The sequence below is a fragment of the Desulfovibrio piger ATCC 29098 genome (assembly GCF_000156375.1).
GTDB classification, from domain to species: domain Bacteria; phylum Desulfobacterota; class Desulfovibrionia; order Desulfovibrionales; family Desulfovibrionaceae; genus Desulfovibrio; species Desulfovibrio piger.
The window spans coordinates 107424-161133 of the sequence record NZ_DS996354.1 but is presented as its reverse complement, the minus strand read 5'-3'; the positions used below and the strand labels follow the sequence as shown (position 1 = coordinate 161133).

54 protein-coding genes and 1 tRNA gene are annotated in these 53710 nt (G+C 62.6%); 30 read left to right on the top strand and 25 right to left on the bottom strand.

Annotation, left to right across the window (positions count from 1 at the left end; all coding sequences use genetic code 11):
- Nucleotides 1–106: 106 nt before the first annotated feature.
- From sctR to DESPIG_RS02730, 21 genes are all read right to left on the bottom strand, one after another.
- On the bottom strand, nucleotides 107–757 hold the full coding sequence (gene sctR, locus DESPIG_RS02830) for a type III secretion system export apparatus subunit SctR (RefSeq protein ID WP_040369194.1): 651 nt from the start codon (nucleotides 755–757) through the stop codon (nucleotides 107–109).
- Nucleotides 744–1940, bottom strand: a complete 1197-nt coding sequence (locus DESPIG_RS02825) for a FliM/FliN family flagellar motor switch protein (protein ID WP_006004798.1) — start codon at nucleotides 1938–1940, stop codon at nucleotides 744–746. The genes sctR and DESPIG_RS02825 overlap by 14 nt, the downstream gene beginning before the upstream one ends.
- An 86-nt stretch (nucleotides 1941–2026) precedes the next feature.
- The gene (locus DESPIG_RS02820) at nucleotides 2027–2650 is read right to left on the bottom strand and encodes a type III secretion protein (protein WP_147589152.1); all 624 of its coding nucleotides are present in this window, start codon (nucleotides 2648–2650) and stop codon (nucleotides 2027–2029) included.
- Between the two features lie 65 nt (nucleotides 2651–2715).
- Nucleotides 2716–3207: a type III secretion system stalk subunit SctO gene (gene sctO, locus DESPIG_RS02815; RefSeq protein ID WP_040369132.1), complete on the bottom strand. Its 492-nt coding sequence runs from the start codon at nucleotides 3205–3207 to the stop codon at nucleotides 2716–2718.
- Between the two features lie 36 nt (nucleotides 3208–3243).
- Entirely contained in the window at nucleotides 3244–4560 is a 1317-nt protein-coding gene (gene sctN / locus DESPIG_RS02810) for a type III secretion system ATPase SctN (protein ID WP_006004792.1), read from the bottom strand.
- Nucleotides 4561–5184, bottom strand: coding sequence for an HrpE/YscL family type III secretion apparatus protein (locus tag DESPIG_RS02805; RefSeq protein WP_006004790.1), 624 nt, complete (start codon nucleotides 5182–5184; stop codon nucleotides 4561–4563).
- The gene (locus tag DESPIG_RS02800) at nucleotides 5163–5843 is read right to left on the bottom strand and encodes a SctK family type III secretion system sorting platform protein (RefSeq protein ID WP_006004787.1); all 681 of its coding nucleotides are present in this window, start codon (nucleotides 5841–5843) and stop codon (nucleotides 5163–5165) included. Before DESPIG_RS02800 ends, DESPIG_RS02805 begins: the two co-directional genes overlap by 22 nt.
- Nucleotides 5843–6637 carry a type III secretion system inner membrane ring lipoprotein SctJ gene (sctJ, locus tag DESPIG_RS02795; RefSeq protein WP_040369131.1) on the bottom strand — a complete coding sequence of 265 codons (795 nt, stop codon included), beginning with the start codon at nucleotides 6635–6637 and terminating at the stop codon, nucleotides 5843–5845. Before sctJ ends, DESPIG_RS02800 begins: the two co-directional genes overlap by 1 nt.
- 28 nt (nucleotides 6638–6665) lie before the next feature.
- Nucleotides 6666–7265 (bottom strand): hypothetical protein, encoded by a 600-nt coding sequence (locus DESPIG_RS02790; RefSeq protein ID WP_006004783.1) that lies wholly within the window; start codon nucleotides 7263–7265, stop codon nucleotides 6666–6668.
- A 39-nt stretch (nucleotides 7266–7304) separates the two neighbouring features.
- Nucleotides 7305–7661, bottom strand: coding sequence for a tetratricopeptide repeat protein (locus DESPIG_RS02785; RefSeq protein WP_006004781.1), 357 nt, complete (start codon nucleotides 7659–7661; stop codon nucleotides 7305–7307).
- A 75-nt stretch (nucleotides 7662–7736) separates the two neighbouring features.
- Nucleotides 7737–7988, bottom strand: a complete 252-nt coding sequence (locus DESPIG_RS02780) for an EscF/YscF/HrpA family type III secretion system needle major subunit (protein ID WP_040369130.1) — start codon at nucleotides 7986–7988, stop codon at nucleotides 7737–7739.
- A gap of 135 nt (nucleotides 7989–8123) precedes the next feature.
- The gene (locus DESPIG_RS02775; protein WP_006004777.1) at nucleotides 8124–8345 is read right to left on the bottom strand and encodes a hypothetical protein; all 222 of its coding nucleotides are present in this window, start codon (nucleotides 8343–8345) and stop codon (nucleotides 8124–8126) included.
- Nucleotides 8342–9829: a type III secretion system inner membrane ring subunit SctD gene (gene sctD / locus DESPIG_RS02770; RefSeq protein WP_006004775.1), complete on the bottom strand. Its 1488-nt coding sequence runs from the start codon at nucleotides 9827–9829 to the stop codon at nucleotides 8342–8344. The genes DESPIG_RS02775 and sctD overlap by 4 nt, the downstream gene beginning before the upstream one ends.
- A complete protein-coding gene (gene sctC, locus DESPIG_RS02765; protein WP_006004774.1) occupies nucleotides 9826–11781 on the bottom strand; it encodes a type III secretion system outer membrane ring subunit SctC in 1956 nt (651 codons plus the stop codon). Before sctC ends, sctD begins: the two co-directional genes overlap by 4 nt.
- Nucleotides 11778–12260, bottom strand: a complete 483-nt coding sequence (locus DESPIG_RS02760) for a type III secretion system chaperone family protein (protein WP_006004772.1) — start codon at nucleotides 12258–12260, stop codon at nucleotides 11778–11780. Before DESPIG_RS02760 ends, sctC begins: the two co-directional genes overlap by 4 nt.
- Before the next feature lie 115 nt (nucleotides 12261–12375).
- Complete coding sequence (locus DESPIG_RS02755; RefSeq protein WP_040369129.1) at nucleotides 12376–13155, bottom strand: hypothetical protein; 780 nt, start codon at nucleotides 13153–13155, stop codon at nucleotides 12376–12378.
- A 20-nt stretch (nucleotides 13156–13175) separates the two neighbouring features.
- Nucleotides 13176–14282, bottom strand: coding sequence for a hypothetical protein (locus DESPIG_RS02750; protein WP_006004768.1), 1107 nt, complete (start codon nucleotides 14280–14282; stop codon nucleotides 13176–13178).
- A 4-nt stretch (nucleotides 14283–14286) separates the two neighbouring features.
- A complete protein-coding gene (locus DESPIG_RS02745) occupies nucleotides 14287–14823 on the bottom strand; it encodes a SycD/LcrH family type III secretion system chaperone (RefSeq protein WP_006004766.1) in 537 nt (178 codons plus the stop codon).
- A 43-nt stretch (nucleotides 14824–14866) separates the two neighbouring features.
- Entirely contained in the window at nucleotides 14867–15499 is a 633-nt protein-coding gene (locus DESPIG_RS02740; protein ID WP_006004764.1) for a hypothetical protein, read from the bottom strand.
- Nucleotides 15500–15525: 26 nt separating this feature from the next.
- Complete coding sequence (locus tag DESPIG_RS02735; RefSeq protein WP_006004762.1) at nucleotides 15526–16092, bottom strand: hypothetical protein; 567 nt, start codon at nucleotides 16090–16092, stop codon at nucleotides 15526–15528.
- A gap of 85 nt (nucleotides 16093–16177) precedes the next feature.
- Nucleotides 16178–16474 (bottom strand): hypothetical protein, encoded by a 297-nt coding sequence (locus tag DESPIG_RS02730; RefSeq protein ID WP_006004760.1) that lies wholly within the window; start codon nucleotides 16472–16474, stop codon nucleotides 16178–16180.
- Nucleotides 16475–16794: 320 nt separating this feature from the next.
- Between DESPIG_RS02730 and sctW the strand changes: the two genes are divergently transcribed.
- From sctW to DESPIG_RS02610, 23 genes are all read left to right on the top strand, one after another.
- A complete protein-coding gene (sctW, locus tag DESPIG_RS02725) occupies nucleotides 16795–17910 on the top strand; it encodes a type III secretion system gatekeeper subunit SctW (RefSeq protein WP_006004758.1) in 1116 nt (371 codons plus the stop codon).
- A 30-nt stretch (nucleotides 17911–17940) separates the two neighbouring features.
- Nucleotides 17941–18315 carry a type III secretion chaperone SycN gene (gene sycN, locus DESPIG_RS02720; RefSeq protein WP_006004756.1) on the top strand — a complete coding sequence of 125 codons (375 nt, stop codon included), beginning with the start codon at nucleotides 17941–17943 and terminating at the stop codon, nucleotides 18313–18315.
- Between the two features lie 2 nt (nucleotides 18316–18317).
- The gene (gene sctX, locus DESPIG_RS02715; protein WP_006004754.1) at nucleotides 18318–18686 is read left to right on the top strand and encodes a type III secretion apparatus assembly protein SctX; all 369 of its coding nucleotides are present in this window, start codon (nucleotides 18318–18320) and stop codon (nucleotides 18684–18686) included.
- A 1-nt stretch (nucleotide 18687) separates the two neighbouring features.
- Nucleotides 18688–19044: a type III secretion apparatus assembly chaperone SctY gene (sctY, locus tag DESPIG_RS02710; RefSeq protein WP_006004751.1), complete on the top strand. Its 357-nt coding sequence runs from the start codon at nucleotides 18688–18690 to the stop codon at nucleotides 19042–19044.
- Nucleotides 19041–21134 (top strand): type III secretion system export apparatus subunit SctV, encoded by a 2094-nt coding sequence (gene sctV, locus DESPIG_RS02705; protein WP_006004749.1) that lies wholly within the window; start codon nucleotides 19041–19043, stop codon nucleotides 21132–21134. Before sctY ends, sctV begins: the two co-directional genes overlap by 4 nt.
- A 9-nt stretch (nucleotides 21135–21143) precedes the next feature.
- Entirely contained in the window at nucleotides 21144–21401 is a 258-nt protein-coding gene (gene sctS / locus DESPIG_RS02700; RefSeq protein WP_006004747.1) for a type III secretion system export apparatus subunit SctS, read from the top strand.
- Nucleotides 21402–21464: 63 nt separating this feature from the next.
- Nucleotides 21465–22301, top strand: a complete 837-nt coding sequence (sctT, locus tag DESPIG_RS02695) for a type III secretion system export apparatus subunit SctT (protein WP_006004745.1) — start codon at nucleotides 21465–21467, stop codon at nucleotides 22299–22301.
- A 57-nt stretch (nucleotides 22302–22358) separates the two neighbouring features.
- A complete protein-coding gene (gene sctU, locus DESPIG_RS02690; RefSeq protein ID WP_006004743.1) occupies nucleotides 22359–23402 on the top strand; it encodes a type III secretion system export apparatus subunit SctU in 1044 nt (347 codons plus the stop codon).
- A gap of 3 nt (nucleotides 23403–23405) precedes the next feature.
- Nucleotides 23406–24704: a sigma-54 interaction domain-containing protein gene (locus DESPIG_RS02685; protein WP_006004741.1), complete on the top strand. Its 1299-nt coding sequence runs from the start codon at nucleotides 23406–23408 to the stop codon at nucleotides 24702–24704.
- Entirely contained in the window at nucleotides 24701–26773 is a 2073-nt protein-coding gene (locus DESPIG_RS02680) for a PP2C family protein-serine/threonine phosphatase (RefSeq protein WP_006004739.1), read from the top strand. Before DESPIG_RS02685 ends, DESPIG_RS02680 begins: the two co-directional genes overlap by 4 nt.
- Entirely contained in the window at nucleotides 26770–29106 is a 2337-nt protein-coding gene (locus tag DESPIG_RS02675) for an MFS transporter (RefSeq protein WP_081446803.1), read from the top strand. The genes DESPIG_RS02680 and DESPIG_RS02675 overlap by 4 nt, the downstream gene beginning before the upstream one ends.
- Nucleotides 29103–30593, top strand: a complete 1491-nt coding sequence (locus DESPIG_RS14005) for a hypothetical protein (protein ID WP_006004736.1) — start codon at nucleotides 29103–29105, stop codon at nucleotides 30591–30593. The genes DESPIG_RS02675 and DESPIG_RS14005 overlap by 4 nt, the downstream gene beginning before the upstream one ends.
- A complete protein-coding gene (locus DESPIG_RS02665) occupies nucleotides 30586–31779 on the top strand; it encodes an alanine racemase (RefSeq protein WP_006004734.1) in 1194 nt (397 codons plus the stop codon). The genes DESPIG_RS14005 and DESPIG_RS02665 overlap by 8 nt, the downstream gene beginning before the upstream one ends.
- Entirely contained in the window at nucleotides 31776–32927 is a 1152-nt protein-coding gene (locus DESPIG_RS02660; protein ID WP_147589149.1) for an ABC transporter substrate binding protein, read from the top strand. Before DESPIG_RS02665 ends, DESPIG_RS02660 begins: the two co-directional genes overlap by 4 nt.
- A gap of 387 nt (nucleotides 32928–33314) precedes the next feature.
- A complete protein-coding gene (nikA, locus tag DESPIG_RS02650; protein WP_006004726.1) occupies nucleotides 33315–34904 on the top strand; it encodes a nickel ABC transporter substrate-binding protein in 1590 nt (529 codons plus the stop codon).
- 77 nt (nucleotides 34905–34981) lie between these two features.
- Nucleotides 34982–35923, top strand: coding sequence for a nickel/cobalt ABC transporter permease (gene opp1B, locus DESPIG_RS02645; protein ID WP_006004724.1), 942 nt, complete (start codon nucleotides 34982–34984; stop codon nucleotides 35921–35923).
- Nucleotides 35924–36748, top strand: coding sequence for a nickel/cobalt ABC transporter permease (gene opp1C / locus DESPIG_RS02640; RefSeq protein ID WP_006004722.1), 825 nt, complete (start codon nucleotides 35924–35926; stop codon nucleotides 36746–36748).
- Nucleotides 36745–37581 carry an ABC transporter ATP-binding protein gene (locus DESPIG_RS02635; RefSeq protein WP_006004720.1) on the top strand — a complete coding sequence of 279 codons (837 nt, stop codon included), beginning with the start codon at nucleotides 36745–36747 and terminating at the stop codon, nucleotides 37579–37581. Before opp1C ends, DESPIG_RS02635 begins: the two co-directional genes overlap by 4 nt.
- Nucleotides 37578–38432 carry an ABC transporter ATP-binding protein gene (locus DESPIG_RS02630; RefSeq protein WP_006004718.1) on the top strand — a complete coding sequence of 285 codons (855 nt, stop codon included), beginning with the start codon at nucleotides 37578–37580 and terminating at the stop codon, nucleotides 38430–38432. Before DESPIG_RS02635 ends, DESPIG_RS02630 begins: the two co-directional genes overlap by 4 nt.
- 13 nt (nucleotides 38433–38445) lie before the next feature.
- Nucleotides 38446–39804: an MATE family efflux transporter gene (locus tag DESPIG_RS02625; protein WP_006004716.1), complete on the top strand. Its 1359-nt coding sequence runs from the start codon at nucleotides 38446–38448 to the stop codon at nucleotides 39802–39804.
- A 23-nt stretch (nucleotides 39805–39827) separates the two neighbouring features.
- Nucleotides 39828–40763 carry a M14 family metallopeptidase gene (locus tag DESPIG_RS02620; RefSeq protein WP_081446800.1) on the top strand — a complete coding sequence of 312 codons (936 nt, stop codon included), beginning with the start codon at nucleotides 39828–39830 and terminating at the stop codon, nucleotides 40761–40763.
- A 44-nt stretch (nucleotides 40764–40807) separates the two neighbouring features.
- Nucleotides 40808–41872, top strand: a complete 1065-nt coding sequence (locus tag DESPIG_RS02615; protein WP_147589147.1) for a LysR family transcriptional regulator — start codon at nucleotides 40808–40810, stop codon at nucleotides 41870–41872.
- Between the two features lie 25 nt (nucleotides 41873–41897).
- Nucleotides 41898–43442 carry an outer membrane homotrimeric porin gene (locus DESPIG_RS02610; RefSeq protein WP_006004710.1) on the top strand — a complete coding sequence of 515 codons (1545 nt, stop codon included), beginning with the start codon at nucleotides 41898–41900 and terminating at the stop codon, nucleotides 43440–43442.
- A gap of 424 nt (nucleotides 43443–43866) precedes the next feature.
- On the opposite strand, the gene DESPIG_RS02600 is transcribed toward DESPIG_RS02610, so the two are convergent.
- Entirely contained in the window at nucleotides 43867–44613 is a 747-nt protein-coding gene (locus tag DESPIG_RS02600; RefSeq protein WP_211204909.1) for a Rossmann-like domain-containing protein, read from the bottom strand.
- A 327-nt stretch (nucleotides 44614–44940) separates the two neighbouring features.
- The gene (locus tag DESPIG_RS02595; RefSeq protein WP_006004702.1) at nucleotides 44941–46521 is read right to left on the bottom strand and encodes a putative bifunctional lysylphosphatidylglycerol flippase/synthetase; all 1581 of its coding nucleotides are present in this window, start codon (nucleotides 46519–46521) and stop codon (nucleotides 44941–44943) included.
- 242 nt (nucleotides 46522–46763) lie between these two features.
- Here DESPIG_RS02595 and greA point away from each other — a divergent pair, with 242 nt between their 5' ends.
- The 7 genes from greA (at nucleotide 46764) to groL (ending at nucleotide 52611) form a co-directional block, all read left to right on the top strand.
- The gene (greA, locus tag DESPIG_RS02590) at nucleotides 46764–47252 is read left to right on the top strand and encodes a transcription elongation factor GreA (RefSeq protein ID WP_040369181.1); all 489 of its coding nucleotides are present in this window, start codon (nucleotides 46764–46766) and stop codon (nucleotides 47250–47252) included.
- Between the two features lie 161 nt (nucleotides 47253–47413).
- Entirely contained in the window at nucleotides 47414–48517 is a 1104-nt protein-coding gene (locus tag DESPIG_RS02585; protein WP_006004696.1) for an AI-2E family transporter, read from the top strand.
- Between the two features lie 5 nt (nucleotides 48518–48522).
- Nucleotides 48523–49380, top strand: coding sequence for a D-alanyl-D-alanine carboxypeptidase family protein (locus DESPIG_RS02580; protein ID WP_006004694.1), 858 nt, complete (start codon nucleotides 48523–48525; stop codon nucleotides 49378–49380).
- Nucleotides 49381–49466: 86 nt separating this feature from the next.
- A complete protein-coding gene (locus tag DESPIG_RS02575) occupies nucleotides 49467–49673 on the top strand; it encodes a twin-arginine translocase TatA/TatE family subunit (protein ID WP_006004692.1) in 207 nt (68 codons plus the stop codon).
- A gap of 11 nt (nucleotides 49674–49684) precedes the next feature.
- On the top strand, nucleotides 49685–50122 hold the full coding sequence (locus tag DESPIG_RS02570) for an ACT domain-containing protein (RefSeq protein WP_006004690.1): 438 nt from the start codon (nucleotides 49685–49687) through the stop codon (nucleotides 50120–50122).
- A 491-nt stretch (nucleotides 50123–50613) separates the two neighbouring features.
- Entirely contained in the window at nucleotides 50614–50904 is a 291-nt protein-coding gene (gene groES / locus DESPIG_RS02565; protein ID WP_006004684.1) for a co-chaperone GroES, read from the top strand.
- 60 nt (nucleotides 50905–50964) lie between these two features.
- Nucleotides 50965–52611: a chaperonin GroEL gene (groL, locus tag DESPIG_RS02560; RefSeq protein ID WP_006004682.1), complete on the top strand. Its 1647-nt coding sequence runs from the start codon at nucleotides 50965–50967 to the stop codon at nucleotides 52609–52611.
- A 444-nt stretch (nucleotides 52612–53055) separates the two neighbouring features.
- On the opposite strand, the gene DESPIG_RS02555 is transcribed toward groL, so the two are convergent.
- Both DESPIG_RS02555 and DESPIG_RS02550 read right to left on the bottom strand, forming a co-directional pair.
- Nucleotides 53056–53132 (bottom strand) — tRNA-Arg (locus tag DESPIG_RS02555).
- A gap of 303 nt (nucleotides 53133–53435) precedes the next feature.
- Nucleotides 53436–53710, bottom strand: a 275-nt coding sequence (locus tag DESPIG_RS02550) for a hypothetical protein (RefSeq protein WP_006004678.1), incomplete at its 5' end; no start/stop codon positions are given.

The following is a 53710-nucleotide window of genomic DNA, read 5'->3' as shown; positions in this document are numbered from 1 at the left end:
TTTTCGAATTCCGGTGTCGTCGTGGCGTCCATGCGGCCTGCAAGCTCCACGATGGCGATACCGTCCTGTTCCGTTACGATGACTTCCATAGAACCTCCGAATCTGGCTACTGGTAGCTGAGCAGCAGGCCCTGACTGATCTTCAGCCAGCCGTCGAGCGTCACGAACAGCAGCAGCTTGAACGGCAGGGAAATGGTCATGGGCGAAACCATCATCATGCCCATGGCCAGCAGGACGTTGGAAATGATAAGGTCTATGGCAACGAAAGGCAAATAGAGCAAAAAGCCGATCTGGAATGCCTTGGTCAGCTCCGTGATGGTAAAGGCCGGCACCAGGATGAACAGGTTGTCACGCGTGATGCTCTGCCGCTGGTGCTCCGGCCAGATGCGCTGGGCCGTGCCCATGAATTCCTGCAGGATGGCGGGACTGGTGTTTTTTTCCAGAAACTGCCGCAACGGCGGCGAGACGGCCTGCAGGGTCTCCAGCATCTCCGAAGGCTTCGGGTTCGCGCTGAAGCGCTGCTCCTCCAGCAGGGCCTTGGTATCCATGGCCACCGGCGCCATGATGAAGACCGTCAGGATGATGGCAAGGCCGTTCATGACCATGGCAGGCGGGACCTGCTGGACGCCCAAGGCGTTGCGGACAAGGCTCGTGACCACCACGATCTTCACATAGGACGTGACCATCATGAGCAGGAAGGGCGCCAGCCCCAGCAGCGCCAGGCCCGCGATGAGATAAAGGGGATTAATCCCGGCCAGTTCCATCCCCGGCCCCCTGCGGCGCACCGCTGTCCCGTCCGGCGGCATGCATGCGGGTGATCTGCACGCCCGGTATGCCGCCCACATCCACCAGGCGCCCCTGCGCCAGCAGCTGCCCCGCCACGCGGATGTCCACGACGGGCGACGGCGTCTCGCCGCCCAGGGCCAGCGTATGCCCGGGGACCAGCGCTGCCAGTTCATCCAGACGAAGATGCAGCCTGCCGATCTCAAAGACCACAGGCAGTTCCAGTGCCCCGACGGACGCGGGTTCCACCGTCGCGGATTCCGCGGCGGCCCCATCACTCTGGACGACCCCGGTGGGGGCCAGACGTTCTTCACTCATGCCGTCCTCGCTTCCTTTCTCTGCGGGCTCCCGGCCGGGATCGCCCATATCCGGTCCCAGCACGGACAAGATCCCTTCCCCAAGCCGACAGGCCAGTGCCCTGCCCTGCGGCAGGCGCAGACGCGGCATCTCGGGAGCCCAGCCCTCCGGCAGGAGGACATCCCCCGGGACCAGCGTCGCCGCCTCATCTGCGGACAGATGCATATGCCCCGCCTCCAGCGGACAGGCCAGCGTCCCCGTGAAGCGGGGACTGGCTTCCGTGCGCATGGGGAGCTGCTCCAGCCGTTCCAGCACATAGCGTGCGGCACGTTCCTCCGCCCAGGACAGACGCAGGAAAACAGCCTCACCACCGGGCAGGTCCAGCCGCAGAGGCAACGGCCCGCCCCAGACGATCCCGCTCTGCGTCGTACCGGTACAACGCAGTTCACAGCCCAGGAAGGGTTCCAGCTGTTGCAGCGCAGGCACGAGCAGACGCTCCAGCACAGCCAGGCACAATTCGCCGGGCAGGCGGGCAAAAGTCTGTTCCCCGGCAGGCAGGGCACTGCGCCAGGCGGCCAGATCCGGCCTCAAGGCCAATGCCTCCAAAGATGACCATTCCAGCCGCCACAAGTCCTCGCCACTGCTCAGATACAGCACGGCCGCCGGAACAAAAGGCCCATCCTGCTCCGCGGTGGCCGCCGCGACATTGAACGACAACGTACAGGGAACAGGCTGTTTCGCTCCGGCATCCAGCGGTACGGACAACGGCAGGGCCCGGCAGACGAGAGCATTGACCAGCCGCGCCTGCAACGGCGGCAGCGCCGGCGGGATGAAGGGCCGGGAAGGGATCTCCTGGGACATGATGCACCTTTTCCGAAATCAGCGGGATCTGTCCGCTCCCCTTTCGGAGGGGGAAAATATCATGGCGCGCCGTGTGGCGGCCGTACTTACTCCACGTCGGGGACGTAGTCCCGGCGGCCCCGGGACTCCTGCCGGGCATCGCCTTCGTTGCCGCCGTCCGTCCTGCTCTGGACGATCTCCACGCGCACGTTTTCGCCGCTGCGCTCCAGAGCGCTGCGCAAGGCATCCTGTGCCCCCACCGCCGTCTGGAAGGACGCCGGATCCGCACAGGCAAGCCGGATGAACAGCTGGCCGTCCTGCGCCCGGGCCAGGCACAGCTCGGCACCGGAAAGCGGGCCCTGCCCCAGCGTGATGCGGACTTCAGGTAAGCCCTTGCCAGGCTCGGAGACCAGGATGCGATCCACCAGCTCATTCACAAGGGCATCCACATCCCCGGGAGCCGGGGCCGCTTGTACGGCGTCCGTCTGCATGCTCTGCATACGGCTGCCGAACAGGCTGTCCAGCAGAGCCTGGGGCGAAAGGACATCCTGCCGGGAGCCGCCCCGGCCGTCCTCCTGTCCTCCCTGTCCGTCCCGTTCCCGGGATTCCTGCATGGCCCGGTCAAAATTTTCCTTGTCTTTGTCATCCACGGGACGATCCGCGTCTTTACGCTCTGCCTGCATGCGGGAATCCGCTTCCTGCAAACGTCGGGAACTGATCTCCATGCCCATGGGCACCTCCAGCATACGCCGCCATGCGGACTTGCGGGATCCGGCCGGACAGCCTGCGGGAGATCTCAGGCATCATCACTGGTGCGGGAAGGGGTGGCGAACTCCTCCAGCTCCAGATCTTCCAGATGCTCCTGCTCCCGTTTGGCGTTCTCCTGCCAGATATCACGATGTTTCTCGATCTTGGCCGCTTCCCGGCGGGCCAGGGCCACGGCCCTTTGCGCACCTGCCACGGCCTGTTCCTGCTGCCGCACCTGCTCCTCCGCCTGCCGCACGGCCTGGAAGCGTTCCTGCTCCCCGGTGGCCAGTGCGCCCAAAGAGGCCCGAAAATCCGCCACCTCTTCCAGAGAAAGGCTGGCCCCCAGGATGGCGGCATAACGCCGCTCCTCTTCTTCCTGCCGCCAGACGCGATAGCGTTCCAGCTCGGCCTGCCGCCGCCCCACTTCCTCACGGGCCTGCACCAGCCGCCGTTCCTCCAGCCGCAAGGCATTGCGGGCGGCGTCCTCGCGATAGTGGCGGACGGACAGCAGGGCCTGCAAAGGATAGAGTCGTTGCGCCATGATGCACCTTTGCCGCATGCGGAGCCTGTGCCCCGCTTACAGCACGACCTTTTTCAGGGCCGCCAGAGTCTCCTCGAACGAGCTTTTTTCCTCCAGTCCCTGGCGCAGAAAGGCATTGACCGCCTGGATATGCCCCAGGGCAAAATCCGCCTCGGCATCGGCCCCTTTTTTATATTCGCCGATCTGCACCAGCAGCTCCACTTCCGCATACTTGGCCAGTATCTTGCGCAGGGCCTGGGCCGCTGCCTTGTGTTCCTTGTCCACCACGGCGTTCATGACGCGGCTGACACTGGCCTGGACGTCGATGGCGGGATAATGGTTGGCAGCGGCCAGCTTGCGCGAGAGCACGATATGCCCGTCAAGGATGGACCGGGTCTCGTCGGCGATGGGTTCGGTCATGTCATCGCCTTCCACCAGCACGGTGTACAGGGCCGTGATGGAGCCCTTGTCGGAATTGCCCGCCCGTTCCATGAGCTTGGGCAGTTCCGAAAAGACCGAAGGCGGGAAGCCCCGGCGGGTCGGCGGCTCTCCGGCCGCAAGACCGATCTCGCGCTGGGCGCGGCCGAAACGGGTCACGGAATCCATCATCAGCAGCACGCTCTTGCCCTGATCGCGGAAATATTCGGCAATGGCCGTGGCCGTATACGCGGCCTTGAGCCGTTCCATGGAAGAACGGTCCGACGTGGAGACCACGAGCACGGCTTTTTTGCGACCTTCCGGGCCGATGTCGCGTTCGATGAATTCCCGCACTTCACGGCCGCGTTCACCGATGAGCGCCAGCACGCAAACATCGGCCGTGCATCCCTTGAGGATGCTGGACAACAGGGTGGACTTGCCGCCGCCGGCCGCAGCAAAGATGCCCATGCGCTGCCCTTCCCCACAGGTCAGCACACCGTCGATGACACGCAGGCCCAAGGAGATGGGCTTGCTGATGACCTTGCGGGTCATGGGATTGGGCGCTTCGGCCACCAGCGGATAATGGGTGCGCGTCCTGATGGCCGGACCGCCGTCCATGGCCTGCCCCAGGCCGTCCACCACGCGGCCCAGCAGCTCATAGCCCACGGGGACGGAAAGGATCTCGCCCGTGGGGATGACTTCCGTGGCCGGGGAGATGCCCTGCATATTGCCCAGGGGCGACAGCAGGGCCACGTTCCTGACAAAACCGACCACCTCGGCCTTGAGGCTCCAGTCTTCCCAGGGATTGCGCAGCAGGCAGAGTTCCCCCACCTTCACACCGGGCACCACGGCACGGATGATGGTACCCACCACCTGCTCCACGCGCCCCCGCGTCTCCAGCGGATTGACGTCGCGGACGGCCTCTTCCAGCAGGTCGCCGATGTATTCGAAGGCCATCTACGACTCCCTAATCTTGCCCAGCAAGGCGTGCTCTATGGCCTTGAGCTGGGTCTCCAGACTGGCGTCCACGACCCCCAGCTCGCATTCCAGGATGCAGTCCCCGGACTTCATGCGGGGATCGGCCGTCACATCCAGAAAAGTGGCGCCATTGGGCGCGGACGAAATCATGGCCGCCAGCGATGCCCGCACCGCGTCCTTGTCGTCAGGAGAAACGCGGATGAGTACACGCTGCTGGCTGCGCACGGCGTTCAGGGCGTTGCGCACCACGCGCACCGTGCATTCCCGGTCGTCCAGCTCACCGATGATCTTGCGCACGGCGGACGTCACCACGCCCACCAGTTTGGCTTCCACGCCCTCGATATATTCCACGGCCTGCATGGCCGTTTCCATCATCTTTTCGGCCTGCTCCATACGGCCTTCCATAAGGCCGTCCTCATAGCCTGCCTGCTTGCGCTCCTCATAGGCCTTTTCCGCTTCGGCAGCCATGGCGGCAGCCCGTTCCCGGGCAGCGGCCAGCACATCGTTGGCTTCCAGGAGACGCGCATAATCGGCCGCGCGCAGCACCCGCACCCCAGGGGCGGGCATCACGCTATTGCCCGTCAGTCGAAACACGGCGCCCATGACGGAGCCACCTCCTTGAGCAGCAATTTTTTCACCCCGCGCCACAGTTCGTGGCATTCCTCTTCCGTCAGGGACGGCAGCACGGCCGCCTCCGGCAGCGCGGGCAGACGATCGCAGACGCGCAGAGCCACCTCTTCCGGCCAAAGCCCGGCCACCAGACGCAACGCCATATTGCCGTGCAAGGCACAGCGCTCCGCCAGAGGAAGATCCGTATCCCGCCACTGGAAGAAGCGCCGCACGCCTCCCAGCTGGTAACGACCCCGTTGCAGGGCGTACTGATAGGTCTCCCCTCCCAGGGACGCCCGCAAGGGCAGGACCTCATCCCGCAACAGCACCGTCGCGATGGCAGGGGCATGCAGGACAACGCCCGTTACCCGGCACAGTTCCAGCAGGGCCGGAGCATCCAGCAAGGCAAGGCGGCGCGACTCTTCGGCATAGTCCCAGAACAGGGCCGGTCCGGCAGCGTTTTCAGGAGCGGCCAGCCCGTGCGTCAGCGGCCGCTGCCGCAACCAGTCCCAAAGGCTGTCCGCAGCCTCGCCCAGCTGTTCACGGCAATCATCCGGCAGCCGCGGTCCGCCTTCCGGCAGATTGGCCTGCAGCAGGCGCTGCCACAGGACCGGACGGCGCACGAGGACATCCGCGAAAAACTGTTTGTGCATCAGGCCTCACCCTGCTTGCCGGTGTCATCCCCCTCCCCGGCCTCAAGGGCTTCACGGGCCGCGCGACGACGGGCCAGCAGACGGCGGCCGTAGACCCAGCCGCCCACGCCCAGGGCCAAAAGAACGGCCGCCATGGCCAGCATCTGCAGCAGCAGGGCGGGCGTATGGGCTCCCGGCGACAACAGGGGGGACGGGAGCTTCGTATCCGGTACCGTCACGCTTTCCCGCACCGGGACCAGCATCACGCTCACGTTGTCGTATTTGAGCGAGGCCACAGCACCGGCCACCAGCTCCCTGATCTCGGGCACGAGGTTGACCACCGGCGAATCCAGGGTATGGCGCAGGAAAACCGCCGCGGAAGGCGCGATGGTGATGTTGTTCACCTTGTCATTGACGCCGAGCACCACGTGGACGCGGGCCGTCAGCACGCCGTCGATACGCGAGAGCGTGTCCGCCAGTTCCTGCGACAGGGCGTAGGACATGCGGGCCTGGACCTCGGAGGTGGACGAGATCATGCCGTCACCGGCAAACACTTCCCCCAGGTTCTTGAAGGCTTCGCGCGGCAGGCTGTTCTCCTTGAGGACCTGCAGGGCGCGCACCAGCTGGTCGTCATCCACCAGCAGGGTATAGCCGTTCTTGCCGGCGGCCTGTTTTTCCGCCTCGATCCCCCGTCGCAACAGGGTGGAAAGCATCTGGTTGGCCTGATCCTCGGACAGGCCCGAGTACATCTCCACCTTGCAGCCGGAAAGGAGCAAAAGCAGGGAAAGCAGCAAAAAAAGCATGGGACGCAGCATGAAAAAACCTCTGATAAGATACGGGTGCCTAACCGGACTGGCGCAGCAGGCCCTCCAGGCCTTGCGTCGTCTGCTGCGATGTCTGGACACCCACTTTGGCCTGCACGTTGAGCATGCCCACAAGCTGCTGCACATGCAGCAGTTCCTGCGGGCTTATGGGAGTTCCCTGCCCGGAAACACGCTCCAGCAACCGGCCCAGCTCCTCCAGGGCATCCTGGCGGGAGATCCCTTCGCTCTGGAAGACGGCCTGCGGCTCCGTCACCGCCTGCCCGGCGGGGACATCAGCGCCATCGGCTGCGGCGGGCCGCTCCACGGCAAGTCCATTCCCGGCCTGCTCCACAGGGGGCAGCGAAGTTTCCGCCCCAGCTCCGGCAAGCGGCGGGCACGGCATGGATTCCGCCGGTCCCGGCAGGAGCGTCGTTGCCATCGGTGCGGCAGTGCCGCCTTCAGCGGCCGCAACTGCAGGGCCCTCCGCCGGAGCGGTGGAGAGCGCCTCCTCAAAGGCCCGGACCAGCTCCCGCGACGGCGTGCCGGAGGGGCGCTCCCCGGAAGGCTCGCCCGCCCATTGGGAAAGCTTTTCCAGGGCTTCCAGCAGCTTGGTCGCGCCTTGTGCCGATGCGGGGATCATGCGCCGTGCCTCCCGATGGACAAAACGTCATGCCGCCGGTCAGGCGACTTCCATGATGGCCCGGGCCATGTCCGCCGCAGCGCAATCCTGCGGGATGGCGGCAAAAGCCTGTTCCGCCTCTCCCCTGCGCCCGGCCAGCAGACAGGCAAGGCCGCGCATGGCAAGGGCATCGGCATCGGCGGCATTGTCCGCAAGGACCTTGTCCAGGATACCGAGCGCGATATCGAAATCATCCACGACCACATGGGAAAAGGCCAGCCCCACAAGGGCCGGCGCAAATCCCGGCCGGAGCGCCAGGACCGCCTGAAAAATGGTCCTTGCCTCCCCGACGAGCCCTTTTTGGCAGGCCAGATTGGCCAGATCCAGCAGGCGGGCCATCTGTCTTTCGGAAACCATATATCTCTCCCGTGTTAGGGGCCGAAAAACGGCCCCGTAGCAACTCTCTTGCCTGCACGCATCCGCTCCCGGATGCTAGCCCGTCCTCTGGGCCAGAGACTTGAGCATATCCTGGATGCTCTTGGTCACCGAGGAGATGGTCTCCAGCTTGGCATTATACTGCCCCATGGCGAACTGCAGCTCCAACAATTGCATCTGGTCCACCTCGCCGGAGGCGCTGATCTGGTCCATCTTGGCCTGCAAAGCCTGGCCGTCCTGGCTCAGTCCGTTGGTGGCATTCTGGAACAGCTGGCCGATATCGATCCCGCCCGAGCTTCCTATATTCATGATATTCTCCTGACTGATCCGCAATGCGGTCATCTTGCTCTTACGCTTTCTGCTGCCCGGCTCCGAGGCCGACAGGGCCTTCCCAGAGCTCAGGGACCAGCCATGCCGCCACAGTCTGCGGCAGCTTTTCCCGGATCAGCGGTTCAGCGTATCGTAGACACGCTCCGCCACTTTCTCCGCGGAATCCACTGCGGCCATGACCCGCCGGGCAACAGCCATCTCGTCGGACGTCATACCGGCATCCATGGCACGCTTGACATCCATCCGCATCTCGAACAGCTCCTCACGGAGCCGCTTGAGGCCCTGGCCCGAAGGATCTTCCGCCAGCATGTCAAAGGCTGATTCCATTTCCATCATTTACCTCTCAATCTGTGACTGACGACCTGGCTGCCGTTGCGCAGGACAAGGACTTTGGTATCGATGCTCTCCAGGGTCCAGCCGCTGGGGAGCACGGCGCCCTCAAACAGGCGCCTGCCGTCGGCGGTGGTCACGAAACGCATGGGCGACATGGTGACGCCGGTCACGCGCAGCCCGCCCAGGGGATCCCCGCCGCCATTGCCCAAAGGCCGGGCAGGAGCGGCGCCGGCAGGTTCACCGTCCCGTGAAGGCGTCAGGGAGCGTTCCGCAGCGGCCAGGGCGCCCGATGCCGACGAAGTCCCGTGCAACCGTACGCCGAACAGCTCGCTGGCATCCTGGCGGATGGCATCCAGTTTTTTGGTGTCTTCCGGCCGGAAATCACCGGAAAAATCCACCCTGCCCGGCAAGTAGATGACCCGGACGTTCCCCAGACCTTCCCGTTGCAGGGCAGCATCCAGCACCGGCGCCAGATCCTTTTCGTAAACGATATGCCGGTCCACCGCCGGCAGGCCCCGGACTTCGGCCTTCAGGGCCGTGAATGCCGCTGTCTCCAGCAGCTCGTCTTTCATATAGGCCCTGATCTGCAGACGCGGATTGCCCTTGTTCTCCCACAGGACGACATCGGGATGGAAACCGCGGATACCAAGCGAACTGCGCACGGCGCGCAGCATGTCTTCCTGTACGGCAACTTCCATGTACACAGGGATATGCAAGCCACGTGCCATATCGCGCAGACGAATCATGGCGACATCGTCCGCCACTGTCCCGCGGATCTCCACTCCGGGGTCACGCCGGGTCACAGCCAGGCCGCGGATACCGGCATCTTCAAGATATTTTTTAATGATCTCAGGGTAATGCTCAGGATCAGAATCCGCAGGCCTGACCATCAGGGACAAGGCGAGCAGAAAGACCGCCACCAGCACCAAAAGCAACGCCCGCCAGCCGACACGACGGGCGGGGATGCTCTCCGGGACATCCGGCAACAGTGTTTCCGAAGCCCCGGCGTCCATGCCAAGATCATTGGCGGTCGGCAGCAGCTCCGGCGTCGCCGCGACAACAGGGACGGATCCCGCTTCCACAGGCGCGGCTTCTTCGTCTCCGGCAGTGCGTGCACGCGGGGAGAGCTCCGGTACAAGACTTTCCTGGGGGATGCCGGGACGGTTCCAGGCAAAACAGGTCGTCCCAAGATACCAGGCGCTCCCGGCTGCGGGATGCAAGGGAGCATCGGCCTCTCCGGGTGCGACGGGGTCTTCCCCCTGCAGACGAAGAGGACCATCCAGGGCCGTCACGGCCAGGACAGGAAAGGCATCGTCTCCGGACGAAATATCCAGAACGGCATGACGGGGTGCAAGCCCGGTCAGGATGATGTCACAGGCATCATCAGACCCGACGACCCAGCTTCCTCCCGTCAATTCCACGCAGGCGCCCAGATGCGGCCCGGAAAAGACATACAGGCAGATGGAACTGCCCCTGCTACAGGTCACTGCCGGCCTCCGGCAGAAGCAGGCGTGCTGCTGACGGGCGTCAGCACCGGTTGGGCCCCCACGCTGACGGGAGTCAGGATGGGCTGCGGCATGGTCGAATTCTGGATGCTCTTGTTCGTGGCAGGTACGGGCGCCGGCTGGGGCGTGACCGTCACGGGCGGTGCGGGCTGCACGTCCGGCGCCAGTTCACGGCGACGGGCACAACCGCCCACAGGCATCTCCTTGGGACGGCGTTCTTCATAGTCGGCCTGGGTGGGAGTCCTGCTGAAGCGGGGATCGTCCACGCGGGTCGGCACATTGGAGGCCGTATCCATGCGGACGATGCGCGGCGTGATCAGGATAAGACGCTCCATGCGCTGATGCTTCTTGCCCGTGGCACCAAACAGGCCCCCCAGGATGGGGATGTTCTTGAGGCCGGGGATGCCGGTCTCCGCATCGCTCTGGATCTCGTAATAATGCCCCCCGATGAGCAGGCTCTGCCCTTCTCCCACGATGGCCTGGGTATTGATCTTGGTCTGCTTGATGGGCGAAAGGTTGTTGGGATCCACAGAAAAGAGGTTGGAACCGTCGTCCCGGTCGTCCTGCACGCTGACCATGAGCTTGATGCTGTCCGCCTGCCCCGGCAGACCGGGGATGATGTGGGGTGTCACCTTCAGGACAGTCCCGGAGTCGATCTTGAACAGGTCGGAAGACTCGTTGCCCGATACGGGAACGTAGTAGGAGCTGGTATTTTCCAGCGAGGCCTGCACGTTGTCCATGGTCAGCACGGAAGGCTTGCCCAGCACGCGGGCCTGACCGTCTTCTTCCAGAGCGGTGACGCGGGCCAGGAAATAGTCCGAACCGTGAGAATACAAGGTGGAATAGGAAAGCCCCCCCGCACTGGAAGCCCCGGCAGAGGGAAAGATGCCGCTGGTCGAGGTGCCCCCGGCGCTGCCGCCGCCTGTCCAGTGCTTTCCGTACGCGCCGGTACCGGACCAGTTGACGCCGAAATCACGGGAGAAGTCGCTGTCGATATCCACGATGGCCGCATGGATCTCCACCAGCTCCACGGGCTTGTCCAGGTCGGCGATGACCTTGGCATAATAGCTCATGCGGTATTCCGCATCGGTCACCACAACGGCATTGACCCGGGGGTCAGCGATGATGCTGGGCCCGGAGGGCGTCCCGGACTGATCCTTCCCGCCCTGAGATGCTGCCGGCGCGGCCTGGGACGTATCCGTCGAGGCATTCATGGCGATCAGCCCCTTGCCCCGCAGACCTCCCTGGGCCGACGGCTGCACCGTCACCTGTGACCCGGTCAGGGGGGTCCCGTTGGCCATGGCCTGCAGGATGCTGGCCACACCGGGGATGGTCACGGTGGAATCCATGCTGTTGACTTTCATGTCCTCAGCCCAGGCGTACTTGAGCGGGAACACGCGCATGACGCTGCGGCTGCCCTGGGCATCCTCGAACGCCTTCATGGCCCCGCGCAGCTGGTCCAGATAGATGGGCGGCCCACTGACCGAGAGCAGGTTCTGGGCATGCAGCAGATTGACGGGCAACTGCGGCGAGATCATGCCCGCGCTGCGCAGCATGTCCCGCAAGGCGGCAGCCGAGACCGTGGACGGCGCCAGGAAGGCTTCCGTCTTCTCGCTGTCGTTCCAAAACGTCACCGTATGCCCCTGCGTATACCAGCGCACCCCGAACGCCGAGCGCATGCCGTTGAGGAACGTGCGGGGATCCACCTGTTCGAAGCGGCCGCTCATCTGCCCTTTGAGGGCGGGGCTGCACACCGAGCCGTAGCCTTCGGCGCGGGCAAAGGCGGAAAGGACCGTACAGATATTTTCATTGTCCGCATAGTGGGAGAACGCCGCCCGGAACGGGAAGGCGCTGCGGGAAGACGCGCAAAGACCTTCCGTCACCAGCAGGCAACAGAAGATCCAGCACAGGCAGGCAGCTACAAGGCGCTTCAATAGACGCCTCCGAAAAACGTACCCGACATGGAGAACATGGGAGGCAACTCCTCACGCGGCGAGTCCCCCAGGCTTTTTTTCCACCAGGCGAGGTCATTGAGGAAATCCCGGACAGCAGCATCGAACTGCTGCTGGGGCGCGTCCACGGACACCCGGGATTGCAATATCAAACGATCCCCGTCCAGGCCCCGGGCAACCGCATCTTCCCGCCGCTCAACGGCCACGACCGAAGCGCGCTCACGGCAGATGCCGGCCTGCTGCCCCGCCACTTTGCGGAGCAGGCTGTCCCGCTCATATCCCGCCTCCGGCAGGGCAAGCAGATCAGCCAGCAGAAAACACCCGCGTCCGTCAGGGGAAAAAAGTTTCAGATCAAGGCCATCCTCCAGCTGAAAGCTGTATGAGCCGTCCTGTTCCGGACGGGGTGTCTTCCAGCCGGCCGTCACCGCAAGGGCACGGACCTTGTCATCCAGCGAAACCATAGGCAGTCCTGCATACGTCTATCATGTCCAAACACAGCTCAACGGTACGCAAAAACAAGCGGCATCGTCAAACTTTTTTCTTCCGGACCGGCGCGCCCTTACGGGCGCTGCCGGATCATCCCAGGATCTTGGTGCGCGTCTGGTTCATGTTGGCCTGCATGGAGTTCATGAAGTCCAGCGACTTGGAGACCAGATCCTTGAGCGCCTCGTTGGTCTGCTTGGTCTGTTCCATCATGGTGCGGATCTGTTCCTGCTCGGCCTCCAGACGCTTGGCCTCGGCAGAACGCATGCTTTGGCCGAATTCTCCGCCCGCCGTGAACATGCTCCCGACCGAAGAAAGCATGGTATTGAACGACTGGGCCACAGCGGCGGTGAGCTGGCCGTCCGCTGCATTGCCGGCGCGCATGTTCAACCCGCCGTCTGAGGACCTGCTCACACCGGCCGCAGCCACGCCCAGGCTGGCCGCACCGGCCGCCATGTTCACTACGGCCCCGGTCACAGCGCAGGCAAACTTCTGGATGGCGCCCGTCTCGATCTTGTCGGCCTGCTGTTCCATCAGGTCGACGATCTGCAGCCCCTGCGCCTGGATGATGCTGCGGTTGGTACGCCGCTGCTCCGCCGCATCCTTGAGGATCACGGAAGCGAACATGGCCGCGGGGCTGGGCAGGGCCACCCAGCCCGACAGGTCCCCGGAATTTTCCCCGGGCGACGCCAGGTCGGGCAGCTGGCTCCGCACGTCCTTGACGGCCGCGGTAAAGTCCTTGCCGGCCTGGATGGCATCGATCAGGGCCTCATCGACCCTGGCGGCGCTGACACCCTTCGCCTGGGCCTGTTCCAGCAGCCTGGTATATTCGACGGAACTGTATCCCGTTGCATTCGTGATGATGGTATCCATACGGTCTCCCTTTTCAGGCATCAGGCCATGGCCGGATTGCCGCTGAGGATGGCCACGTTGGCCTGTACGCTTTCCTCGACGATGTCCGATACGGTCTGGAGCGTCTGCTCGGAGCGCCGCATCACTTCCTTGATATGTTCCATATCCAGCTCATTGGCCATGGCGATGCGCTCCAGGATGGCCTGCAAATGCTTCTGCTGGGCCTGCAGGTAGCTGATGTCCTTTTCGTTGCAGGCTGAAGCGATGCTGGTGGCCGACTGGGCAATGGTGTTTGCCCCACCGGCCATGGTCGCCGCACGGGCCGTCCAGGAGGCCGCCTTCTGGATGGTCTGGGCCGTATCCGAAACGGCCTTGGTAGCGGTCTGGGCGGCCTTTCCGGCCGTACCTGCCGCCCCGGCGCCGAAGGTGAGCGCCGTCATGGCGATGGTGGTGGCAAGATCCACGGCGAACTTCGTCCACTGGATCGCCGTATCACTGGCGCCGCACGCTTCCATGATCTTGCCGGTGATGAACGACAGGCTGAAACCGGCCTTGCCGCCTGATGCCTCCTCCATGATGGAGCTGGTCAGCAGTGCCAGGCTCGCGACACCGACGGCGATGAGCGCCGCGCCGGAGCCACCGGCCGCCAGTCCCACAGAACCGGCGGCGATCATGGCCACGGAACCGATGGCCGCCAGGACCATGCCGATGACCTTGAACGCCTTGAGCAGACCGTTCAGAAAACTCTGGCTCTTGGCCTTTTCCAGCTGCTCCTGGATGGACTTGAGCTTTTCCTCATTGGCCATGGCGCGCTCCTGAGCGCGGGCCTCCAGTGAGGCCACACCGGCCTTGGTCTCGGTGCGGCGCTGCTCGAAGCCCACAGCATCCAGCAAGGTCTCCAGAGAAAGACCGCTCATGGTCAAAGCGGACAGCGAGACCGTGGCGTTGCTCTTCGAGGCCGGTGCCTCAAGATCCGGCAGCAGCGAATCGCCGCTCGCAGCCAGGAAGGAACGCAACGCATTGAGGCTTTCTTCCAGATCCTTGACATCCAGGGTGTTGCTCGAGCCTTGCTGGGTCGCCGCCAGTTGCAGCAACGCGCTCAGATCGGTCGCAGGCGTCCCGGACTGTGTTCCCTGAACCATACTCATGGCATCACTCCTTGGACTGGGCCAGCGTGGCAAGCAGGGCACGGATACGGTCATGGATGGCCTTGTGCGCGGGGACGGAGGCATCGCCCAGCCCCAGGGCGGCGCGGAAGGAAGCCGCGGCATTCTCGCCGTCACCCAGCTTCAGATAGCACAGGCCGCCATAATAAAACGGTGCGGGATCCTTGAGGCCGCCGGCCACACCGGCCATGCCGTAGGTATCGATGGCCTGCTGCCAGGCCTCACGGGCCTGCAGGCAACCGGCCAGCCCCATCCAGTAGCGGGGATCGTCGCCATCATACATGCAGAGGCCGCGGAACATGCTTTCGGCATCCTTGTAGTTGCCCGCCTTGTACAGATTGTAGGCATAGGCATAGCCGGATTCCAGGGTATCCTTGCTGATGTTGAACACATCGGCCAGGGTGGCTCCCTTTTCCAGGGCGGCCTGGATGGTGTGGAATTCCTTTTCCGTGAAACCCGCCGCCTTGGCCATGTCCAGCAGGGCGGCCTGGATGTCTTTTTCCTGTTCAGTGATCTGATTCATACTCGCTCCTTGGGGGGATGCCGTCGTCCTGTCCTTCCGACGGCTACTGGCCGCGGGCCAGATTGGTGAGGGTCTGGTTGGAGTTGGCGATCTGGGTATTGGCGCCCTGCAGGTAGGAATTGTACTGGCCCATGTAGTCCTGGACATAGACCATCTCCTGCTGGGTATTGGTGCCCAGCTCTTCCAGGCGGCTTTCCAGGGCCGTGATGGCCACATCCCATTCGTCGGCGCTGTGCGAGTGGTTGTTGCCGGTCTTGTCATAGGCCAGGCCGTGCGCGTCCATGTAATCCACCATCTCCTGGCTCATGAAGGTCGCCTTGTTGCCCTTGGGCACGGTCTCGGTGACCGTCTCATAGACCACCTTTCCCTGAGCATCGCGCACGATATTGCCGTCGGCATCCTTCTTGGGGAGCTCATAAGTCTGGGTCTTTTCCTTATCACTGCCCACACCGGAATTGGCATCGGCCTTGGCCTGCCGGGCCTCATTGAGCAGCTGGGAGACCAGCTTCTGCTCATCCTGCGCCGAAGCGATGGCATCCATCTTGTCCATGGCCTGGGTCTTGGCGGTCTCGGCCAGTTCCAGCTGCAGCTTGGCGAACATCAGCTGCAGGCTCGTGGTGGGGCCCAGTTCACCGAACGAAACAGAAGACGTCGAGGAAAAATTGACTTGGCTCATATCATTTCCTTATGTCGGCCGCTGCCTTACTGGCCACGGGCCAGATTGGTGAGGGTCTGGTTGGAGTTGGCGATCTGGGTATTGGCGCCCTGCAGATAGGAGTTGTACTGGCCCATGTAGTCCTGGACGTAGACCATCTCCTGCTGGGTATTGGTGCCCAGTTCTTCCAGACGGCTTTCCAGGGCCGTGATGGCCACGTCCCATTCATCAGAGCTGTGATTGTAGTCGCCGCCGGTCTTGTCGTAGGCCAGGCCGTGCGCATCCATGTAGTCCACCATTTCCTTGGACATCAGGGTACAGTTTTTGGTGTTCTTTTCCGTCGTCCCGTTGGAATAGGTCTCGGTCTGCGTGCCTGCGGCGATACCGGAGTTGGCATCGGCCTTGGCCTGCCGGGCCTCGTTGAGAAGCTGGGAAACGAGCTTCTGTTCGTCCTGCACCTTGGCGATGGCGTCCATCTTGTCCATGGCCTGGGTCTTGGCGGTGGTGGCCAGCTCCAGTTGCAGCTTGGCGAACATCAACTGCAAGCTCGTGGTGGGGCCCAGCTCGCCAAAGGAAGAGGTTGCAGAGACATTGTTAAGATCGACCTGGCTCATATGGATTCCTTACTTTATACCCTGTTGAAAAAAATGAAAAAATAATTTTCCGGCACCGGCAGCGTGAGGCTTGGGCCCTGCTTGCTTACAGGCGGACGATGTTCCGGCGGCCACCTCCGGGGATACCACTGGCGGCAGCCGGTCTGGCGGCGGTGCGGGCATGGGCGGCACGGGCTTCACCGGCACGACGGGCTTCGGCCTCGGCTTCCTCGACCATCTTGCGCAGTTCGGGAGTCAGGGAAGCCGGATCCGTCTTCTCCTGCTCCGGCAGGCCGAGCTGCTTGCGCATGGCTTTTTCCTGACTTTCCAGGCGGGAGAATTCTTCACGGAGGGCGGCAAAATCTTCCATCTGCTTCTTCATATCCTGTTCCGTAAACGACATAACCAAGCTCCTTTTGTATTCAGTTGCAATTGGTAAAGCATAAAGCGTGCCATGCGTGTATTTGGCTAAAAAAGCATCAAAAATACTCTCCAACACACCTAAGCGCCAACATTTTTGATATTTTGCTTTTTTCGGCAAGCAACAAAGTTCTCGAAACACCCTCCCGGACAGGACATTTGTACAGGCAGGGTAGCGGACCTCACAGGGAGTCCCTTGCTGTTGCCACAGGGTCATGCTACCAGAAACATGTGGCATGATTCTGGCATATAGCATATCGTGTTGCCAACATTTTTTTACGGGATCGGGAGGCACAGTTCGTCATGAGCATCGATTTTTCCATCCAGCACTCCCAGGTGCAGCCCACGTCCCGCGATACGACGGCATCCTCCGCAGCCACAGGTTCGCTGTTCGGCAATGAGGTCACCGTCGTGGAATCTCCCCTTTCCCTGCTGGCCGAAGCTGCCGAAGAACTGACCTTTGCAGCGGACACCACGGATGATTTCGAACTGGAAGAACGCAAGGAAAGGGACGAGATCAAGGAGGCCATGGAGGAACGCATCAAGAAGTACCAGGAGATGATGCGTGGAGCCCGCGAGGTCCAGAAGATAAAGGACCTCAAGGGATTTCTGGACTCCCGGACCGAAAAAGAAGAAGCCCTGCGCCAGCTGCGCCGCTTCTTTCCCGACCCCTCCGAGGCCTGGGCCGCCCTCAAGGACATCTATGATGAGCTGTCCGCCACCCCCGATACCCCGCCGGAGACCCTGCGCGTCCTGAACGAGGCCTTGGAAGAGCTGGAGCGTACGGAAGGCCCTGCCATACGTGCAGGGATCAACGGCGCGCTCAATGCCCGGGGATTCGAAGGGTTGGGCGATGCCGGCGCGCTGGGGAGTTTCTACCGGGAAACCGTCTGTCATTTTGAAGACGTCAACAGCCTCTACGACCATATCCAGAAGACGTACGGCAAGGATTTCGACGCCGCGATGGACTTCCTCTACAAGGCACTGGCCAGCGATCTTGCGGCCGACGTGCCCAGCATGGAGACCAGCCATCTGGAACACGTCAACGGCAGCCTGGGCGAACTGCGGCAACTGCAAAGCGCCCGCAGCCTGTGCGCCCGCCTGCTGGAGCGCTGGAGCAGCGTCCACGGGATCCGGCACTGCCCCCTGGACGATATGGCCTTGCTGGGCAAGGTGCTGGACCTGCGCAAGGAACGCTACATCAGCGGCAACCGCATCAGCCGCCTGGCCGAAGAAGCCGGCGCTCCGGACATCGAGCGCAAGGTGCTTTTCCTCCAGGAGCTGCTCAATACCGCGCGCGCCTTCGCCCCGTCCCTGTTCGACGGCAACGAGGGGCGCATGAAGGTCCTGGATGCCGTCCAGGATGCCGTGGATGCCGCCATCGCCGAAGAAGACGCCTGGCTGGCGGAACAGGGATAAGCCTTTGTCCAAGACATACGCGGAGATCTTATGCTGAACCACGAACTGAACACTTTCGGCCTGCGCATGGGCCTGCCCGGGCTGGCCTTTTCCCCGCAGGGGCTGGTGGCCCTTGATGTCAGCGGTATGGGGCGCCTGTATTTCGAAAAGCAACAGCGGCATGGCGAAGAGGAACTGCTGGTCTATCTGGCCCGCCCCTTCCCCCCGCATGACAGCACCTTGCCCGAACGGGCCCTGGCCTTGTGCCATTACCGGCATGCGCGCGCCTTTTCCCTGACCGCCGGCATGAAAGGGGACAACCTCATCCTCCTGACCCGCCTCCCCGAACGGCAGGCCACGGCCGCGCTGCTGGAAGAGGCCGTCATGGAACTGGCCCGCGTCATGAACCATCTACAGGGAGCCTGATCATGGCATCATCCCCCATCAACCTGCTGGATCCCGGACTGGGGATACAGAACATCATGGATCCCGGGACGGCAGGGCACCTGCCTGATGCCCGTCCGCTGGCCTCCAGCGCCATGCGTGAAGCCGGTCTGGACGAGCTGTACAACAGCCGCAAGGCGGCCCAGCAGCTGGAGGCGGCCCTGTGCCCGCCCGTGGGCGACGGTTCCCTTCTCCAGCCCGAGCTTTTCCACATGGAGCTTCAGGGCGCCCTGACGACCCTCAAGGACAGCGACAAGCCCGCCGTGCGGGCGTTCGTGCGTGACGAGCTGGCGCCGCTGCTGGAAAATACCGAATTGCTTCGGGCCTATACGGGCCTGATGGTAGGAGGCTAGCATGGCGGAGGCCACCTCTCCGCTCACCACCGGCCAGGGCCGTGCCCTTCAGGTGCTGGGCCATCTTTTCCTGCGCATGGGACAATTCCAGCGTGCCCGCAAGCTGGCCCTGGCCCTGCTCGCTCTTGATCCCGCCGACCTTTGGGCCCGGCGCTGTCTTGCGGTGGCCTGGCTGGAGCTGGGCGACCCCGAACGCGCCCTGGAACAGCTGGACCACGTCCTGGCGGGCGGACCGCTGGCCTCCCGGGATGCCGTGCTGCATCTGCTCAGGGCCCGTGCCCTGTGGCAGGCTCAACGCCCTGATGAGGCCCGCAATGCCCTCAATGCCTATCTTGCCGCAGGGGGAAGCCGCCTGTGAGTCTCTTCTCCGACGCACGCAACATCGTCTCCCTGACCACACGTCATAGCGACCTGGCCCTGGTGGGCCTGCTGGTGGCCGTCATCGCCCTGATGATCATGCCCCTGCCCACGGCCCTGGTGGATACCCTCATCGGTGCCAATCTGGCCCTGTCCTTCGCCATCATGATGATGACCATGTATGTCAGGACACCGCTGGAATTCTCCTCCTTCCCCACCATGCTGCTGTTCACCACGCTGTTCCGCGTGGGCCTGAACATCACCACCACCCGCCTGATCCTGCTCAACGCCGACGCCGGCGAGATCATCCAGACCTTCGGCGAGTTCGCGCTGGGTGGCAACTTCGTGGTGGGTGCCGTGGTCTTCCTGATCCTGACCATCGTGCAGTTCCTAGTCATCGCCAAGGGTGCCGAACGCGTGGCCGAAGTAGGCGCGCGCTTCACCCTGGACGCCATGCCCGGCAAACAGATGTCCATCGACGCGGACATGCGCGCCGGGGTCATCGACATGGAAGAGGCCCAGCGCCGCCGCGACATCATCAGCCAGGAAAGCAAGATGTTCGGCGCCATGGACGGCGCCATGAAGTTCGTCAAGGGCGACAGCATCGCCGGCATGATCGTGGCCGTGGTGAACATCGTGGGCGGTACCGTCATCGGCATCACTCAGCACGGCATCTCTGCCGGGGAAGCCCTGGAGATCTACGGCATCCTGACCATCGGCGACGGCCTCGTCTCCCAGATCCCCTCGCTCATCATCGCCATCTCGGCCGGCATCCTCATCACCCGTTCCGGTGATACCCAGGAAGACGTGGGTGCGCAGATCGGCGGCCAATTCTTCGCCCAGCCCAAGGCCCTGCTCATGGCGGGCGGGCTGATCTTCCTCTTCGCGCTCATCCCCGGTTTCCCCAAGCCGCAGCTGTTCGCCCTGGCCTTCGCCATCGCCGGTCTCGGCTACATCCTGGACAGGATACGTTCCGCCCCCGCGCCCCGGGATGCCCGCAAGGAACTCAACCAGTCCCTCAAGTCCGCTACCCGCAAGGAACGCAAGGGGCGGCCCTCCGGTCCCCAGGACGACTTTGCTCCCACGGTCCCCATCATCCTCGACATTTCGGAAGGGCTGGCGGCTTCCCTGGATTACGACAATCTCAACGACGAGCTTTCCGCCCTGCGCCGTGCACTGTACTTCGACCTCGGCGTGCCCTTTCCGGGCATCAACCTGCGTGTCTCCTCGTCCCTGTCGGGCCTGTCCTACGAGCTCCAGGTCAACGAGATCCCCATGTCGCGCGGGCATCTGGAACAGGGCATGGTGCTGGCACGCGAAAGCGAGGATACCCTGCGCATGCTCGGTCTGGACGTACGGCGCGGAGAAAACTTCCTGCCTGATGTGGAAAGCCTGTGGATCCCGGCGGAAAAACAGCCTTTGCTGGAGCAGGCCGGGCTTTCCTGCATGACCCATTCGCGCATCCTGGCCTATCATCTTTCCCTGATACTGGCGCGGCATGCCTCCAGCTTTATCGGCATGCAGGAGACCAAATATCTGCTGGACCGCATGGAGGAGCGCGCCCCGGATCTGGTGCGCGAAGCCACCCGCCTGCTGCCCGTGCAGCGCATCGCGGAGATCTTCCAGCGTCTGGCCCAGGAACAGGTCTCCATCCGCGACCTAAGGAACATCCTCGAGGCCATCATCGAATGGAGCCCCAAGGAAAAAGATACCGTCATGCTGACCGAGTACGTGCGCGGGGCCCTCAAGCGCCAGATCAGCTACATGTATTCACGGGGCCAGAACATGCTGCCGGCCATCCTCATGGATCCCTCGGTGGAAGAGAGCATCCGCAAGGCCATCCGCCAGACGTCGGCCGGGGCCTTTCTGGCGCTGGATCCCGATACCTCGCGCCGCTTCATCGCGGCGGTGGGGGCAGCGGCGGGCGATTACCGCAAGCATGCCCAGATGCCCGTCCTGCTGGCCAGCATGGACATCCGGCGCTATGTGCGCCGCCTTATCGAAGGGGAGCATTACCGCCTGCCCGTGGTCTCCTACCAGGAGCTCACCCCGGAGATCAGCGTCCAGCCCATGAACCGGATCCGCCTTTAGGAGCTAGGCATGGAACTTGCCATCGATTACGCCGTCAAGGCCCTGTACCTGGTCATGATCCTGTCCTTGCCGCCCATCATCGTGGCCTCGGTGGTGGGCATCGTGCTCAGTCTCATCCAGGCCATCACCCAGCTGCAGGAACAGACCCTTGCCTTCGGCGTCAAGCTGCTGGCCGTGGGGCTGACGCTCTTCCTCATGGGCAAATGGTTGAGCGGCGAGATATTGCGGTACAGCGAGGACATCTTCAACCGCTTCTACCTGCTCTGAGCGGCAGGCCCGGAGATCGATGGCGGCAAGCCTGGCCCCAGGATACGCACGGACAGGACACGCATGGATTTTTCGCAATTTTTGCAGGAACTCGGGGTCTACGGGCACCTTACGGCCTTGCTGCTGGGCATGCCGCGGCTCTTCGCCCTGGTCACCGTGGCGCCCTTTCTGGGCTCCGCGGTAGTGACGGGCCAGATACGCCTGCTGCTGGTGCTGGCCCTGTACCTGCCCCTGCATCCCGTCATCGTCAGCCACCTGACCGACGAGATCACGCTCTCCGCAGCGCTCTCCCTGGCGGTGGGCGGACGGCTGGCCCTGCTCCTGCTCAAGGAGGCCGTGCTCGGCCTGATGATCGGCTTTCTTGCGGGCATCGTCTTCTGGACCGTGCAAAGTGCCGGATTTTTCATGGACAACCAGCGGGGCGCCACCATGGCCGAAGGAGCGGACATCCTTTCCGGTGACCAGAGCAGCCCCCTGGGCCAGCTCCTGTTCCAGAGCCTGGTCTACATCTTTTATACTTCCGGGGCGTTCCTGGCCTTCGTGGGGCTGGTGTACGCCAGTTACGGCATCTGGCCGGTGACGCAGCTCTTGCCTCTGGACGTGCCCCAGGGAGCGCCCCTGTATTTTGCGGAAAAGGTCGGCTGGCTCATGGGCCACATGCTGCTGCTGGCCGGGCCCATCGCGGCGGCCTGCCTTTTGACCGACGTGGCCCTGGGCCTGATCAACCGTTTTGCGTCCCAGCTCAACGTGTATGTGCTGGCCATGCCCATCAAGTGCGGCATCGCGGCCTTCCTGCTGTGCTTCTATTTTGGGCTGTTGCTGTCGCACGCACCGGAACTTTTTGATTTTACACGGGAATCCATCCTCAAGCTGAACAATCTCCTGCCGGGAGGGAACTGATGCCGTCATGCCCGCAGGCCATGACGGCAGCCGCGGAGCGCGGGAGACTTTGAGCCTATGAGCAGCGAAAAAACTGAACAACCGACCCCAAAACGCCTGCGGGACTCCCGGGAAAAAGGACAGGTCGCCAAAAGCCAGGACGTGCCCTCTGCCCTGACCGTCATGGCGGTGGCCGTCTATCTGCTGGCCATGTCTTCCGACATGCTCAATACCATGCAGACCATGGGCGAGGCCCCCATGCTGCTCATGGACAGGCCCTTTGAGGAGGCCCTGCCCCTGGCCGTCACGTCCACCCTGCTCTGTGCCCTGCGTGTGGCCCTGCCGCTCATCGGCATGGTCATGGTCGTGGCCCTTTGTGCCAACCTGATGCAGGTGGGCGTGCTGTTCTCCGTGCAGGCCGCCATGCCCAAGCTGGAGAACCTGAGCATGAACAAATGGTTCAAGCAGGTCTTTTCCCTCAAGAACCTGGTGGAGTTCCTTAAGAACATCATCAAGGTGCTGATCCTGGGCATCAGCGTGTACGTCATTTTTTCCGACTACATGCCGCAGCTGTTCCGCATCCCGCAAGGCGACATCGGCGACATGTGGCGCCTTCTCGGTTCCGTTTGCGGTGACCTCGTCCTTGTTTCGGCGGGCGTGTTCTGCGTCATCGCCGCCGCGGACTGGTGCTTCCAGAGGTGGCAGTTCAACAAACAGCACATGATGAGCAAGGAAGAAGTCAAACGGGAATTCAAGGAAAGCGAGGGCGACCCGCTCATCAAGGGCAAGCGCAAGCAGCTGCACCAGGAGATGATCGCCCAGAACCAGATCGCCAACGTCAGGAAAGCGAAGGTACTTGTGACCAACCCCACCCATTTTGCCGTGGCCCTGGACTATGAAAAAGACAGGACCCCCCTGCCCGTCATCCTGGCCAAGGGCCAGGGCGTGCTGGCCCAGCGCATGATCGAGACAGCCCGGGAAGAGGGCATCCCCATCATGCGCAACGTGCCGCTGGCACGCAGTCTGTACGAGCAAGGCACGGAAAACGCCTATATCCCCCAGGACCTCATCGGCCCCGTGGCGGAAGTGCTGCGCTGGGTGCAATCCCTGCGCCAAGGATAAGCCATGCACGAAAAGAACGCCCGAACCCTTGCCCTGCTGATACGCCTGTGCGACGACCTCGCCTGGGGACGCCCCGCGGATGAAGACGCCCTGTTCGCCCTGACCCGCGAAGGCAGCTCCTCGCCGGAGCTGGAACGCCTGGCCGAAGCCTTCGGCATGATGATCGTCAAGGTGGAGGCCCGCGAGTTCCACCGGGCGGAATTGCTGGAAAAGGTGGACCAGCTCTCGCAAGAGCTGGAAAAAAGCCGCCTGCGCCTGCATGAAGAGAACAGGCAGGTGGTGGAGACCCTGCAAAAGGAGTACAACGTCCGCCGCATCATCGGCCGCTGTCCGGCCATGCGGCAGGTGGTGGCCCAGGCCCTGGCCATCGCCCGGCGGCCCATCAACACCCTGATCCTGGGCCCTTCCGGTACGGGCAAGGAGATCTTTGCCAAGACCATCCACTACCACTCCCCCAGGCGCGATGCCCCCTTCGTGGCCGTCAACTGCACGGCCATCCCTGATTCCCTGTTCGAAAGCGAGATGTTCGGCATCGAAAAAGGCGTGGCCACCGGTGTCAGCGCCCGCCGCGGCCTGGTGGAAGAGGCCTCGGGCGGGACGCTCTTCCTGGACGAGCTGGCGGACATGTCCCTGCCCAATCAGGCCAAGCTGCTGCGCGTGCTCGAGGAGCGGGAAGTCCTGCGCGTGGGCAGCGCCCGGCCCGTGCCCGTGGACATCAAGGTCATCGCGGCCACCAATGTGGATCTGCGGCAGGCCGTGGCCCAGGGGCGTTTCCGGCAGGACCTGTACTACCGCCTCAATGTGGCCGAGCTGACGCTCCCTCCCCTGCATGAACGGGGCGACGACATCCTGCTGCTGGCCCGGCACCTGCTGGCCCAGCATGCGCACAATATGGAACGCTCTGCCCTGAGTCTGGCCCCGGCCACCCAGCAGTGCCTGCTGGCCTATGACTGGCCCGGCAATGTGCGCGAACTGAGCAACGAGATGGAGCGGGCCGCGGCCCTCACCGTGGATACGGTCATCCGCCCCTCGGATCTTTCTCCCAAGCTGCTGGCCGCCCTGGCACGCCACGGCGGCATAAAGACAGCCGATACATCCCCCCGGGAACCGCTGCCGGACATCCGGACGACGTTCAATCTGGAACAGGCGGAACGCCTGCTGGTACAGCGGGCCCTCGACGCCTGCCAGGGCAACAAGAGCCGGGCGGCGGAACTGCTCGGCATCACCCGGGAAGGCCTGCGCAAAAAGTTGCTGCGCCTCGACAGGACGGCAGCTCACGGCCATGACGGGGAGGACGCATGAACGCGAGCCTGCGATTGCGCCTGGCCCTGCTGGTGGTCTGTTCCGTGGCCCTTACCGTGGCGCTGGTCCTTTACCTGACCTGGCAGCGGGTCGGGGAGACCATGATCGGGATGGAAGAAAAAAATTTCGCCACTCTGCTGCTGGTGGAAGAGGAGCGCCTCAACACGGCCACCCTCAACCATCTGGCCGCCAAGGTGCGCTCCGTGCTCCTGCGCAAGGCACAGCTGCGGGACGCCTCCGCCCGCATCCAGACCTTGCTGCAGGCCCTGGCCCCGGAACAGGCAGCGGGCAGCGGACAGGGCCATACCGTCCTGCAACCCCTGCTGTCCGCCATGGATGCCGCCAGTATCGGTCTGGTGGATGACGTCGACAGCATCCGCATGGAGATCCTGGATACGGAAAAACTCCTCAACGGCCAGACGAGCCTGCTGGGCCTGTCGTCCGGCCTGCAGGACGTCAAGCAACGACCTGTGCAGCGCCTGCTCAAACAGCTGTCCCGGGACGGTGATTTTGCCGTTTTTGACCTGCCCCGTCTCGTGGCCACCAACGAAGGCCGCATGATCCCCTCCGGCACCTACCGTCCTGTGCTGGCCTACTTTCTGCCGCTGGACGGCCACAGGCCGTCACGGGAGATCCTGGTCTCCATGATCCCTCTGGACGATCTGGAAAAAATGGCCGCCCGGGCCCAGGCACAACTGCTGGAGGACACCCGGGAAAAATTCAGGGAGATGTCCCTCTACCCCGGCGGGCTCGTGGCCCTGCTGGATGGTGACGGACATATCCTGGTCTCCGGCGGTGACGGACTGCTTCCTGACGGTCTCGACGCGGCCCGTGCGGAAGCCCGCCGGACCGGTATGGGCAAGGTCATCCTGCCGTCGGCACAGGGAGACATGCTCTGTCTGCTGGGCAGCATCCGGGCCTTTGGCTGGTATGTGGCCCTCACGGCTCCCCTGGACGAGATTCAGGAACCTTCCGACAGCCTGCTGGCCAGCCTGCTGGCCGTAAGCCTGCCCATCATGCTGCTGGTGGCTCTGACGGCCCTGCTCATGCTCATCAGGACGCTGCGCCCCCTGAAATTGCTGACCCGCAAGACACGCCAGCTGGCCAACGTGGATTTTGCCGCCCCCGATGCTCTTGACCGGCTCGAGCCTCTCCTCAGCAAGGGGCTGCCGCTGGAGCGCCGTGACGAGCTGGGCCAGCTGGCCCGGGCCTATGCCCATCTGGGCGGGGCCCTTGCCACCAACATCCGCAACCTGATGGAAGCCACCGCCAGCAAGGAACGCATGGAGGGCGAGCTCTCCGCCGCACGCGAGATCCAGATGGGCATCCTGCCGCCCCCGGACGGCGCCCCCGAGATGTGCGGTTTCCGGGCCTCGGCTTTTCTGGATCCCGCCAAGGAAGTGGGCGGCGACATGTACGACTTTTTCGTCACCAGCGACGGCCGGCGGGCCCTTGTTTTGGGGGACGTGTCCGGCAAGGGGGTCCCGGCGGCCCTGTTCATGTCCATGACCGTCACTCTCGTGCGCTACGCCCTCGGCTCCGGGCTCGATCCGGCGGCCGCCATGTCGCGGGTCAACGCCATGCTCGAGGCCCACAACCCGGGCAACATGTTCGTGACCCTTTTCCTGGCCCTGTATGATCCCAAAAGCGGCGAACTGAGCTATGCCAACGGCGGCCACTGTCCGCCCTACATCATCGATGCCGCCTCGGACGCCCCGCCGCGCATGCTGGACAAGCTGAGCGGCCCGCTGGTGGGCGTCATCCCTGACATGGAATACACGCTGTTCACGGATACCCTCAAGGAACAGGAGACCTGCCTGATCTTTACCGACGGGGTGACCGAAGCCATGAACAGCGACAAGGAGCTCTATGGTGAGGCCCGGTTGCAGGACTTCCTGGCCGCCCATCGCGGAGCCTCGCCCCGGGAGCTGCTGACGCTCATCTTCTCGGAGCTTGTCCGCTTCCGGGGCGAAGAGCCGCAATCCGACGACATCACCATGCTGGCCTTCTGCCGCACCCACAACGCGAGCGTGGCCCAGCCCACTTCCACTGCCCGGACGTCTTCATGAACCAGTCTTGCCCCTCGATGGACCGGCACAAGCCCCTTGGCCGCATCCTGACCGGATGGATCGCCATCCTGCTGTGCAGCCTGCTGCTGTACGATGCCCTGCTCTACTCCTCCCTGCGCACCGCGACACGGGAAGGGACGCAGGCATCGGCCAGTGTGGCGGCCACTGCCCTGAAAAGCCGCATGGCCATAGGGATCCGCTTTGGCAAAAAGCTGGAGACCTATCACAATGTCGACCGCTTGCTGGCCAGCGTGGGCCAGGCGGCGGATATGCCCCTGGCCGTACTGGATGCCCGGGGCAAGGCCCTGCATCACTGGGGCCGCTTCCCGCTTTTGCCGGACATCAGCGACCGTCTGCCGCAGACGGGGAAGGAGACTATCCTCTCCCTGAAGGACGGGGAGCTGCTGCTGGCCCCCATCGCGGACCGGGACGAGCGCATCGTGGGGCATATCGCGGTCTGGATGCCTTCCCGCAGCCTGGACGCCACGCTCCAGGACCTATTCCGGCAGCAGTTGCTCTTCCAGGGCGGACTGGCCCTAGCGGGGATCCTGCTTTTGTCGCTCTGCCTCGGCCTGCGCCGTTCCGGCGGCATGCCTCGAAACCTGTGCATCGCGGTCTTCCTGCTGCTCATGCTGGGCAATGGAACGCTGGCCCTGCATGCCGTCAGCCGCCAGTACACGCAGGGACTCAGGAACGATGCCGCACATACCGGCGCCATCCTGACCGAAGACCTCAACCGCCTGCTGCTGGTAGGCGTCTCCCTGGATGATGCCAGCCGCCTGTCCGCCTATCTGACCCGGGCCGCCACGGCCCACGGTGAGGATCTTGTCCTGGAGGTCCTCGCGCCTTCCGGCAAGGTCTTTGCTTCAAGCCATGCTTCCGGACCTCTTCCCGAACTTTTGCCGCGCGGCGAGGAATTCCCCCTGCTGGAGCTGGCCTCGTCCTTCTCCGTCAGCGGGGATTCGCCGGAACAAGGCTGGAAGCTGCGGGCCTCCCTCACGCGCGGCCCCTGGCTGGAACGCCTGATAGCCAACGGACTGGACATCCTGACCCTGGTGGTCATCTCCCTCATCTTCATGGTGGAGATGTTCCTGCTGCTTTCCCGCAGTCTGGAGGCCCGCCTGCAAGGGACGACGCAGACCCACGCCCACCGCAGCGCCCTGTTCCGCCCGCTGATGTTCGTTTTCATCCTGGCCATGGACATGACCATCTCCTTCATCCCCCTGCGCATGGCCGAACTCACCACGTCCGGCATGCTCCCGCGCGACGTGCTGCTGGGCCTGCCCATCTCCGCCGAAATGGGCATGACCGGCCTCAGTGTGCTCATTGCCGGGACCTGGATGAAGCGTAAAGGGGCCCGGCCGCCCCTCATGACCGGCATCATCTGCATGGCTCTAGGCTATCTGGCTTCCATGCTAGCCTGGAACCCCTGGCTCTTCATCGCCGCCCGCGCCCTGGTGGGGCTGGGGTACGGACTTTCCCTGCTCACGGCCCAGGCCTATACGGTGCGGGACGGCAAACTGGCCGACATGTTCGCCGGTGTCTATGCCGGATCCCTGTGCGGCAGCGCTCTGGGGGCCATGCTGGCCGAACGCCTGGGCTATGGCCCCGTCTTCGTCATTTCCGCCGTCATCCTGGCCTGTCTGGCCCTGGTGCCCCTGCGCCTGCTGCGTGGACAGGAAGAACGAGCGGATGCCCAGGAGGAAGCCCCGACCGCCAGACTGACCCTGCCGCAGATCCGCCGTCTGCTGGCGGACCGCCACTTCCTGGCCTTCATCCTGCTGGCCCTGCTGCCTTCGGCCCTGCTCTGCGTGGGCTTTCTCAACTACTTTTTGCCTGTCTTCCTCAAGCAGGCCGATGTGGCCCAGTCCAACATCGGGCGCATCTACATGCTCAACTGCCTCATCGTCATCTACAGCGGCCCCCTGTTCGCCCGCCTGGTCGGCAACAGCCTGCACAAAGGCCCGCTCCTTTTCTGGGCGGGCATCCTGTCAGCCCTGTCCGTGGCCTGTTTCTGCATCCTGCCCCCCCTGCCGGCGTCAGTGGCGGGCTCCATCCTGCTGGGACTGGCCACCGGTCTCAACATCCCGGCCCAGAGCGAATTCCTGCTGGAGCTGGACATCGCCCGGGCCATCGGTGTGGATCAGGCCATGAGCCTGCTGGATGCCCTGCAACGCGTGGGACAGGTCATCGGCCCGGTCTGCGTGGGGGCGGTCATGGCCATCATGAGCGTGGATGACGCCGCCCGCTGGGCAGGCATCATCCTGGTGGCCATTTCCCTTCTTTTCCTGCTGCTGGTCCGTCCGGCCCGGCATACGGGAGACAGAGCATGACCCTTGCCCGGGAGTGGATCCGCAGTCGTTGCCCGGACGCGCTGGCGGCCTTCGAACGGGCAGGAGCGCAGACACTGGCGGCCTATGCGGCAGGCTTTGGCGCAGAGGCCTCCCTGCCCCGGCCGCCGCAAGCCGCTGATGACCTTGAGGAGCTGGCCGCCTCGACCTGCGCCCGGCTGTATTCGGCAGACGTGGGACAAGCCCTGCGTCGTGAGCTGGAAACGGATCTCCATGCCCTTACGGCCAACCATCACGGCGTGGACTTCCATCCGGAATTTTTCCAGGGCGACCTGCTGTTCGCCATGAGCTGCCGCCATGCCGTGCCCCTGTTCAACTGTGGCGCTGTCCCGGCCAACAATGTGGCCTATCCGCGCGGCATACTGCTGGGATGCGGCACCCCGGGAGAGGTGAGTTTCCGCAGCCGCAAACTGCCCATCCTGCCGGGACGAGACCGGCATGGGCTCATCAGCGTGCGCCCGGCGTTCACCGCCGCCGAGGTCACCCTGCCCTCGCACCTTCCCGGTCAGCCGGAAGAGACGCATGCTCTGGACCGTCTTGTCCAGGCCGTCTACCGGCATCCCCGCGTCCTAGAGCAGCATACGTTCCGGGATCAGGCCGGCATCATGAATGCCCTGCTGTGGCAGCAGGTCATTCCGGAAAACTGTGACATCCCGCCCCTGGTCTCGCTGGACATGCAATGGCTGTGCGGCCGCCTGATCTCGGCCGATCTGGAACATCCGGACAGTCTTGTCCGGCACCTGCTCCTGCATCCGCCTCTGGCCGCCGCGGTCTGGGAGGCCCTCAACGGGCAGCGGGCCTGCTGGACCGGGGACGCACAGAGCCTGCAACGGGGTACCTTCCTCTTCTGGGGCGTGGACGGCAAAGGACGGGCCCTGGCCCTGCGGCCTGCCCGCGATTTCCGCTCGCTGGAGGCGGCCCGGGACAGCAACTGGCGCCTGCCGCTGGATGCCCGCACTCTGGGCAAGGCCCTGAAGGAAGGACGTATCCTTCCTTCACTTTTCCTCTATTTCGCCACCGTGGCGGCGGCCAGGGGCCTGCGCTGTGCCGGAGGTGTTTTCCAGACCTCATACCTGCCGCGCATGATCCGGGGCATCTGTACGGCCCTGCGGCACTGCGGCGCAGACGCACTGGCGGAACGCATCTCCGGGTCCTTCCGCCCCTGTCCGCCCTGCACGGGACTGCTGCCCCTGCGTCTGTCCTGCCCTGATGGTCCTTTGCAGCAGACGGGCCGGGGAGCCGGTGCCGCGGACCTCTGGCTGGCCGGCGGCCTTTCTCCGGCCCTGTGGCAGTCCCTGCGGGACTGCCGGGTCGATCACGCTCTGGCGGCCTCGCTGCCGTATCATTATGAAGACCTGTCAGGTCAGGATATGCGGCCGCAGTTGCTGGAGCAGCTCCTGCAACAGGCCCCGCCCGCCGGGAGCCTGCCTTTCCTTGCGCCTTTCACCCTGGAGATGCCCCATGCCTGAACTGGAGATAAATATGGATGCCCTGGCCCATAACCTGCGTCTTGTGCAGCGTCAGGAGCAGGCCTGGGGTTTTCGCTTTCTGCCGGTGCTGAAGATGGTGGCCTCCCACCCGGACATCGTCGATTTCCTGCGCACGCAGGGCTATGCCTGTTACGGCATCGCGGACATGACCGAGCATCTTCTTTACGGCCCGGAGCCGCCTGACCGCACAGGGCGTATCCTGATCAATCTGGCGCCCCCGGACCGGGCGGACGACGTCGTCCGTCTGTTCGAGCGCAGCTCCTTTTCCTGCGAGGCGACCTTCCTGGCCCTGGATGCCGCCGCCCGTGCCGCGGGCCTGCGTCATGGGGCCCTTCTCATGGTGGATATAGGCGACATGCGCGAAGGTATCCCGCTGGATGAGGCCCCTGCCCTGCTGCGGGCCGTGGCTGCCGCGTCGCAGCGAGCCTCCCATGGCCCGGGTGCCCATGTGGCGGGCATCGGCGTCAACCTGGGCTGCCTGTACGGTACCTGCCCGGACGACGAAAACATGGCCCGGCTCGAGGCCCTGGCCGCCCGGGCCGGGGACCTGCTGGGGCACGCCCTGCACCGGGTCAGCCTGGGCGGGAGCATCTTCTGGAACTGGTTCGCCCGCCGCCACGGGCATGGGCCGCACTGGCCGCCCGGCTGTATCATGGAATTCCGTATGGGGGATCCCCTGCTGCTCGGCCGGGACATGTACCGGGAAGAAGCCCTGCTGGCCGGGGACTTTCGGCAGGACATCTTCCGTCTGTCGGCCACGGTGCTGGAAGTGACGGAACGCGACATCCACCCACCCCGCCACAGCGTTCACAACGGGCGGGGGATGCCCGCAGACTGCCCCGATCTGGGAAAACGGCTCCGGGCACTGGTGGACTGCGGCAGCCTGCACACGGACGTCCGGGGCCTCTCTCTGGCCCGTCCGGACTGGCGGATCTCCGACTTCAGCGGCAATTATGCCATCCTGGACATGAGCGGCTGCCCACAGGTGCCCGTGCCGGGAGAACATATCCACTTCATCCCGTCCTATTGGGCCGTGGCCCGTACCTGCCGCATGCCCCACATCCGCAAGACCCTCATCCACGATATTCTGCCGGGACGGTCTCTTCCCGACTCCCGGCCTACCGCTCCCCATCAGGGAACGGTGTCCCTTTCGGAGGTTTCATGAAGACGTCACGATATGCCGCCCCAATGCTTGCCTGTCTGCTGCTCCTGTCCCTGCTGCTCCCGGACTGTGCCTTTGCCGCCTCTGCCAGGAATGCTCCTGCCGGAGACAGAGTATGGCGGGTGATCTATGTGGAAGGCGGCCCCTTTTCCGATTACCAGCGCATCTTCCAGGGACTGGCCCTGGGGCTGGAGGAACGCGGCCTGATCGAGAACGGGCATGTGCCCCTGCCCAAGGACAGCGAAGAGGCCCGCGGCATGTGGGAATGGCTGCACCAGCATGCGGGCGGCAAGCACCTTGTCTTTCTGGCGGACGGTTTCTATTCCGCCGGATGGGACAGCCGGCAAAGGGAAAAGGTGCGTCAGGACGTCCTGCGGCGCATCCGGGAAAAGAAGGACGTGGACATGGTCCTGGCCTTCGGCACCTGGGCCGGACAGGATCTTGCCGCGCAGGATCTTCCTGTCCCGGTCATCGTCTCGTCCGTGACCGATGCGGTGGATGCGGGCATCATCCCCTCGGTGGAAGATTCGGGACGGGACAATCTGGTGGCCCCCATCGAACCTGACCGCTTCAAGCGCCAGGTCCTGCTGTTCCATGATATCTTCGCGTTCAAAAAGCTCGGCATCGCCTACGAGGATACTCCGGCAGGCCGCGGCAGCATCGCCCTCAACGAGATCGAGGATGCCGCCAGGGAACTGGGCGTCACCCTGCTGCGATGTACCGATACCTTCGACATCCAGGATGCGGACCTCGCCTCCGAACGCCTGCTGGCCTGCCATAAAAAACTGGTGGAACAAGGGGCCGAGGCCGTCTACCTCACCTATAACGTCGGTCTGCAGGCCGCTGCCATGCGCAAGGTGCTGCAACCGCTGGCCGATGCGCACATCCCCACCTTTTCCCAGCTGGGCGCACCGGACGTGGTCCACGGGGCTCTGCTGAGCGTGGCCCAGTCCAACACGGCCGAGGAAGGCCGTTTCAGTGCCGGGCTGGTGGAGGCCATCCTCAAGGGAGCACGCCCGCGTGACCTGTCGCCGGTCTTCGAAAGTCCCGTCAGCATGGCTCTGAACCTGTTCATGGCCACGCTCATCGGCTGGAACCCGCCGCTGGAAGTGCTGGCCGCCGTGGACGAATTCTATCAGGAGATGAAGTAGCCCACAGCGAAACCTCCTTCAGAAGGAACGAAATATAAAAGGCGTACCGTTATCCGGTGCGCCTTTTTTGTCCGCTGTACTCCAGGTCCCTCTGGGCTTTCCCGCCTGTCTTTCGTGTACGCCATTCCTTCTGCCTGTTGTCCGGCGCTATCAGCGGGCGGCTGAACAAGGGCCATATCGCCAGCATATCCCCTGCTGCACCTGCCTTCTGCGGCCTTTGCCTTAACGTCTGGAGAGCTTCTGGGATGCCCATGATCCGCCCTGCTGTGATTCTCCTTTCCTATCACGGGTAATGGGAAAAAAGTATTTTGCGGCATCAGCAGACTGTGGCATAGACTTACTTGGAAATGAAAATGAATTTTTATTCCACAACAAAGGACGGACTGCATGACCATTCATTCCACATTCGGCAAGCTGGCCTTCTCTCTTGCCCTGGCAGGGACATTCCTTTTCCCCGGCCTTGATGCCCGGGCCACGGATACTGCCACCGACACTTTGAATTTTGTCAATTACCGGGATGTCCGTGATCTCAATCCCCATCTGTATGCCGGTGAGATGTACGCGCAGGAAATGATCTTCGAGACCCTGGTGGACATCACGGCCGACGGTTACAAGCCCTGCCTGGCCGAAAGCTGGGACATCTCGCCCGACGGCAAGGTCTACACCTTCCACATCCGCAAGGGCGTGACCTTCACTGACGGGACCCCGTGCGATGCTTTTGCCATCAAGGCAAACTTCGACGCCATCCTGGAAAACCGTGCCCGTCATACCTGGCTGGAGATGATGCATCTGCTGGAAAAGGTGGATGCCCCTGATGCCCATACCTTCCGCATCTTCATGAAAGCCCCTTACTGGCCCATGCTCACGGAACTGGGCGTGACCCGTCCCTTTGCCATCATCTCGCCCAAGGCCATGAAGAACGGTTCCACCAAGAACGGCGTGACGGCTTATGTAGGAACCGGGCCCTACAAGCTGACCAAGGTCGTCACGGACGAATACGCCGTGTTCGAGGCCAACGAGAACTACTGGGGCGAACAGCCCAAGATCAAGCGTGTAGTGGTCAAGGTCATCCCTGACAACCAGACGCGTATCCTGGCTTTGGAAAAAGGCGAGATTGACCTGATCTGGGGCAAGAACATGCTGGATGCCGATGCCCTGAACAAATACAGGGACAGCAAGGACTTTGGCGTTGCCCTTTCCGCCCCCACCTCCACCCGGCATATCGTCCTCAACGGCCAGAATCCCGTACTTGCCGACATCCATGTCCGCAAGGCCCTGCAGCATGCCACCAACCGTGTCGCCATCGCCAAGGGGGTGTTCCACAATACCGAGCTTCCCGCGGATACGCTGTATGCCCGCAGTGTCCCCTATTGCGACATCGATCTGAAACCCTACGAGTATGACATGGCCAAGGCCGCCAGGATCCTGGACGAAGCCGGCTGGAAACCAGGCTCCGACGGCATTCGCCAGAAGGACGGCAAGCGCATGGAGCTGGGGCTGCTTTACAACAGCAACAGCGTGACGGAAAAGACCATCGCTGAATACCTGCAGCATGAATACGGCAAGCTCGGCATCAGGGTGAGCCTGCGCGGCGAGGAAGAACAGTCCTATCGCGACAACATGAAGAACGGCCTGTTCGATATGATCTTCAACATCTGCTGGGGCATGCCCTACGACCCGCAGTCTTCCATGGCCGCCATGCGCCAGCGCGTCTACGGTGATTATGCCGCCCAGCTTTCCCTGCCCGACAAGGCCCAGATCGATGCGGCCATCACGGAGATCATGTCCTCCACCGATCCGGTCCGCAGGCAGGAGCTTTTCACTTTTGCCCTGACCCATCTGCATGAGGATGCCATCTACATCCCCCTGACCTACGAGACCAACAAGGCGCTCTTCACCAAGCGCCTCAAGGGGGTGGGCTTCAACCAGACCCAGTACGAAGTGCCGTTCACCAGAATGTACTTTGAAGGGAAATAGCGGGACGGAAGTCCCCGCAGGGAAGGGCTATCCCGCCACAGGCTGGCCCTTCCCTGTCTTTCCCCCCGGATCGCCTCATGAAAAACTACATCATCATGCGCCTGCTGGCCACCGTGCCCCTGCTGCTGGGCATATCCTTCCTGTGCTTCGTCTTTATCAACCTTATCCCTTCCGATCCTGCCGAGGTGGCCCTGCGCATCCGCCAGACCCCCATCATTACGGAAGAACTCATCGCCCAGACCCGTGCTGAACTGGGTCTGGATCAGCCCTTTCTGGTACGCTATGCCCACTGGCTCTGGGATTGCCTGCACTTCGACCTGGGCGTGAGCTACACCAACCCTGCGCGGACGGTGCTTGGCGAGATAGGCCGCTGTCTGCCGGCCACCCTGGAACTGGCCGGGCTTTCGCTGGTCTACGTTATCGTGCTCAGCCTGCCCATCGGCTTCCTGAGCGCCGTCTACAAGGACACATGGTTCGACCGCATCATGCGCGGCGTGGTCTTTGCCACCACGGCCATGCCCGTTTACTGGGTAGGCCTGCTGCTTATCTGGATCGTCAGCATCAAGCTGGACCTGCTGCCCACCAGCGGCTACGGGGGATTTTCCAGCCTTATCCTGCCGGCCTTCACCGTGGCACTGAGCTACATCTCCACCTATATCCGCCTGATCCGCAACAACATGCTGGAAAACATGCGCGAGGATTATGTGCTCTATGCCCAGGCCCGCGGCCTGAAGCAGCGCAGCATCCTCGTACGCCATATCCTGAAGAACTCCCTGCAATCCTGCGTGACCGCCATCGGCATGAGCATCCCCCAGCTCATCGCCGGCACCATCGTGGTGGAGAACGTATTCGCCTGGCCGGGTGTGGGGCGTCTGTGCATCGCCTCCATCTTCAATCGCGACTACCCGGTCATCCAGGCCTATGTGCTGCTGGTAGGCGTGCTTTTCGTCTTTTTCAATCTGTTCTTCGACATCCTGCAGTATGTGGCCGACCCGCGCCTGCGCGAAAGGAAAGCGTAAATGTTGCAACAACTTTTCAAGAATCCCATGGCCCTGCTGTGCATGGGGATCGTCCTGGTCACGGCCCTGCTGGGCATCTTTGCCCCGTGGGTGGCGCCCAACGATCCCTATGCCAACGACATCCTCAACAAATTCGACAGCCCCTCCTGGCAATATCCCCTGGGCACGGACCATCTGGGGCGCTGCGTGTTCTCGCGCATGCTCTTCGGCATACGGCCCACGCTCTTTCTTTCTCTGCTGACCATGCTGGGCACCATCGGGCTGGGCGTGATCATGGGCATCACCGCAGGCTACTTCCGCGGCACGGTGGACGAAGTCATCATGCGTGTGGTGGACGTCATGCTCTCCTTCCCCAGCCAGATCATCATCCTGGCCGTGGTCGCCCTGCTGGGGGTGGACATCCGTAATGTGGTCATTGCCAGCATCTTTATCAAATGGGCCTGGTACGCCCGCATGATCCGCACTGCGACCATCAAGTATACGGGCATGAACTTCGTGCTTTTCTCCCGCAGCATCGGTTCCGGGAACTTCTATATCCTCACACGGCACATGCTTCCCTGCATCGCCGCAGAACTGGCCGTACTGGCCTCGCTGGATACAGGATGGGCCATCCTCAACATCTCTACACTCTCCTTCCTCGGGCTGGGCGTCCAGGCCCCTGTGCCCGAATGGGGCGCCATGCTCAATGAAGCCAAGAACGTCATGGTCTCCAACCCCGAGCAGATGATCGTCCCCGGTATCGCTGTGGTGGTGCTGGTAGGGGCCTTCAACATGCTGGGCGACTGCCTGCGCGACGCCCTCGATCCCAAGGCGGTGCGCCAATGAACGATATCCTCACCGTCAGGGATCTGTCCGTCCACTTCCGTCAGGGGAAGCGTCTGGTGCAGCTGGTGGACCGGGTCTCCTTTTCCGTGGCCAGGGGAGAATGCCTGGGCATCCTGGGAGAATCGGGCAGCGGCAAGAGCATGACCTGCAAGGCCCTGCTGGGCCTGCTGGACGACAACTTCCAGGTCACCGGCAGCTCCCGCTTTGAAGGCAGGCCCCTGCTGAGCCAGACACCGGAACAGCTGCGCCGCCTGCGGGGCGGCAAGATCAGCATGGTCCTGCAAAATCCCATGTCCTGCTTCGATCCCCTGTACCGCATCGGGGAGCAGATGGCCGAGACACTGCAGGAGCACACCGCCCTGAAAGGCAGGCCCCTGCAAAAAAGGATGGGGGACATACTCCGCCTGATGCGCATCCACGACCCGGCGGACGTGTTGCGCAAGTACCCGCACCAGCTCTCGGGCGGCATGTTGCAGCGCGTCATGATCGGGCTGGCCATCTGCATGCAGCCTTCGCTGATCATCGCCGACGAGCCAACGACAGCCATCGACTCCATCAGCCAGTATGCCATCATGCAGGAATTCCTGCGCATCAAGCAGCGCGGGGAAGTCTCCATGATCTTCATCTCGCATGACCTTGGCGTGCTGTCGCTCATCGCTGACAGGCTTATCGTCATGCATGACGGCAAGGCGGTGGAAAGCGGTACGGCACAAGAGATCTTCGACAACGCCACGGACACCTACACCCGACACCTCATCAAACAGCACAGGGCCGTCATGCACCGCTTCCTGGATGCGCTGCATGCTCCTGTCCCCGGAAGGATACCTGCATGAACACCCTGCTCCACGCAGACGACATCCACGTCTCATTCAAAAAGGAAAACCAGAAAAGCCTGTTCGGCCGGGAACGGCAGCAGGTCTTACGCGGCATCTCCCTGAGCCTCCGCGAGGGGGAATGCCTGGGCATCATCGGTGAGTCCGGCAGCGGCAAGAGCACTCTGGGGCGTGTGCTTTCCGGGCTGCTAAAACCGGAGCGGGGCACAGTGCGCATCAACGGGCTGGATCTGTATGCCAGACGCTCCGCCCGCGAGGCTGCCGCCCTGCACCACAGCCTTTCCGTCGTCTTTCAGGACTATACCTCTTCGGCCAATCCCCGTTTCAGGGTGGAACATATCATCGGGGAGTCCTTGCGGGCCCTGGAACGCAGTACGGGCCAGCGCATGGACCGCCGCACCCGAATCTGCGAGCTTCTGGAGCAGGTGGGCCTGCCGGCCGCGTTCATCTCCCGTTATCCCCATGAACTGAGCGGCGGTCAGTTGCAGCGCGTATGCATCGCCCGTGCCCTGGCCATCCGGCCGCGCATCATCCTTTTGGACGAGGCCATCAGCTCGCTGGACGCTTCCACCCAGGTGCAGATCATGGATCTGCTCATCGAGCTGCGCCGGGATCTGGGGCTTTCCTACCTGTTCATCACCCACGACCTGACCAGCATCACCTACCTGTGTGACCGGGTCGTTTTTATCGACGCCGGCACCATCGTGGAACAGGTGGACGATATCCGGTGCATCACCATGATCCGTAACGATTATGCCCGCAACCTGCTGGGATCCGTCATGGGCATCGGTGTGGAGCACGGCAGCGGGGCTTCCCGCACCGGGCAGGATCGTTACGCGGCCATTGCCTGAGAAGGATAGATTCATGCCCCCGGTTCCTACCCAGGCGGCCGCCCTGACCGCCCCCTCCCGCAGGGAATATGCAGCCATGCTGCTGCCCTTCATCCTCTCCACGGTGACGCAGCCGCTCATCGGCGCCGTGGATACGGCTGTCATGGGACGCCTTTCCGCCCCTTCCTATATCGCGGGAGTGGCCGTAGGTGCCGTCATCTTCAATACCCTGTATTGGCTGCTGGGTTTCCTGCGCGTGGGCTCCACGGGGTTCAGCGCGCAGGCCCTGGCCACAGGAGATACGGAGGCCGCCTGGAAGGCATTCCTTTTGCCGGGCATCATGGCCCTGCTGCTGGGCACTCTCATCCTGTTGTGCCGGGATGCCATCTTTTCCGGCGCCATGTTCCTGTTGCGCCTTGATCCGGCTGCCAGAGAAGTAGCCGGGATCTATTACGATATCCTGATCTGGACGGCTCCCCTCACGCTGCTGAACTACGCCATACTGGGCTGGCTCATGGGGCAAGCCCGCATCAGGGCCTCCCTGCTCATGCAGATAGGCGGCAATGCGGTCAACATGCTGCTCGACTTGCTTTTCGTAAGCCTGTTCGGCTGGGGAGTTTCAGGCGTGGCCGCAGCATCCGTACTGGCCTGCCTGTTCGCCACTATCACCGGACTGGTCGCCATGCGGGATTCCTTGCCTCCCCTCCCTGCCCCGCTCCCCAATCTCGTCCGCGTGGGGGAAATGCTGCGCATGGCACGGGTCAACGGCAATCTGTTCCTGCGTACGGTCTGCCTGCTGACCCAGACCAACATCTTCATGATCACCACGGCATCTTTCGGGACCCTGACCATCTCGGCCAATGCCGTCATCCTCCAGATCATGCTGATCTTCTCCTATGTTTTCGAGGGGATCGCCAATACATCGAGCGTATTTGCCGGAAAGGCCGCCGGACAGAGCTGTGCCGCCATTCTGGAAAGGACACGGCGCCTTACTCTGCACTGCTCCCTGGCGGCCCTGCTGGGCATGACCCTGATCTACGCCCTGGGGCACACGCCTTTGCTGCGCCTGTTCACCGATTTGCCGGAAGTCCTGGCCGCTGCGGAACGGTATGCGGACTGGGGCATATGCTTCCCGGCATGCGCGGCCCTGGGCCTGACCTATTATGGCCTGTTCACGGGCAGCAGCCTGACCCGCCCGGTCTTTCTCTCCACCCTGCAGGCCCTCGTGGCTTTTGGTCTGGCCTGGCTGGCTTTTGTCCCCCTTTGGGGCAACCACGGCCTGTGGGGCGCATACCTGATCTTTTATGCCGGCAGGTCGTTCTTCCTGCTGCGCTACTGGCCCCGGCTGCGTGACGCGCCTTCCTTCAGGCATGACAGCGCGGCCCTTTGCTGAACCTTATCCTGACAGAGACGTACATGAACTTTCATCAAGCTTCGCGGGCGGAAGCCGCCCCAGGACAAAAAACGATCGCCCTGCTCCGTGACCGTGACCTCTCCCTGCCCGTGACCACCATACACGGCAACAGACCCGGGCCGCGCGTGCTGCTTACCGCCGGCATACACGGATGCGAATATTGCAGCATACAGGCAGCCATAGAGCTGGCGTCAGAACTGGACCAGGACGCCGTGGCCGGACGGCTGACCATCGTCCACCTGGCCAACGCTTCGGGGTTCAGCGAACGACTGTCCGAGATCGTGGCGGAAGACGGCAAGAACCTGAACCGGGTCTTTCCAGGCCGGGATGACGGCAGCCAGGCCGAACGTCTGGCCCACCTCATCACCAGCCTGCAGGACGACGCCGATTTCTATGCCGACATGCACGGCGGTGACCTGCACGAGAGTATGCATCCCTTCGTTTTCATCCCCGGTGTGGCCGAGGAGCAGGTCACAGACAGGGCACGCCAGGCTGCGCAAGTCCTGGATGTGGACGTGCGCGTCCTCTCTTCGGCCACCACAGGGGCCTATAACTCCGCCGCTCTGCGCGGCGTGCCGTCCCTGCTCATCGAACGGGGCGGCAACGGCGTCTGGTCCCGGGCCGAAGTGGATGCCTACAAGCGGGACATCCGGGCACTGCTGGCCCATCTGCAGCTGTTGCCGCCCCTGGCAGAATCGCCGCACCGGGAACAGCGCGAGATCCGCGATGCCGTCTACCTGACGGCGAAGGATCAGGGGTGCTGGTACCCGGAAGTCACTCCCGGGGCTCCTGTCAGCCAGGGAGAGATACTGGGGACCGTACGTGACATCTTTGGGCGTGCCATCGACTGCTACCGGGCCGAAAAAGACGGCATCGTCCTGTACATGACGGTCTCTCTGGCCGTGAAGGCCGGTACGCCCCTGGTGGCTTACGGCTAGTCCAGGAGCTTCCGGCCTGTGCCGGAACGTCCGTTTTTCCGGGCTTGCCCCGGCGAAGCGGCAGCGCGCCATGCCCATTGCCCTGCTTGCGGCACGAAAAAAATATCGCTGCCGGGCGTCTTCCTGCAGGCCATCCTTTCTCCACCCCAGCATCCCCTTTCGGCAAGCACATCATGGAACTGCGCCAACTTGAACATTTTGTCACCACAGCCGATTTCGGCAGTACACGACGGGCCGCCGAGACCCTGTATACCTCGCAATCCAGCGTGAGCAAAAATATCAGCATGCTGGAAGAAGAGCTGGGGGTCACGCTGTTCACCCGCTCCAACCGCGGTGTTTCCCTGACAGAGGCAGGCAGGGAATTTTACGACCAGGCCCGCACCATCCTGCAGAACGTCCGCCTTATGAAGCAGATGGGACGGCAGAAGAAATACAAAAAAATCAACATATCCTGCTATCCGTCCACCATGATCTCGCGGCTTTTCTGCTTTTTGTACAACGCCATAAACCACAATGAATACAAGATGTCATTTCTGGAAGGGACGGTGGAGGACATCGTAGACAATGTCTATACCGGCATTTCCGACATCGGCATCGTCTACTTTTCCAAAGACCAGCGAAAATGTTTCTCCCATGTCCTTGCCCACAAGGACATCGAATTCATCGAGATCTCGCAGCATGAGCCCTGCATCTACGTAGGGCCACAAAACCCTCTGTATGACCGGGAAAGCATCCGCTTCTCCGATCTTGATGGCAACAACTTCATCCAGCCTGTTAATGACTTTTTTTCCATAGAGCATCACCTGGACAGGATCAGTGTCGGCATGGCCAAAGCGGCAAATTTCAAAAGCCTCTTCTCCACTAACAGCGACAATCAGATCATCGAGATGCTGCTACACACGGATATATGCAGTTTCGGCATCCGTTTGATGAACGATTCTTTCAGGAAATATGCCATACGGGACATCCCCATAGACGGCTGCGGGAAATGCCTTTCCTTCGGCTATATCAAGAAAAGGAACACGACTCTTTCCATGGAATATGAAACATTTCTTAATCTTGTCAGAAAATATCTCTGCGATCCCCAAAACAAAAAAACAGCACCGTAAACCTACTGTCAAAGGAGTGATACACATGAAAAAACATCTGGCCATCCTTTTCCTTGCGGCCGGCATGCTCCTGGGGGGATCCCAGCAGGGCCAGGCCGTGGACTTCAAGGCCAAGGGCGTATGGATCAATATGCTCGAATACGGCGGAGGGGGGAACTTCGTCAAAAATGACCGTAACGGCCGTCACGTGACCGGCTGGGGACGCTGGGGGGAGGACGAATTCGAAGCCAAGACGCGTGTCCGCTTGCAACTGGAGGCCATCGCTTCGGAAAGCCTTTCGGGGACGGTCTATTTTGAGATCGGCGCCGCCACCTGGGGCCGCGCCGCCAAAGGCGGCGCTCTGGGGGCCGACGGCAACATCGTCAAGATAAAGCACAGCTATCTGGACTGGGTCGTCCCCGGCACGGCCATCAAGACCCGGATGGGCATCCAGCGCATCTTCCTGCCGGACTATGCTTCCGAGGCTTCGCAGGTCTTCGATGCCGACGTGGCAGGGATCAATGTCTCCGCCCCTCTCGGCGACCATGCCGCCGTGACGGCGTTCTGGGCGCGGCCGTTCAATGATAACTGGAGCGGCGGGACAAACGGGACGAACCGTTATCTGGACAACGTGGACGTGTTCGGCCTGCTGCTGCCCCTGACCTTCGAAGGGGTGCGCCTGACCCCCTGGGCCATGCTGGGCATGGTGGGCAGCAATGCCTTCCGCTCCGGCGATGATTACTATGGCAGCGGCTACGGTTCAGGCATAGGGCCTTCGTGGTATGCCCTGCCTGCCCACAAGGCCAATGGTACCTCGGCCTATGCATACGGAACGGCATTCTGGGCAGGCCTGACCGGCGAGATCACGGCTGCCGATCCCTTCCGGCTGGCCTGGAGCGCCAACTACGGCGCCTTCAATTCCGGTGAAGAAGCTCTGGACCGCAGCGGCTGGTATGCCTCGCTGCTGGCCGAATACAAGCTGGACTGGGGCACGCCCGGTATCTATGCTTGGTACAGCAGCGGCGATGACGACAACCCGAGGAACGGGTCTGAACGCTTGCCGTCCTTCGACTACAATAACGAATGCACCAGCGGCTTTTCCGGCTTCGGAACGCTCGGGACCTGGACCATCGGCCGCGATGCCGTGCTGGGGTACACCCTGGCCGGCACATGGGGCTTTGGTGCGCGTATCCGTGACCTGAGCTTCATCGACAAGCTTAGTCACACCATCCGCATCAATTTCTATAACGGAACAAACGCCCCCCGGATGGCCCGCTACATCAAAGGAGAGCTGGACGTCCCCGGCCATGCAGGCCGCAGCCTGTACGGTACGGCTTCGGACTTCAATAATGTCAACACCAATGGCGGCATCTACCTGACGCAACGGGACTACGCCGCTGAATTCGGCATCATGAGTTCCTACCAGATCTATGACAACCTGCGCCTGCTGGTAGAAGCCAATTATATAGCCCTCTGGCTGGACCAGTCGTCCGATGTCTGGGGAGGTTTCAGCAAGGGTGGCAGCTGGCACCGCGCCAACAGCATCGAAGATGCCTGGAACGTCAACATGAGCTTCATCTACAAGTTCTAGTTTTCGGGAAGCGCGGGCCGTCCCTGTTTGCCGCCGCCATCGGACTGGCCCGCCTCAAAGGGCCCCTTCCTGTCGCAGGCGCGCCGCCTTTTGGGGCAGTTGCCTGCGGCAGTCCATCTTGCTGGTGCCCCCCCCACAGCCGGGCATAACCTGCGGCACTGCTGCGCAGGGCGATATACAGCAGCCCCTGCAGGGGAGCAGGCAGAAGGTGCAGCAGCACATCGCGGCAGCCCTCCCGCAAGCGCAGGGAAAGCTGCTGCTCCAGTACCTGACAAACTATCCTGTCATTGTCGGTCATATGCTTACCTCCGCATATGCCGACACTCTGGCTCCCTTCACCCGTCAGGATGATGTCGGACAGCCGACATTCTCCTGACAGTCAGAGGCACGGGACATCACCGGAGCAGGCCCGGCCGGACAGGCTTCAGGCCGACATGGGGCAGTAGCGTTCCGCCCCAAGGATATGCGCCGCCCCGGCGCAGGAGGTGCCGAAGAACAGCACCGGCTTGCCGATATCCAGAAAGTTGACGAACGAGCCGTTGCAAAGCGTGCTGCCCGTACACAGCACCAGTTCGGCCCAGTCCCGCACCACGTCCTGATAGGCCGCCATGCCGTCTTCCACCAGCACGCCGGAACGCACCGTCCCCACGATCTCGGGATTGAGATCCAGCACCCGCACGCTGAATTCCCTGGACAGCCGAGCCAGCAGCGCAGGCTGGAACCCCACCAGTGCGATACGCGGCGTGCCGAAGCGTTCCCGGACGAGGGCCGCATACCGCTCCGCACACAGCTCCGGCCCGTCGTCACGGCAATGGATCGTATTGCCGATCTCGCCCACGGCGCGCAGGACGGCATTGAGCGTGGCCACCAGCATCCCGCCTGCCTGGGGATCCTGCGCCGTGTCCAGTGCCAGCACATCGGCCAGCGAGCCTTCGAAATCCACCGGTGCACTGGTGAAGGCCTGCCCCAGAGCCTCGCCGAAACGGGCCTGGAGCATGACTTCCCTGCCATTGAGGATGGGATAGTCCGTGCGCGCGGTCCGGCCTATGGCCTCTTCCGGGGTAAGACCGCGACTTTTCAGGCTGATACTACACGCATCCAGATGGTGCCGTGCGATGGCATCACGCAACGCCTCCTTGAGCCGGGCGTACAGGGCTTCTTCCGTCATCATGGTCCATACCTCCCAATGGTAACGGGCGTCTTTATTCCTGAAAGACACCCCCAAAGAACTCACCGGCATCATGCCAACAGCCGGCGTGGCTGTCTGCCGTCCGGCATTTTTGACGGGCACACGTCCACACACCGGCCCCCGCAGCCATACAGCGAACGGCCATCCTCCGGGCATCCTCACCGGTACGACCGAAGAAAAAAGCGTGCCGGAATGATGAGTTCCGCCGCTGCCGCCTGCCTGTCCCCGCAGGAAGATCTCCGGCACGTCCCCTGCCCCACCATGAAAAAGGCTGCCCCTTGCGGGACAGCCCTCAAATACGCTTCGGCTTCAGGCACGCGGGACGCGCCCAGATTGCAGATTGCGTTCCTGCAGGCGCTTGCGGGCCCGCAGACTGACCCGGACGAGCCACGACACCAGGACCACGACAGCGATGCCCACATCAGCCAGCAGGACGCGCGACGCATTGAAATGCTGTTCAAAGCCCCACAGGGTGGCCCTGTCCCAGGCCGGATGGTAGATGAACCAGCCCAGGCCCATGGCCAGGCCAAGGGCCGCGAAGGCGAGGACCAGCCAATGTGCCGGGATGGCTTCTTCCCAGAAGAAGGAAGAGCGATAGAAGCGGCGTCGGGACAGCCAGACCGTTATCAGCACCACCAGGGCTGCACCGGCGGCCAGGAAGGAAAGCCCCTTGAGCAAGGCCCCTGCGATGCCCAGCAGCAACAGGACCACCGCCATCCAGAAGGCACGGTTCTGGCGCCGTTCCAGCCCATAGGCCACAAAGAGCAGCAACGCCCCGGAAAGCGCACAGACCAGATGTCCCCCCATGAGCAGGGACCGGGGAAGGAAATCATCAAGCTGCGCCACCACGGCGGGCAGCGTCGGCAACATGGCGGAGACCAGCAGGATGCAGCCGCCCACGAAGGTGGTGTAGGCTGCGATGGAGTGGGAAAGCACCGAAAGCCACCGGCCCGCTTCCCGCAGGGTATTGCGGCTCTGCCGGGCTTCGTACACGGCCAGCAGGGCCGCGGCGGCAAGCAAAGGCAGGATGAAATAGATCAGACGGAACAGCAGCACCGCGGCAAAAACGGCCTGCTCGCGCGGAGTATGCGTCAGATGCAGGATGACCAGCTCGAAAACCCCCACGCCACCGGGAACATGGGTCAGCACCACGGCCACCTGCGCCATGAGGTAGCTGGGCAGGAAGTCGATGAAGCCGATGCCCAGATCATCGGGCAGCAGCACGTACATGCAGGCGGCAGCGGCGATCAGGTCCACCCCCGCCACGACCATCTGGGCCACGGCGATGCGGGGGATGGGGAAGACGAATTCCTTGCCGAAGATATGCACCGGCTTGCGGATGGTGAAGCACAGCACCAGATAGGAAAGGGCGATGGCCAGCAGGATGCCTCCCAGGAAGCGCACGTCCTGGATGGGCATCTTGGCCAGCAGCTCGTCCGGGATCACGGGCGGTGCCAGCAGGAAGACCACGCCACACAGGCCCAGGGCGCCGACCCAGAAGGTGACGGCCAGCATGAGCACGAGGCGGACGATCTCCACCAGGGAGAATCCCCAGGCCGAATAAAAACGGTAACGGACGCTCGTACCGCCCAGCAGGGCTCCAAAATTGTAGCTGACGGCCTGCCCTACCAGGGAAACGAGCCCCACGCGCGGCAGGGGCAGGGATTTGTGGATGGCCTTCAGGGCGAGCCAGTCATAGCCCACCAGGATGATGTAGTTGACGATCATCAGGCCGATGGAAAAACAGATACTGCCTGTGGAGACCTGCTGGATGCTTTCTCTGATCTGGGCGATGCTGTAAGCTTTGAGTTTATGGTACAGAAGATATATGGCCAGCACGAAAAGTGCCGTTATGAGTACGGGCCCCAGGTAACGCAAGTATTTTTTCATGGCGTTCCGGCAAGGTAAGAAGTTGTTCAAATTATCTTCACCATATACGCAGCTGCCTCCCGGTGCAAGCCTCAACATGCCCGGCGGCAGCCCGGCAGACGGGTGGACCGTCTCTCCTGCGGGGCTTGACCAATACTGGAGCAACGGCTATAGTCCAAATAACGAATGCAATTTTCACGCGCTCCGCTGCCCGCGCAGCGGACGCTTTTTTTTCATCTGACGAACAGAGGTGTATCATGGCCGTGACCAATATCCCCATTTCCAAGCAGGGCTACAAGCGTCTGGAAGAAGAGCTGGCCCGCCTGAAGAGCGAACGCCCCGCCATCATCCAGGCCATCAAGGAGGCCCGTGAAGAAGGCGACCTGCGCGAAAACGCCGGTTATGATGCCGCCCGCGAACGCCAGGGCATGGCGGAAGCGCGCATCAAGTACATCGAGTCCCGCATGGCCCTCTACCAGGTGATCGACCTGGACAAGCTGAGCGGTGACAAGGTCATCTTCGGCTCCACCGTGGAAGTGGAAGACGTGGATACCGAAGAAAGCCGCACCTACACCATCCTCGGTCCCGATGAAGCCGAACCCGCCAAGGGTTCCATCTCCTTCCTCTCCCCTGTGGGCCAGGCCCTGCTGGGCAAGGAAGTGGGCGACGAAGTGAGCGTGGACATCCCGCGCGGCCGCGTCACCTACGAGATCGTGGACATCACCTTCCGCGGCTCCAGCATCTTCGACTAACCGTTGGCACCGGAACACGACCAAGCCCTGCTGCATCCCTGCACAGGGCTTTTTTTCGGCTTCTCTCCCGCGGTCGTCCCTCTTCCCACAGGGAACTTGGCAGCTCCGGCCCCGCGTGCTATCCTCGCCCAGACCTATTCTGCCGCTTAAAGGTTCCCCGCATGCCCAACATGTTGCCGCGCCTCCTGTACATCCTTGCCGCACTGGCCTGGTTCCTGCTGCTCCGCCCCAACCCCGTCACCATCGTCATGGCCGGGTGTTTTGCCTGTCTCACGTTGCCCGTCTACCGGCGCATGCGCTGCACGATCCGGCACTGGCGCAAGCGTCTGCGTCTGCGCCATCCCGGCAGGCTGGGGCATATCGTGATATCCTGCTCCCATCGTCTGCCGCTGTACGGCTATATCGTCATGATCTTCTCGGCTGTGGTCATCCCCATCAGCACCCTGGTGCTGCTGGTGTCGCCCCAGGTGGCCGGTGGTCTGGCCAGGTTGCGGGAACTCCAGGCCAACAACTTCCAGCTGCCCCCGGAATGGGTCATGCGTTTCCAGGAGCTGCGCCACAGCCTGGCGGACTATCCCAAAGTGGACAAGATGATCTCGGAGTTCCTCAGCAACCTTGATGCCATGCTGGCCGATACCATGGGCCTGCTCATCAACCGCAGCGTGGACGTGCTGGGCGGCACCATGACCGTCCTCTGGACCCTGTTTCTCTTCGTGACGCTCACGGTCATCTTTGCCGCCTACGCGAGCCGCATCAATCTGATCACGGCCCGCATATTCCATATCCCGGCCACCATGCTGCGCCGTTTCGTCCTGGCCATCCGCCGGGCCCTGCAGGGCGTCATGCTGGGCATCGTCCTGGTGGCCATCGCCCAGGGGGTCCTGTGCGGCATCGGCTTTGCCGTGGCGGGCATCAAGCAGCCCGCCTTCTGGGGGCTGCTGGCCACGGTCGTGGCTCCCATCCCCTTCGTGGGCACGGCGCTTGTCTGGGGCCCGCTCTGTCTTTCCCTCTGGTTCTCGGGTGCCACCATGCCCGCCGTGGGGCTGGCCCTTTGGGGCACGCTGGCCGTGACCAGCGTGGACAACATCCTGCGGCCCCTTTTTCTGCAACAGGGCATCAATGCCCCCTTCTTCGTGCTGATCATCGCCATTCTCTGCGGTCTCGGCAGCTTTGGTCCCATGGGGCTCATCATCGGTCCCGTGCTGCTGGCCATCGCCATGCAGGCTGTGGAAGAAGCCCATCAAACCTACCACCATACGGCCTGAAGCTCATGTTCCACTCCCCCACCATCCCGGGGCGCTGGCTGTGCGTCCTGCTCCTCGTCCTTGCCATGCTCTCGCTGCCTGCCGGTGCCGATGCGGCCCGCAGGGCCCGTGCCGCCGTCATGATCAACCTGAGCAACGGCAAGGTGCTGTACGAGCACAACCCCAATCTTTCCATCCCGCCCGCCTCCCTGACCAAGGTCATGACCATGTATGTGGTCATGGACCGCATCAAGCTGGGCCGGCTGAAACGCAACACCAGTATCCGCGTCCATCCCACGGCGCGGGTGGGCGGTTCCAGCATGCGCCTGCGCCCCCGCCAGAAAGTCACGGTGGACCAGCTCCTCACCGGCATGGCGGTGGCTTCGGGCAATGACGCCGCCATGGCCATATCCCAGCACATCAGCGGCAACAGCCGCAATTTCACCCACCTTATGAACCACAAGGCGCGCCAGCTGGGCATGACCCGAACGGTCTTCAAGAATCCTACGGGCCTGCCCGCGGCAGGTCAGCGCACCACGGCCCGCGACATGGCCACCCTGGCCCGCGCCTATCTGCGCAGCCATCCGCAGGCCATGCGCTATCACAGCCTGCGGTCCTTCCGCTTCAACGGCCGTACCCTGGGAGCCACCAACACCATGCTGGGCATCCCCGGTGTCGATGGCCTGAAAACGGGCTGGACCGTGGCCTCCGGCTACAACATCATCGTCACGGCACGCCGCGGCAAGACCCGCCTGCTGGTGGTGGTCATGGGCGGCAGGAGCCGTGCCGCCCGCGATATGGTCGCCCACAGCCTCATCGAGGCCGGGTTCAAGGCGCCGGCATCGCCCCAGCAGGTACGCAAACGCATGCGAGGCGTCCTTTAGCGCGACACGTCTTGACCTCGGCACCTTCACGTCGTATGTTTTTCAAATCAATGGCCTGAAAGGCTCAACATTCAAGGGAGGCCCCCATGTTCGGCATCGGCATGCAGGAACTGTTACTTATTTTGATCGTAGTGCTGCTCATCTTTGGCGCCAACAAACTGCCGGAGATCGGTGGCGGGCTGGGACGGGCCATCCGAAATTTCCGCCGGGCCTCGTCCGAGCCTGACGAGATCGACATCACCCCCGGCAAGGACAAAAAGCCCACCTCGGGCGACGATGCTCCCAAAGCGTAGAGGATCCTGCCATGAAAGCTGAACAACTTTCCGTTTTTCTGGAAAACCGCGCCGGCCGTCTGGCCGAAGTGACCCATACGCTGGCTGAGGCCGGCGTCAACATCCGCGCTCTTTCCCTGGCTGATACCTCCGATTTCGGTATCCTGCGCCTCATCGTTGATGACCAGGAAAAAGCCAAGTCCGTTCTCAAGGAACACAGCTTCACCCTGGGCCGCACCAGCGTGGTCGCCGTGCAGGTGCCCGATACCCCCGGCGGTCTGGACAGCGTGCTGCAGTTCGTCTCGCAGCATGGCATCAATGTGGAATACATGTATGCCTTCATCACCCGTGAGGCTGACTGTGCCATCATGATCTTCCGTTTCGACAAGACCGACCAGGCCGTGGATCTGCTCAAGGCCAACGGCTTCACCGTCCTGCCGCCGGACCAGCTGTTCGGCAACAAAGACTAGCCTATCTTGCAGATAGCCATTCCGGGCCCCGCTCACGCGGGGCCTTTCTTTTTTCAGCCCGCAATCATCCTGTCCCTTCTTCCGCATTTCCGGGCCTTCCGTCTTCCCGACGGCTCCGGTGTCCCCCGCCGCAGCGCACGGCCTGCGGCCTCGTCGGCTTCGCAACTGATTCCCTGTTTTTTCCCTTTTCCCGCCACGCGATCTTTTCCGGCGGCCACCACCGCACGACCAAGGCGAGCACAGGTCCATAAAAGTTTTTTATTTTTATAACATATTAATATAATTTATTTTTATACTAAAAAACAACTTTTCTGCAAAAAAAATTCCTTTTTGCCCCTTTTCAAGCGCAAAGAGTGTCTTATCTACTATCCCGTTGCGGGACCGCAGCAATGGTTTACGGCGGTCATGACGCGATAATTTCAGCTCCGCCCCGCGGACGCTGTGCATGCCACCCAAGCGTGGCCATAAAAATTTTTGGAGGATCTGACACCATGAAACTGCAGCCCCTGAACGATCGTGTACTGGTCAAGCGCCTGGAAACCGAAGAAAAGACCGCCGGCGGTCTGTACATCCCCGACACCGCCAAGGAAAAGCCCTGCAAGGGTCAGGTGATCGCTACCGGTCCCGGCAAGGTCCTGGAAAACGGCACCCGCGTTGAACTGGCCGTCAAGAAGGGTGATCAGGTGCTCTTCAACAAGTACGCCGGCACCGAAGTCAAGCTGGACGGCATCGACCATCTGGTGATGCGCGAAGAAGACATCCTCGCCATCCTGACCGACTAACGCACACGCGCCGGTCATACACACTCTCCGCTTTTCGATTATTCCCAGGAGGAAAATATAATGTCCGCTAAAGAAGTTCTCTTCGACGTGAAAGCCCGCGAAAAACTGGCGCGTGGTGTTGATAAGCTGGCCAATGCCGTGAAGGTGACCCTCGGCCCCAAGGGTCGTAACGTTGCCATCGAAAAGTCCTTCGGCGCTCCCGTCATCACCAAGGACGGCGTGACCGTTGCCAAGGAAATCGAACTGGACGACAAGTTCGAGAACATGGGCGCCCAGCTGGTGAAGGAAGTCGCCTCCAAGACCTCCGACGCCGCCGGTGACGGTACCACCACCGCCACCATCCTGGCCCAGGCCATCTACCACGAAGGCGTGAAGCTGGTTGCTGCCGGCCGCAATCCCATGGCCATCAAGCGCGGTATCGACAAGGGCGTGGAAGCCCTGATCGGCGAACTGGCCAACCTGGCCAAGCCTACCCGCGACCAGAAGGAAATCGCCCAGATCGGCACCATCTCTGCCAACTCCGACGCCACCATCGGCAACATCATCGCCGAAGCCATGGCCAAGGTGGGCAAGGAAGGCGTGATCACCGTTGAAGAAGCCAAGGGCCTGGAAACCACCATGGACGTGGTGGAAGGCATGCGCTTCGACCGCGGCTATCTCTCTCCCTACTTCGTGACCAACGCGGAGAAGATGGAATGCGAGATGGACAACCCCTACATCCTGTGCACTGAGAAGAAGATCTCCAGCATGAAGGACATGCTGCCCGTGCTCGAGCAGGTCGCCAAGGTCAATCGTCCTCTGGTGATCCTGGCCGAAGACGTGGAAGGCGAAGCCCTGGCTACCCTGGTGGTCAACAAGCTGCGTGGCGCCCTGCAGGTCGTGGCCATCAAGGCCCCCGGCTTCGGCGATCGCCGCAAGGCCATGCTGCAGGATATCGCCATCCTGACCGGCGGCCAGGTGGCTTCTGACGACACCGGCACCAAGCTGGAAAACATGACCCTCAACGACCTGGGTACCGCCAAGCGCGTGGTGGTCAAGAAGGAAGACACCACCATCGTTGACGGCGCCGGCAAGGCCGACGAAATCAAGGCCCGCGTGAAGCAGATCCGCGCCCAGGTGGAAGAATCCACCTCCGATTACGACCGCGAAAAGCTGCAGGAACGCCTGGCCAAGCTGGTGGGCGGCGTGGCCGTGGTCCATGTGGGTGCCGCTACCGAAGTGGAAATGAAGGAAAAGAAGGACCGCGTGGAAGACGCCCTGAACGCTACCCGCGCTGCCGTGGAAGAAGGCATCGTGCCTGGCGGCGGTACCGCTCTGATCCGCGTGTCCAAGGTGCTCGACAGCATCAAGCCCGCTGATGACGACGAACTGGCCGGCGTGAACATCATCCGCAACGCCATCGAAGCTCCTCTGCGCCAGATCGCCCACAACGCCGGCTTTGAAGGCTCCATCGTTGTGGAAAAGGTCCGCCAGGGCAAGGACGGCTTCGGCTTCAACGCCGCTACCGGCGAATACGAAGACCTCATCAAGGCCGGCGTCATCGACCCCAAGAAGGTGACCCGTACCGCCCTGCTGAACGCCGCTTCCGTGGCCTCCCTGCTGCTGACCACCGAATGCGCCATCTCCGAAAAGCCCGAACCCAAGAAGGACGCTCCTGCCATGCCTGACGGCATGGGTGGCATGGGCGGCATGGGCGGCATGTACTAAGCCGCCGCGAAGCCCCCGCTTCCGACTGAATAAAAAAGGCCCCGCTTCCGGTGGGGCCTTTTTTTGTTATCTGGCGGCTGCCTACCAAGATGTTGGAGCAATAGTATTCTAACTCCCGAACGGTACGGTAGCAGGACGACTCTTTCCTGCTCGCCGCATGTCATTTCCGGGATGATCGGCTGCCTCGGCCGATCCCTAAAAAATATCCTCCGTTCCCAAGATTCCCGTATCCCGCGCCTGAAAAGGCTCTTCGGGGCGAAGTGCAAAAGGGGTCTCTCTTCTTTCCTCAAAAGATCAAGGATGCTCCACGAACCTCCACAGGGGAACATCACCGACGACATGCCGATGAAACGGAGCACACAAACTTTTCACATCCTCTCGCTGCCGGAAAGCAGATACAAAAAAAGCGGTCAGCCTTTTACAGCTAACCGCTTGTTTTTGTTGTGGTGCGCCCGAAGAGATTCGAACTCCTGGCCTACAGGTTCGTAGCCTGTTGCTCTATCCAGCTGAGCTACGAGCGCGTCGTGAGGGTGTTCTTATAGAAATGCGGACCGCTTGTCAACAATCTTGGGGAGAGAAAACGAATTTTTTTGAAAGGCTGCTTCGCGGCGCAGTTTCCGGGCGTCATCTTGTGGGACCGCCCTATCCTCGAAAACTTGCTAAAAAAGCATTCCATCCCATACGCGGATATCGACAGGATGCTGGCAGAGCCCCGACTGGTCTTCTAAAAAAGGAGAGCCTCCCACCTATTTCCATAACAACGATACCGCCCCACCTGAAAACATCAGACGGGGCGGTTTTCTTGTGGTTACAGAAAGCCCGATCTATTGGGCAGCGGGCGTACCGCGCAGGCAGCGCAGCAGAGCATCATAACTGCCGATACCGTTCAGGCCGCTGGACATGGCCACACACTGGCGGAAAGCCGCCGTAGCTGCGGTCTCAGCAGCAGTACACTGCTGCATAATGTCCGCATTGCCCTGCGAGAGCTGAGTACAGTAGTTGGCCGTGTCATAGCCCAGCAGATTCGCCACAGGCGAGGCAGGCGCAGCCGCAGCAGGGGCAGAGGCCACAGCGGCCTGCCCGCCAGCGGCGGGCGCGG

Bases quoted from the DNA above. Each gene is read 5' to 3' on its own strand.
- DESPIG_RS02825 (WP_006004798.1), bottom strand. From the start codon at position 1,940: ATGTCCCAGGAGATCCCTTCCCGGCCCTTCATCCCGCCGGCGCTGCCG.
- DESPIG_RS02820 (WP_147589152.1), bottom strand. From the start codon at position 2,650: ATGGGCATGGAGATCAGTTCCCGACGTTTGCAGGAAGCGGATTCCCGC.
- sctO (WP_040369132.1), bottom strand. From the start codon at position 3,207: ATGGCGCAACGACTCTATCCTTTGCAGGCCCTGCTGTCCGTCCGCCAC.
- sctN (WP_006004792.1), bottom strand. From the start codon at position 4,560: ATGGCCTTCGAATACATCGGCGACCTGCTGGAAGAGGCCGTCCGCGAC.
- DESPIG_RS02805 (WP_006004790.1), bottom strand. From the start codon at position 5,184: ATGGGCGCCGTGTTTCGACTGACGGGCAATAGCGTGATGCCCGCCCCT.
- DESPIG_RS02800 (WP_006004787.1), bottom strand. From the start codon at position 5,843: ATGCACAAACAGTTTTTCGCGGATGTCCTCGTGCGCCGTCCGGTCCTG.
- sctJ (WP_040369131.1), bottom strand. From the start codon at position 6,637: ATGCTGCGTCCCATGCTTTTTTTGCTGCTTTCCCTGCTTTTGCTCCTT.
- DESPIG_RS02790 (WP_006004783.1), bottom strand. From the start codon at position 7,265: ATGATCCCCGCATCGGCACAAGGCGCGACCAAGCTGCTGGAAGCCCTG.
- DESPIG_RS02785 (WP_006004781.1), bottom strand. From the start codon at position 7,661: ATGGTTTCCGAAAGACAGATGGCCCGCCTGCTGGATCTGGCCAATCTG.
- DESPIG_RS02780 (WP_040369130.1), bottom strand. From the start codon at position 7,988: ATGAATATAGGAAGCTCGGGCGGGATCGATATCGGCCAGCTGTTCCAG.
- DESPIG_RS02775 (WP_006004777.1), bottom strand. From the start codon at position 8,345: ATGATGGAAATGGAATCAGCCTTTGACATGCTGGCGGAAGATCCTTCG.
- DESPIG_RS02760 (WP_006004772.1), bottom strand. From the start codon at position 12,260: ATGGTTTCGCTGGATGACAAGGTCCGTGCCCTTGCGGTGACGGCCGGC.
- DESPIG_RS02755 (WP_040369129.1), bottom strand. From the start codon at position 13,155: ATGGATACCATCATCACGAATGCAACGGGATACAGTTCCGTCGAATAT.
- DESPIG_RS02750 (WP_006004768.1), bottom strand. From the start codon at position 14,282: ATGAGTATGGTTCAGGGAACACAGTCCGGGACGCCTGCGACCGATCTG.
- DESPIG_RS02745 (WP_006004766.1), bottom strand. From the start codon at position 14,823: ATGAATCAGATCACTGAACAGGAAAAAGACATCCAGGCCGCCCTGCTG.
- DESPIG_RS02740 (WP_006004764.1), bottom strand. From the start codon at position 15,499: ATGAGCCAAGTCAATTTTTCCTCGACGTCTTCTGTTTCGTTCGGTGAA.
- DESPIG_RS02735 (WP_006004762.1), bottom strand. From the start codon at position 16,092: ATGAGCCAGGTCGATCTTAACAATGTCTCTGCAACCTCTTCCTTTGGC.
- DESPIG_RS02730 (WP_006004760.1), bottom strand. From the start codon at position 16,474: ATGTCGTTTACGGAACAGGATATGAAGAAGCAGATGGAAGATTTTGCC.
- sctW (WP_006004758.1), top strand. From the start codon at position 16,795: ATGAGCATCGATTTTTCCATCCAGCACTCCCAGGTGCAGCCCACGTCC.
- sycN (WP_006004756.1), top strand. From the start codon at position 17,941: ATGCTGAACCACGAACTGAACACTTTCGGCCTGCGCATGGGCCTGCCC.
- sctX (WP_006004754.1), top strand. From the start codon at position 18,318: ATGGCATCATCCCCCATCAACCTGCTGGATCCCGGACTGGGGATACAG.
- sctY (WP_006004751.1), top strand. From the start codon at position 18,688: ATGGCGGAGGCCACCTCTCCGCTCACCACCGGCCAGGGCCGTGCCCTT.
- sctS (WP_006004747.1), top strand. From the start codon at position 21,144: ATGGAACTTGCCATCGATTACGCCGTCAAGGCCCTGTACCTGGTCATG.
- sctT (WP_006004745.1), top strand. From the start codon at position 21,465: ATGGATTTTTCGCAATTTTTGCAGGAACTCGGGGTCTACGGGCACCTT.
- sctU (WP_006004743.1), top strand. From the start codon at position 22,359: ATGAGCAGCGAAAAAACTGAACAACCGACCCCAAAACGCCTGCGGGAC.
- DESPIG_RS02685 (WP_006004741.1), top strand. From the start codon at position 23,406: ATGCACGAAAAGAACGCCCGAACCCTTGCCCTGCTGATACGCCTGTGC.
- DESPIG_RS02680 (WP_006004739.1), top strand. From the start codon at position 24,701: ATGAACGCGAGCCTGCGATTGCGCCTGGCCCTGCTGGTGGTCTGTTCC.
- DESPIG_RS02675 (WP_081446803.1), top strand. From the start codon at position 26,770: ATGAACCAGTCTTGCCCCTCGATGGACCGGCACAAGCCCCTTGGCCGC.
- DESPIG_RS14005 (WP_006004736.1), top strand. From the start codon at position 29,103: ATGACCCTTGCCCGGGAGTGGATCCGCAGTCGTTGCCCGGACGCGCTG.
- DESPIG_RS02665 (WP_006004734.1), top strand. From the start codon at position 30,586: ATGCCTGAACTGGAGATAAATATGGATGCCCTGGCCCATAACCTGCGT.
- DESPIG_RS02660 (WP_147589149.1), top strand. From the start codon at position 31,776: ATGAAGACGTCACGATATGCCGCCCCAATGCTTGCCTGTCTGCTGCTC.
- nikA (WP_006004726.1), top strand. From the start codon at position 33,315: ATGACCATTCATTCCACATTCGGCAAGCTGGCCTTCTCTCTTGCCCTG.
- opp1B (WP_006004724.1), top strand. From the start codon at position 34,982: ATGAAAAACTACATCATCATGCGCCTGCTGGCCACCGTGCCCCTGCTG.
- opp1C (WP_006004722.1), top strand. From the start codon at position 35,924: ATGTTGCAACAACTTTTCAAGAATCCCATGGCCCTGCTGTGCATGGGG.
- DESPIG_RS02635 (WP_006004720.1), top strand. From the start codon at position 36,745: ATGAACGATATCCTCACCGTCAGGGATCTGTCCGTCCACTTCCGTCAG.
- DESPIG_RS02630 (WP_006004718.1), top strand. From the start codon at position 37,578: ATGAACACCCTGCTCCACGCAGACGACATCCACGTCTCATTCAAAAAG.
- DESPIG_RS02625 (WP_006004716.1), top strand. From the start codon at position 38,446: ATGCCCCCGGTTCCTACCCAGGCGGCCGCCCTGACCGCCCCCTCCCGC.
- DESPIG_RS02620 (WP_081446800.1), top strand. From the start codon at position 39,828: ATGAACTTTCATCAAGCTTCGCGGGCGGAAGCCGCCCCAGGACAAAAA.
- DESPIG_RS02610 (WP_006004710.1), top strand. From the start codon at position 41,898: ATGAAAAAACATCTGGCCATCCTTTTCCTTGCGGCCGGCATGCTCCTG.
- DESPIG_RS02600 (WP_211204909.1), bottom strand. From the start codon at position 44,613: ATGATGACGGAAGAAGCCCTGTACGCCCGGCTCAAGGAGGCGTTGCGT.
- DESPIG_RS02595 (WP_006004702.1), bottom strand. From the start codon at position 46,521: ATGAAAAAATACTTGCGTTACCTGGGGCCCGTACTCATAACGGCACTT.
- DESPIG_RS02585 (WP_006004696.1), top strand. From the start codon at position 47,414: ATGCCCAACATGTTGCCGCGCCTCCTGTACATCCTTGCCGCACTGGCC.
- DESPIG_RS02580 (WP_006004694.1), top strand. From the start codon at position 48,523: ATGTTCCACTCCCCCACCATCCCGGGGCGCTGGCTGTGCGTCCTGCTC.
- DESPIG_RS02575 (WP_006004692.1), top strand. From the start codon at position 49,467: ATGTTCGGCATCGGCATGCAGGAACTGTTACTTATTTTGATCGTAGTG.
- DESPIG_RS02570 (WP_006004690.1), top strand. From the start codon at position 49,685: ATGAAAGCTGAACAACTTTCCGTTTTTCTGGAAAACCGCGCCGGCCGT.
- groES (WP_006004684.1), top strand. From the start codon at position 50,614: ATGAAACTGCAGCCCCTGAACGATCGTGTACTGGTCAAGCGCCTGGAA.
- groL (WP_006004682.1), top strand. From the start codon at position 50,965: ATGTCCGCTAAAGAAGTTCTCTTCGACGTGAAAGCCCGCGAAAAACTG.